At 61.9% G+C, this 57,671-nt stretch carries 53 protein-coding genes, 1 tRNA gene and 1 pseudogene (2 of these 55 running past the window's edge); 38 read left to right on the top strand and 17 right to left on the bottom strand.

Going from position 1 to position 57,671, the window contains the following annotated elements; all coding sequences use genetic code 11:
* The 3 genes from selA to HDG34_RS20955 all read left to right on the top strand — a co-directional run.
* A protein-coding gene (gene selA / locus HDG34_RS20965) for an L-seryl-tRNA(Sec) selenium transferase (RefSeq protein ID WP_184061988.1) crosses the window boundary here: on the top strand, positions 1–1,374 show its 3' portion. 75 nt of this gene lie to the left of the window's left edge; 1,374 of the gene's 1,449 nt are visible here — the last part of the coding sequence; its start codon lies off the left edge, out of view; it ends in the stop codon at positions 1,372–1,374.
* A gap of 13 nt (positions 1,375–1,387) precedes the next feature.
* Positions 1,388–3,301 carry a selenocysteine-specific translation elongation factor gene (selB, locus tag HDG34_RS20960; protein WP_184061987.1) on the top strand — a complete coding sequence of 638 codons (1,914 nt, stop codon included), beginning with the start codon at positions 1,388–1,390 and terminating at the stop codon, positions 3,299–3,301.
* A gap of 49 nt (positions 3,302–3,350) precedes the next feature.
* A tRNA-Sec gene (locus HDG34_RS20955) sits at positions 3,351–3,446 on the top strand.
* Between the two features lie 254 nt (positions 3,447–3,700).
* Here the strand turns inward: HDG34_RS20955 and HDG34_RS20950 are convergent.
* The 3 genes from HDG34_RS20950 to HDG34_RS39340 form a co-directional block, all read right to left on the bottom strand.
* Complete coding sequence (locus tag HDG34_RS20950) at positions 3,701–4,504, bottom strand: SDR family NAD(P)-dependent oxidoreductase (protein WP_184061986.1); 804 nt, start codon at positions 4,502–4,504, stop codon at positions 3,701–3,703.
* A gap of 129 nt (positions 4,505–4,633) precedes the next feature.
* On the bottom strand, positions 4,634–5,218 hold the full coding sequence (locus tag HDG34_RS20945) for an SDR family oxidoreductase (protein ID WP_311734817.1): 585 nt from the start codon (positions 5,216–5,218) through the stop codon (positions 4,634–4,636).
* A complete protein-coding gene (locus HDG34_RS39340; RefSeq protein ID WP_260321271.1) occupies positions 5,166–5,438 on the bottom strand; it encodes an SDR family NAD(P)-dependent oxidoreductase in 273 nt (90 codons plus the stop codon). The genes HDG34_RS20945 and HDG34_RS39340 overlap by 53 nt, the downstream gene beginning before the upstream one ends.
* Before the next feature lie 341 nt (positions 5,439–5,779).
* Between HDG34_RS39340 and HDG34_RS20940 the strand changes: the two genes are divergently transcribed.
* The 3 genes from HDG34_RS20940 to HDG34_RS20930 all read left to right on the top strand — a co-directional run bounded on the left by HDG34_RS20940 (position 5,780) and on the right by HDG34_RS20930 (position 8,304).
* Positions 5,780–6,922: an aminoglycoside phosphotransferase family protein gene (locus tag HDG34_RS20940; protein WP_221309206.1), complete on the top strand. Its 1,143-nt coding sequence runs from the start codon at positions 5,780–5,782 to the stop codon at positions 6,920–6,922.
* A gap of 229 nt (positions 6,923–7,151) precedes the next feature.
* The gene (locus HDG34_RS20935; RefSeq protein ID WP_260321270.1) at positions 7,152–7,385 is read left to right on the top strand and encodes a hypothetical protein; all 234 of its coding nucleotides are present in this window, start codon (positions 7,152–7,154) and stop codon (positions 7,383–7,385) included.
* A gap of 43 nt (positions 7,386–7,428) precedes the next feature.
* On the top strand, positions 7,429–8,304 hold the full coding sequence (locus HDG34_RS20930) for an enoyl-CoA hydratase-related protein (protein ID WP_184061985.1): 876 nt from the start codon (positions 7,429–7,431) through the stop codon (positions 8,302–8,304).
* 18 nt (positions 8,305–8,322) lie between these two features.
* On the opposite strand, the gene HDG34_RS20925 is transcribed toward HDG34_RS20930, so the two are convergent.
* The 5 genes from HDG34_RS20925 to HDG34_RS20905 all read right to left on the bottom strand — a co-directional run bounded on the left by HDG34_RS20925 (position 8,323) and on the right by HDG34_RS20905 (position 13,431).
* Positions 8,323–9,903, bottom strand: coding sequence for an AMP-binding protein (locus tag HDG34_RS20925; protein WP_184061984.1), 1,581 nt, complete (start codon positions 9,901–9,903; stop codon positions 8,323–8,325).
* Positions 9,900–10,748, bottom strand: coding sequence for an alpha/beta fold hydrolase (locus HDG34_RS20920; RefSeq protein WP_184061983.1), 849 nt, complete (start codon positions 10,746–10,748; stop codon positions 9,900–9,902). Before HDG34_RS20920 ends, HDG34_RS20925 begins: the two co-directional genes overlap by 4 nt.
* Before the next feature lie 48 nt (positions 10,749–10,796).
* Complete coding sequence (locus HDG34_RS20915; protein WP_184061982.1) at positions 10,797–11,714, bottom strand: NmrA family NAD(P)-binding protein; 918 nt, start codon at positions 11,712–11,714, stop codon at positions 10,797–10,799.
* Between the two features lie 264 nt (positions 11,715–11,978).
* Positions 11,979–13,052: a phytanoyl-CoA dioxygenase family protein gene (locus HDG34_RS20910; RefSeq protein ID WP_260321269.1), complete on the bottom strand. Its 1,074-nt coding sequence runs from the start codon at positions 13,050–13,052 to the stop codon at positions 11,979–11,981.
* Complete coding sequence (locus tag HDG34_RS20905) at positions 13,003–13,431, bottom strand: carboxymuconolactone decarboxylase family protein (protein ID WP_008917662.1); 429 nt, start codon at positions 13,429–13,431, stop codon at positions 13,003–13,005. Before HDG34_RS20905 ends, HDG34_RS20910 begins: the two co-directional genes overlap by 50 nt.
* A gap of 229 nt (positions 13,432–13,660) precedes the next feature.
* Here HDG34_RS20905 and HDG34_RS20900 point away from each other — a divergent pair, with 229 nt between their 5' ends.
* From HDG34_RS20900 to HDG34_RS20885, 4 genes are all read left to right on the top strand, one after another.
* Positions 13,661–14,560 carry a LysR family transcriptional regulator gene (locus HDG34_RS20900; protein ID WP_090808726.1) on the top strand — a complete coding sequence of 300 codons (900 nt, stop codon included), beginning with the start codon at positions 13,661–13,663 and terminating at the stop codon, positions 14,558–14,560.
* A gap of 150 nt (positions 14,561–14,710) precedes the next feature.
* Positions 14,711–15,496 (top strand): SDR family NAD(P)-dependent oxidoreductase, encoded by a 786-nt coding sequence (locus HDG34_RS20895; protein WP_090808728.1) that lies wholly within the window; start codon positions 14,711–14,713, stop codon positions 15,494–15,496.
* A 477-nt stretch (positions 15,497–15,973) separates the two neighbouring features.
* Positions 15,974–16,288, top strand: a complete 315-nt coding sequence (locus HDG34_RS20890) for a hypothetical protein (protein ID WP_184061981.1) — start codon at positions 15,974–15,976, stop codon at positions 16,286–16,288.
* Positions 16,289–16,299: 11 nt separating this feature from the next.
* Positions 16,300–16,842 carry a nuclear transport factor 2 family protein gene (locus HDG34_RS20885; RefSeq protein WP_184032187.1) on the top strand — a complete coding sequence of 181 codons (543 nt, stop codon included), beginning with the start codon at positions 16,300–16,302 and terminating at the stop codon, positions 16,840–16,842.
* A gap of 102 nt (positions 16,843–16,944) precedes the next feature.
* Here the strand turns inward: HDG34_RS20885 and folE are convergent, their stop codons facing one another.
* Positions 16,945–17,580, bottom strand: a complete 636-nt coding sequence (gene folE / locus HDG34_RS20880; RefSeq protein WP_184061980.1) for a GTP cyclohydrolase I FolE — start codon at positions 17,578–17,580, stop codon at positions 16,945–16,947.
* 193 nt (positions 17,581–17,773) lie between these two features.
* Between folE and HDG34_RS20875 the strand changes: the two genes are divergently transcribed.
* Positions 17,774–18,751, top strand: coding sequence for a nitronate monooxygenase family protein (locus HDG34_RS20875; protein WP_184061979.1), 978 nt, complete (start codon positions 17,774–17,776; stop codon positions 18,749–18,751).
* 87 nt (positions 18,752–18,838) lie between these two features.
* Here HDG34_RS20875 and HDG34_RS20870 read toward each other — a convergent pair.
* A pseudogene (locus HDG34_RS20870) lies at positions 18,839–19,336 on the bottom strand (MBL fold metallo-hydrolase); the annotation flags it as partial.
* Between the two features lie 322 nt (positions 19,337–19,658).
* On the opposite strand from HDG34_RS20870, the gene HDG34_RS20865 reads away from it, so the two are divergent.
* From HDG34_RS20865 to HDG34_RS20835, 7 genes are all read left to right on the top strand, one after another.
* The gene (locus tag HDG34_RS20865) at positions 19,659–21,590 is read left to right on the top strand and encodes an AMP-binding protein (protein WP_260321268.1); all 1,932 of its coding nucleotides are present in this window, start codon (positions 19,659–19,661) and stop codon (positions 21,588–21,590) included.
* Positions 21,591–21,609: 19 nt separating this feature from the next.
* Positions 21,610–22,821 (top strand): acyl-CoA dehydrogenase family protein, encoded by a 1,212-nt coding sequence (locus HDG34_RS20860; protein WP_184061978.1) that lies wholly within the window; start codon positions 21,610–21,612, stop codon positions 22,819–22,821.
* 78 nt (positions 22,822–22,899) lie between these two features.
* Positions 22,900–24,060, top strand: a complete 1,161-nt coding sequence (locus HDG34_RS20855; protein WP_184061977.1) for an acyl-CoA dehydrogenase family protein — start codon at positions 22,900–22,902, stop codon at positions 24,058–24,060.
* Between the two features lie 19 nt (positions 24,061–24,079).
* Complete coding sequence (locus tag HDG34_RS20850) at positions 24,080–24,817, top strand: enoyl-CoA hydratase (protein ID WP_184061976.1); 738 nt, start codon at positions 24,080–24,082, stop codon at positions 24,815–24,817.
* Between the two features lie 114 nt (positions 24,818–24,931).
* The gene (locus HDG34_RS20845) at positions 24,932–25,690 is read left to right on the top strand and encodes an enoyl-CoA hydratase/isomerase family protein (RefSeq protein WP_311734816.1); all 759 of its coding nucleotides are present in this window, start codon (positions 24,932–24,934) and stop codon (positions 25,688–25,690) included.
* Between the two features lie 55 nt (positions 25,691–25,745).
* A complete protein-coding gene (locus tag HDG34_RS20840; protein ID WP_184061974.1) occupies positions 25,746–26,525 on the top strand; it encodes an SDR family NAD(P)-dependent oxidoreductase in 780 nt (259 codons plus the stop codon).
* A 21-nt stretch (positions 26,526–26,546) separates the two neighbouring features.
* Positions 26,547–27,539 (top strand): nitronate monooxygenase family protein, encoded by a 993-nt coding sequence (locus HDG34_RS20835; RefSeq protein WP_184061973.1) that lies wholly within the window; start codon positions 26,547–26,549, stop codon positions 27,537–27,539.
* Between the two features lie 67 nt (positions 27,540–27,606).
* Here HDG34_RS20835 and HDG34_RS20830 read toward each other — a convergent pair whose 3' ends face one another.
* Positions 27,607–28,542, bottom strand: a complete 936-nt coding sequence (locus HDG34_RS20830) for a FadR/GntR family transcriptional regulator (protein ID WP_184061972.1) — start codon at positions 28,540–28,542, stop codon at positions 27,607–27,609.
* A 224-nt stretch (positions 28,543–28,766) separates the two neighbouring features.
* Between HDG34_RS20830 and HDG34_RS20825 the strand changes: the two genes are divergently transcribed.
* Complete coding sequence (locus HDG34_RS20825) at positions 28,767–29,876, top strand: hypothetical protein (RefSeq protein WP_184061971.1); 1,110 nt, start codon at positions 28,767–28,769, stop codon at positions 29,874–29,876.
* Between the two features lie 68 nt (positions 29,877–29,944).
* Here HDG34_RS20825 and HDG34_RS20820 read toward each other — a convergent pair whose 3' ends face one another.
* The 5 genes from HDG34_RS20820 to HDG34_RS20800 are packed head-to-tail and all read right to left on the bottom strand — an operon-like array spanning position 29,945 to position 34,513.
* The gene (locus tag HDG34_RS20820; protein ID WP_184061970.1) at positions 29,945–30,721 is read right to left on the bottom strand and encodes an enoyl-CoA hydratase-related protein; all 777 of its coding nucleotides are present in this window, start codon (positions 30,719–30,721) and stop codon (positions 29,945–29,947) included.
* A 43-nt stretch (positions 30,722–30,764) separates the two neighbouring features.
* Positions 30,765–31,529 (bottom strand): glucose 1-dehydrogenase, encoded by a 765-nt coding sequence (locus HDG34_RS20815; protein WP_184061969.1) that lies wholly within the window; start codon positions 31,527–31,529, stop codon positions 30,765–30,767.
* Positions 31,530–31,567: 38 nt separating this feature from the next.
* Positions 31,568–32,821 carry a CaiB/BaiF CoA-transferase family protein gene (locus HDG34_RS20810; protein ID WP_184061968.1) on the bottom strand — a complete coding sequence of 418 codons (1,254 nt, stop codon included), beginning with the start codon at positions 32,819–32,821 and terminating at the stop codon, positions 31,568–31,570.
* Between the two features lie 2 nt (positions 32,822–32,823).
* Positions 32,824–33,300, bottom strand: a complete 477-nt coding sequence (locus HDG34_RS20805; protein ID WP_090808761.1) for a MaoC/PaaZ C-terminal domain-containing protein — start codon at positions 33,298–33,300, stop codon at positions 32,824–32,826.
* Between the two features lie 49 nt (positions 33,301–33,349).
* The gene (locus HDG34_RS20800; RefSeq protein ID WP_184061967.1) at positions 33,350–34,513 is read right to left on the bottom strand and encodes an acyl-CoA dehydrogenase family protein; all 1,164 of its coding nucleotides are present in this window, start codon (positions 34,511–34,513) and stop codon (positions 33,350–33,352) included.
* A gap of 387 nt (positions 34,514–34,900) precedes the next feature.
* Between HDG34_RS20800 and HDG34_RS20795 the strand changes: the two genes are divergently transcribed.
* The 15 genes from HDG34_RS20795 (at position 34,901) to HDG34_RS20725 (ending at position 50,211) form a co-directional block, all read left to right on the top strand.
* Positions 34,901–35,266 carry a Zn-ribbon domain-containing OB-fold protein gene (locus HDG34_RS20795; protein WP_184061966.1) on the top strand — a complete coding sequence of 122 codons (366 nt, stop codon included), beginning with the start codon at positions 34,901–34,903 and terminating at the stop codon, positions 35,264–35,266.
* Positions 35,267–35,325: 59 nt separating this feature from the next.
* Positions 35,326–36,477 (top strand): thiolase, encoded by a 1,152-nt coding sequence (locus tag HDG34_RS20790; protein WP_184061965.1) that lies wholly within the window; start codon positions 35,326–35,328, stop codon positions 36,475–36,477.
* A gap of 105 nt (positions 36,478–36,582) precedes the next feature.
* A complete protein-coding gene (locus HDG34_RS20785) occupies positions 36,583–37,383 on the top strand; it encodes an enoyl-CoA hydratase/isomerase family protein (RefSeq protein WP_184061964.1) in 801 nt (266 codons plus the stop codon).
* Positions 37,384–37,394: 11 nt separating this feature from the next.
* Positions 37,395–38,201 (top strand): enoyl-CoA hydratase/isomerase family protein, encoded by an 807-nt coding sequence (locus tag HDG34_RS20780; protein WP_184061963.1) that lies wholly within the window; start codon positions 37,395–37,397, stop codon positions 38,199–38,201.
* Between the two features lie 17 nt (positions 38,202–38,218).
* Positions 38,219–39,034 carry an enoyl-CoA hydratase/isomerase family protein gene (locus HDG34_RS20775; RefSeq protein ID WP_184061962.1) on the top strand — a complete coding sequence of 272 codons (816 nt, stop codon included), beginning with the start codon at positions 38,219–38,221 and terminating at the stop codon, positions 39,032–39,034.
* 44 nt (positions 39,035–39,078) lie between these two features.
* Positions 39,079–39,933 (top strand): SDR family oxidoreductase, encoded by an 855-nt coding sequence (locus HDG34_RS20770; protein WP_184061961.1) that lies wholly within the window; start codon positions 39,079–39,081, stop codon positions 39,931–39,933.
* A 3-nt stretch (positions 39,934–39,936) separates the two neighbouring features.
* Positions 39,937–41,079, top strand: coding sequence for a CaiB/BaiF CoA-transferase family protein (locus HDG34_RS20765; protein ID WP_184061960.1), 1,143 nt, complete (start codon positions 39,937–39,939; stop codon positions 41,077–41,079).
* A 43-nt stretch (positions 41,080–41,122) separates the two neighbouring features.
* Positions 41,123–42,322 carry an acyl-CoA dehydrogenase family protein gene (locus tag HDG34_RS20760; protein WP_184061959.1) on the top strand — a complete coding sequence of 400 codons (1,200 nt, stop codon included), beginning with the start codon at positions 41,123–41,125 and terminating at the stop codon, positions 42,320–42,322.
* Positions 42,323–42,353: 31 nt separating this feature from the next.
* Entirely contained in the window at positions 42,354–43,508 is a 1,155-nt protein-coding gene (locus tag HDG34_RS20755) for an acyl-CoA dehydrogenase family protein (protein ID WP_184061958.1), read from the top strand.
* Between the two features lie 34 nt (positions 43,509–43,542).
* A complete protein-coding gene (locus HDG34_RS20750; RefSeq protein ID WP_184061957.1) occupies positions 43,543–44,709 on the top strand; it encodes an acyl-CoA dehydrogenase family protein in 1,167 nt (388 codons plus the stop codon).
* A 16-nt stretch (positions 44,710–44,725) separates the two neighbouring features.
* Complete coding sequence (locus tag HDG34_RS20745; RefSeq protein ID WP_090808781.1) at positions 44,726–45,532, top strand: enoyl-CoA hydratase; 807 nt, start codon at positions 44,726–44,728, stop codon at positions 45,530–45,532.
* Between the two features lie 22 nt (positions 45,533–45,554).
* The gene (locus HDG34_RS20740) at positions 45,555–46,424 is read left to right on the top strand and encodes a MaoC/PaaZ C-terminal domain-containing protein (RefSeq protein WP_184061956.1); all 870 of its coding nucleotides are present in this window, start codon (positions 45,555–45,557) and stop codon (positions 46,422–46,424) included.
* A gap of 139 nt (positions 46,425–46,563) precedes the next feature.
* Positions 46,564–47,772: an acyl-CoA dehydrogenase family protein gene (locus tag HDG34_RS20735; protein WP_184062012.1), complete on the top strand. Its 1,209-nt coding sequence runs from the start codon at positions 46,564–46,566 to the stop codon at positions 47,770–47,772.
* Positions 47,773–47,781: 9 nt separating this feature from the next.
* Positions 47,782–48,915 (top strand): acyl-CoA dehydrogenase family protein, encoded by a 1,134-nt coding sequence (locus tag HDG34_RS20730; protein WP_184061955.1) that lies wholly within the window; start codon positions 47,782–47,784, stop codon positions 48,913–48,915.
* 66 nt (positions 48,916–48,981) lie between these two features.
* Positions 48,982–50,211 (top strand): cytochrome P450, encoded by a 1,230-nt coding sequence (locus tag HDG34_RS20725; RefSeq protein ID WP_184061954.1) that lies wholly within the window; start codon positions 48,982–48,984, stop codon positions 50,209–50,211.
* Positions 50,212–50,353: 142 nt separating this feature from the next.
* Here the strand turns inward: HDG34_RS20725 and HDG34_RS20720 are convergent, their stop codons facing one another.
* Entirely contained in the window at positions 50,354–51,013 is a 660-nt protein-coding gene (locus HDG34_RS20720) for a TetR/AcrR family transcriptional regulator (RefSeq protein WP_184061953.1), read from the bottom strand.
* A gap of 1,202 nt (positions 51,014–52,215) precedes the next feature.
* Here HDG34_RS20720 and HDG34_RS20715 point away from each other — a divergent pair.
* From HDG34_RS20715 to HDG34_RS20700, 4 genes are all read left to right on the top strand, one after another.
* A complete protein-coding gene (locus HDG34_RS20715) occupies positions 52,216–53,913 on the top strand; it encodes a DUF1302 domain-containing protein (protein WP_260321267.1) in 1,698 nt (565 codons plus the stop codon).
* 14 nt (positions 53,914–53,927) lie between these two features.
* On the top strand, positions 53,928–55,277 hold the full coding sequence (locus HDG34_RS20710) for a DUF1329 domain-containing protein (RefSeq protein WP_311734815.1): 1,350 nt from the start codon (positions 53,928–53,930) through the stop codon (positions 55,275–55,277).
* Positions 55,278–55,457: 180 nt separating this feature from the next.
* A complete protein-coding gene (locus HDG34_RS20705; RefSeq protein ID WP_184061951.1) occupies positions 55,458–56,522 on the top strand; it encodes a YCF48-related protein in 1,065 nt (354 codons plus the stop codon).
* Between the two features lie 11 nt (positions 56,523–56,533).
* Positions 56,534–57,671, top strand: partial view of an RND family transporter gene (locus HDG34_RS20700; RefSeq protein ID WP_184061950.1) — the beginning only. The gene runs 1,346 nt beyond the window's last position; 1,138 of the gene's 2,484 nt are visible here — the first part of the coding sequence; the start codon lies at positions 56,534–56,536; the stop codon falls past the right edge of the window.

Raw genomic sequence — 57,671 nt, 5'->3', positions numbered from 1 at the left:
GAAGAGTTCGTGCCGCTCATCGGCGCATACGGCCGCACCCAGGTACTCAACGCGCTGCGCGACGCGCTCGATGCGTGGCGCATCAGCGCGCAATCGGGCGATGCGGCGGCCAACCCGGCGGTGAGCGCGCTCGATACCGCGCAGCTGCATGCGACGGTCGCCGCGGCGCTGCTCGCGCGTAACGCGTCGCGGCTGCGCAGCGTGTTCAATCTGACCGGCACCGTGTTGCACACGAACCTCGGCCGCGCGCTGCTGCCCGATGAGTCGGTACGCGCGGTGATGAGCGCGCTCACGCAACCGGCCAACCTCGAGTTCGATCTTGCCACCGGCACGCGCGGCGACCGCGACGATCTGATCGACGATCTGATCTGCGAGCTGACCGGCGCCGAAGCGGCGACCATCGTCAATAACAACGCCGCCGCGGTGCTGCTCACGCTGTCCGCGCTCGCGGCGAAGAAGGAAGTGGTGGTGTCGCGCGGCGAACTCGTCGAAATCGGCGGCGCGTTTCGCATTCCCGACATCATGAGCCGCGCGGGCGCGAAGCTGCGCGAAGTCGGCACGACGAACCGCACCCATCTGAAGGACTATGAACAGGCGATCAACGCGCGTACCGCGCTGCTGATGAAAGTCCACGCGAGCAACTATGCGATCAGTGGCTTCACGAAGGAAGTCGGCATCGAAGAGATCGCGCCGCTCGCGCACGCGCGCGGGCTTGCGGTCGCCGTCGATCTCGGCAGCGGCACGCTCGTCGATCTCGCCGAATGGGGCTTGCCGCGCGAGCCGACGGTGCGCGAGACCGTCGCGGCCGGCGCCGATCTGGTCACGTTCAGCGGCGACAAGCTGCTCGGCGGCCCACAGGCCGGGTTGATCGTCGGGCGGCGCGATCTGATCGCGAAGATCAAGAAGCATCCGCTGAAGCGCGCACTGCGGGTCGGCAAGCTGACACTCGCGGCGTTGGAGCCTGTGCTCCAGCTGTATCGCGCGCCGGAGAAGTTGACGGAGCGGCTGACCACGCTACGGCTCCTCACGCGGCCCGCCGAAGATATTCACGGCGCCGCGCAGCGCGTGTTACCGGCGCTACAGCAGGCGATCGACGCGCGCTACAGCGTGGCCGCGGAGCCGATGTTCAGCCAGATCGGCAGCGGCGCATTGCCCGTCGACGTGCTGCCGAGCTATGGCCTCGTCATCAGGATGAGCGACGGCAAGCGCGGCGGCCGTCATCTGCTCGCGCTCGAAAAGCAGTTGCGCGAGATGGCGCGGCCGGTGCTCGGCCGGATCGCGGACGACGCGTTGCGGCTCGATCTGCGCTGCCTCGAAGCCGCCGACGAAGCGCAATTGATCGCACAGCTGATCGCGCAATCGAAAAGCAACTGAAGGACGGGCACGCATGATCGTCGGTACTGCTGGGCATATCGACCACGGTAAAACGAGCCTCGTGAAGGCACTCACCGGCGTCGACACGGACCGGCTCAAGGAAGAAAAAGCGCGCGGCATTTCGATCGAGCTCGGCTACGCGTACGTGCCGCTCGACAATGGCGACGTGCTCGGTCTGATCGACGTGCCGGGCCACGAAAAGCTCGTGCATACGATGACCGCGGGCGCGAGCGGCATCGACTTCGCGCTGCTCGTAATCGCCGCCGATGACGGCGTGATGCCGCAAACGCGCGAACATCTGGCGATCGTCGAACTGCTCGGCATCCGGCGCGGCGCAATCGCGTTGACGAAAGTGGATCGCGTCGACGACGAGCGCCTGCGCGAAGTGCGCGATGAAGTGAGTGTGTTCGTCGCTGGCAGCGTGCTGCGCGACGCACCGATATTCGATACCTGCGCGACGCGCGCGAGCGATGCGGGCGTCGCCGCGCTGAACGCGCATCTGCACGAGCAGGCCGCCGCATGGCGCATGAAGCGCGACGACGGCCTGTTCCGCCTCGCCGTCGATCGCGTGTTTACGCTCGCGGGGCAGGGCACGATCGTCACCGGGACCGTGGTGGCGGGCAGCGTGAGCGTCGGCGACACGATGCTGCTCGCGCCGAAAAACGAATCGGTGCGCGTGCGCAGCATCCACGCGCAGAATCGCCCCGCCGAAACCGGTCGCGCCGGCCAGCGTTGCGCGCTGAATCTGGCGGGCATCGAGAAGAGTGCGATCGAGCGCGGCGACTGGATCGTCGATCCGCGACTGTCGCAAGCGAGCGAGCGCATCGACGTCGCATTGACGCTGCTCGCCGACGCGCCGCACGCGCTCGAACATTGGGAGCCGCTGCACGTGCATCTCGGCACGCAGCATCAGGTTGCGCATGTCGCGCTGCTCGAAGGCGACACGCTCGCGCCCGGTCAGCGCGCGCGCGTGCAACTCGTGTTCGAGCTGCCGCTGTGCACGGTGCCGGGCGATCGCTTCGTCGTGCGTAACGCTCAGGCCAATCGCACGGTGGGCGGCGGGCACGTGCTCGATGCGTTTGCTCCGGCGCGCAAGCGGCGCTCGCCGGAGCGCTTCGGCTGGCTCGACGCGATGCAGACGCTGCTCGACACCGGCTCACTCGACGCGCTGTTCGCTCGCGCGCCGCACGGTTTGTCGCGGGCGTTGCTGGAGCGCCTCACGGGGATGCAGGCGGCGGCGCTCGCGTTGCCCGCCGCGACACGCACGATCGAACTGCCGGGCCATGACGCGCTGCTGGTCGCGGACGCGACATGGCACACGCTCGAGGGGCGCCTGACGAGTGCGCTCGCGCAATATCACGAGCGCTCGCCCGACGAACTCGGCCCGGACGTGTCGCGCTTGCGGCGCATCGCGGCGCCACTGGTCGACGACGCCCTGTGGCGCGCGCTGGTCGACGATGCGGCGGCGCGTGGCCAGCTCGTCAGACGCGGACCGTGGCTGCATTTGCCCGGCCACGCCGTGGCGCTCGACGCCGCCGATCAGGCGCTTGCCGCGACGCTGCTGCCCGAGATCGAGGCGGGGCGTTTCGATCCGCCGTGGGTGCGCGAGCTCGCGAACGCGCACGGTGTGCCGGAGGAGCGCGTGCGTCAGTTGCTGCGCAAGCTCGCGCGTCAGGGCGAGCTGTTCCAGGTCGTGCATGACCTGTTCTACCACCAGCAGGTGATTCGCGAACTTGCGTCGATCGCGGCGGCGGAGGCGCACAAGAACGGCGGCACCGTGGCGGCCGCGCCGTTTCGCGACGCGACCGGGCTCGGCCGAAAACGCGCGATCCAGCTTTTGGAGTTCTTCGACCGGGTTGGGTATACTCGCTTCCACCGTGGCCTGCACCTCGTGCGCACGGATAGCCGCTGGCTCGATCTGCCTTGATCTGGCTGGCGGTCTGTTTCTATCGGGCTCGCGTCATTCAATCACCGTAGGAAGGCATTCGTATCCGGTGGTGCGGCTGGGCTTCAAACCCAGTTGAGGGCGTCAGACGCTCTCGGGTCGGTTCGACTCCGGCTGCCTTCCGCCAGTCATGGCTTCCCGGGTGTTCCGGTACCTTTTAGGTGCAGTCGCGCAATCGGGCAGACGAAGCAGATGTGTGTGAGTCTGCGCAAGGTGACAGGCGCAAACGTGCGCTCGTGGGCCGCGTTGCCATCGGGTCGCACGTTCAGGAACAGTTGTCTTCATGTCACGCCCCGGGGCGTGGGTGGCGCGCGAATCGGCGCGGTCCGCGCAAGGATATCGGTGATGATCATCGCGAGCGAACATGGTCGTGGAGTCCGCCTAGCTGACCGTGAAGCCGCCGTCCGCTGCGATGATCTGCCCGGTGACATAGCTTGCGGCAGGGCTTGCGAGAAAGAATACGCTCTGTGCAACCTCGATCGGGGCGGCCATTCGTCCCATCGGAATCCGTCCTGTGCCTACGATCGGCCCTCGAATCTTGAACGTCGCGCTGATGTTCTTGCCGCCCTCGCTGGCCATGCCGCCTGGAAGGATTGAATTGACGCGGATTCCGTCGGCCGCGAACTCGCTGGCCAGTGATCGCGTGATGCTGTCCACGCCGGCCTTCGCGGCGTCGTAATGGGCATTGACGCCCCACAGCGTGGGTCGAAGCGCGCCAACGGAGGAGATGTTGACGATCGAGCCGCCGCCGTTCGCCTTCATGCGCGTGATAGCCTCGCGGCAACACAGGAACGTGCCCCGCAGCGTGACGTCTTGCATCTGGTCCCATTGTTCGACGGACATTTCAAAGAATTCGGCCTTCGAACGGTGCGCCGCGTTGTTGATCAGAATGTCGACACCGCCAAACTTCGTATCGACGGCTGCGAATAGTGCCTTGACGGATGCTTCGTCGGCCACGTCGACTTGGCATGGCATCGCAATGCCGCCGTCCGCATTGATATCCGACGCTGTTGCAGACGCCGCATCGGGGTTCAAGTCGGCAATCACGACCTTGGCGCCGGCCTCGGCGAGCAGTCGCGCAGTCTCGCGACCGAGACCTTGCGCAGAGCCGGTAACAACGGCGGTCTTGCCCGTGAGATTGAACCTCTGCGCGAGGTGCGCGCCGATCTGTGTTTCACTAAACATGGAATGCTCCGTTTTGAGTGTCGATGATGGTCGCGCTGTTCGGTTCGCTTCAGTCTTGCCGCTCTGGCCCAATCGTTTGTAGTTCATCGGAATTCACCAGACAGTGAAGATGATTGGGTGCGGACGTCTTCAGCTAATCAGAAATCCGCCGTCGAGCGTAATCGATTGGCCCGTCATGTAGCGGCCTGACGGCCCTGCGAGGTACAGCACCGCGGCGGCAATATCGGCGGGATCGCCCCATCCAAGCGGCAGACGTCGCTCCACATCCGTACCGGGTCCCGTGAGCTTTCCTGTTTTCAGGCGAGCCTGCATATCCGGATGAAACTGAACCTTGCCGGGCACTGCACCGGGAAGCACGCAGTTGACGAGAATCTGGTCGCGGGCATAGTCCAGCGCTGCGGAGCGCACTAAACCCGCTACGCCCGCTCGCGCGGCACCGTAGGCGCCATTGCCATTCAGTACGGCATGCGTGACTCCCATGGTAGTCACGTTCACGATGCGTCCACCCCGGTCTGCGGCGAGCATGTGCTTGATCGCTTCTCGCATGCAAAAGAACACAGACTTCAGGTCGAGCGCCATCACTTCGTCCCAGGCGGCTTCGGAGAACTCCGTAAGCGGCCCGTTATTGGTCATGGCCGCGCAATTGACCACGATGTCCGGGCTACCCCAGGCTGCGCTGACCTGATTGAACAACGCAATCACGGAGGGCTTCACGTTCCACGTCTGCCTCGATAGCGATTGCTTCGCCGCCCGCCGAAACGATCTTGTCGACGACCGATTGCATGTGCGCTGCGCTGTGATCGGCGACTACGACCCGTGCGCCAGCCTCGGCCAGTACAGGGGCGATATCGATGCTGGAATTGCATCCCTTGTCAGTCACGACAGCGATTTTTCCGCTGATGCCGAATAGCCGCTCAAGCAAGGATGTGGTCATCGAGTTATCTCCAGGGGGCTGTGTGTCGTTTTTTACGAATTCTAGCGACGACGTCCGACGCGCAATGGTTACCGTGGGGAACAATTAGAGTGAGCTGGTTTCACTAATCCCGCGCTCTAACGAACGGCAGGAATGAAGCGACTCAGCGCGGTGCTAGCGGGCCTCGTCGAAACGATGAGCGAAAATACGCACATCGTTCTAAAAACGCAACGATAATACCAGCCGGGATTTCCCTCGTTGCGGGTCTTCCGACGTGCCGCGCAACATGCGCGTAGAGAACGTCGGTCCGGCAATGATGATGTCGGCACGAACGCACATACAACCTCACAGGAGGCGCCAAGATGAATGTTGCGAAAAGAAGCCCCGCCCAGATGGAATCGCACCGACCGCAGCCAGTTACCGGCACGCTTCCTTTGCAGGTTGAGGACATCACCTCTTCGTGGCTGACGTCGGCGCTCACGCGCAGCCATGAAGGGGTAGCCGTCGAATCACTGGCCATCGACGAGGTGATGTACGGCACGGCTACCAAAGTCAGGGTGCGTCTTGCTTACAACGCAACAGGGGGCGAGCTTCGCTTGCCGGAGTCTCTGATCGTCAAGGGCGGTTTCGTTCCTGAGTACCGGAACCTGAACGCCTACATATACGAATACGAGGCGAAGTTCTTCAAGGAAGTCCATCCCTGCTTGCGTGCAAATGTGCCTGCCTGCTTCTATGCAGAGACCGACAGTCGAAGCGGGCAGTCGATCGTGATCCTCGAGGATCTACGTTCACGGGAAGTGGAATTCTGTCGCGTGCAGCGGACGCTGACGTTTGCGCAGGCGGCGGCAAACCTGGACGCGCAAGCGCGGTGGCACGCGCAGTTCTGGCAATCGCCTGCGCTCGAAAGCGATGGCGAACTGGCGTGGCTCGCGTCGCAAGACCCGCTGCCCGATGGCGAGTCCGGCACCTATCACTGGGGCCAGTTGAAACCCGAGGTGTTCGCCAGCTATACACAGTTGCCGCGCGGGGCCGCCGTGCCAAAGCGGTTTCACGATCGTGACTGGATGGAGCGGGCGCTCCTCGATCTGCGCGCTTTCGACCGCATCGGGCCGATGACGTTTCTCCATGGCGATGTTCACCTCGGAAACCTGTATTTCGACCGCGACGGAACGCCCGGCTTTCTCGACTGGCAGTCATATCGACGCGGACCGTGGGCTCATGACGTCACGTACTTCCTGATATCGGCTCTGGATATCGCGGATCGGCCGAGATGGGAGCGCGCGTTGCTCGAATACTATCTTGAGCGGCTCGCCTTTCACGGCGTCAACAACCCGCCGTCATTTGAAAGCGCGCTAGATGCCTACCGGCGCCACATCGTCTATGGGCTGTTCTTCTGGCTCGTGAATCCGGTGGAGTGGCAGGTCGAAGTCAACAATTGTGCAGTCGCGCCTCGGTTCGCGATGGCGGCACTCGATCACGAGATTCATGACCTCATGGGCCGATAACCCACCAGGCGTTGAGCGACACGCACTTGACGTCGCCACTTCCGCGGGAGTACATTTTTACGATCGATATTCAAAAATGTGAATGGCGGGGAATAGTAAAGGAGGCAAAGCATGTCGGAAATGGTCGCTCGACGCAGCACAACCTGGCCCAGCGTGTATGCGTGGGCAGGGCTCGGTGCGCTTTTCGCTTTTGCACAAATCCGCACCTACGCTGTTTCCATCTGCTTTCGTGGCGTCGGCCTTCCTTCTGCTGAACGTCGACGAAGACGGATATACGGCCATCGAGCGAGGTGTCGATCGTGTCGGTTGCCATCCAGCGGTGCGCACGGCGCTTCGGGTGCTGGCTTTCATCGCGTTTTGCAACATACTGAATCTGGCCTACACGAGCGCGATGGGTGTGCACGCGCTGTATGCCGCTCCGTGGCCGGCGGATATGCCGAGCTGGCTTGCTAACAACCGTTAGGCGCACAGTGCCCGCCATCGTCAAACGCCACAGCGGATAACCGATGACGCATTGCAAGCCGCATCGCTTCGCCGACGTCGAGTATCGTGTAGAAGACGAAATCGCTATCGTCACGATGAGCCATCCGCCAGTCAACGGATTAGGTCTGGGAATCCGTCGCGGACTCGTTGCCGCGTTTGAAGCGGCCCGGTGCGACGCGCGGGTTCGCGCGATCGTACTCAATGGCAGTGGACGCGGCTTTTCCGCGGGAGGTGATATTCGCGAGTTCGGCACTTCCGCTGCCACAGCTTGGCCAGCATTGTCGCTGCACGTTCATCCGGTGATCGAGGCGAGCGACAAGCCGGTTGTAGCCGCTATCCACGGGTTTGCCATTGGCGGTGGTCTGGAAACCGCGTTGGTGTGCCACTACCGTGTGGTCGCGGACAATGCGCAGATCGGTCTGCCCGAGTGCAAGCTCGGCGTGATCCCTTTGTCCGGCACGCAGCGCTTGCCGCGTGTGCTGGGCTTCGCGAAGTCGATCGAATTCATTCTTGGTGCTCAAATCGTGCGCGCGGGAACCTTCCGGGGCAGCGCGTTATTTGACCGGATCGTCGATGGCGATGAGCATGAAATGTCGCGCCTTGCGATCGAGCTTGCGCGTGAGAAGATAGGCGGTACATCGTTGCCGTTGATTCGCCGGTTGCCATTGCCTGATGGCGATCCGGTTTCTATTGTCGCTAAAGCGCGCTCACGCCTCAGCTGTAGCGATGCAGTAGAAAGCCAGTGTCTGGATGCCATCGCCGCCGCGGCCGAGTCGCCCGATTTCGATGCCGGCATGGCCGCAGCGCGTGCGATCTACGATCGGCTCGTTTCGTCCGATCAGGTGTCAATGCAACGAGATCGGTTTTTCAAGTCGCGCCGGGACGGCTCCGCTCGATAAGCACCAGCTGATTTGCTACTACGCGGAAAGTTGCTTGCGCAGATCGCCTTTTCGCACCTTTCCCGAAGGCGTGCGCGGCAGCTCTGCAACGATGCAAAGTTGCTCGGGCGTCTTTTGCTTCGCCACGCCCGCGCCGGCAAAGTGGGTCTGGACTGCGATCAGGTCGAGCGACCTGCGTTCGTGCAAGACGACGACCGCACAGACTCTTTCTCCATATCGTGCGTCTGGCTGTGCCACGACGGCGACATCGCGCACGGCCGGGTGAGTGGCAAGTACTCGCTCTACTTCGAGCGACGATATATTTTCTCCTCCGCGAATCACGATGTCCTTCTTTCGGTCCGTGATGGTCAGGCAGCCGTTTGCGTCGAGACGGCCGATATCGCCGGTCCGGAACCATCCGTCGTGAGAGAACGCGGCCGCATTGAGCGCCGGGTCGGTGTAGCCGACAAACAGCTCCGGTCCTTTGATCAGAATCTCGCCGTCGCGTCCGGCAGGCAGGTCGCTGTCCAACTCGTCGACAACGCGCACCTGCGAGCCGGGTTGAATGCGACCGTCCGTGCAGGCTCGGATATCAAAAGGCGAATCGGCCCAGCCGACACTCACTGTCGAATGCTCGGTCAGCCCGTACGCGCGGGTTCCCGCGAAGCCGGCCCGATCGGCCATGGCGACGTGCTCGGGCGTGACACCCGTGCCGCCCAGACCGTAAGAAGCGAGGGACACCAGGCTGCGCCCGTCGCGGCGGGCGGCTTCGAGGAGCCCCTGGAGATGAAACGGTGTGCCGCCCGAGAGGCGCACGCGATACTCATCGACCAGTCGCGCGGCAAGCGAGGCGTCCCATCGGTCCATGAACACCATCTCGGTGCCTGTAATGAATGGACGCAACAGGAAATTGAAGCCTGCAATATGGCCAGCAGGGAAGGGCGTGAGATACGGCCCAGGCCCGTCGATGAACGGAATCTGCCACTCTGCGCCTACTGTGCGATGAGAGTGCTGCACGCCTTTGGGCGAAGCTGTCGTTCCTGACGTGTACAGCAGCAGGCAGATGTCTTCCGACGTTGGCGGGTCGGCAGGGCGTTGTTCATGCGTTGTCGCGGCGAGTCGTTGCAGCGCGCCAAACGTGATGCCGTTCGAGGGCGCCCGATCGCCAACGACGATCACGCGCTCGAGGTCGGGCGTGTCGCCGAGCGCGGCGACACGCTCCAGGTAGTCGGTTCGGGACCAGAAATCGGGCACGCACAGAACGCAGGCGCGGGATTGTCGAAGGATGAAGCCGACTTCGGCGGGACCGTAGATGTGAACGATCGGCACGAGTACCGCACCGATCTCCAGTGCAGCCAGATACAGAAGCGCAGTCTCGCGCTGTGTGGGAAGCTGTATCGCGATCACATCGCCTCGACGCAGACCGAGGGCTGTGAGTGCCTTGCCAATCTCTTTCGCGTCGCGCAGCAGGGACTCGGTGGTGCAAGTGTAGGCACCGGCCTGGGTATGAAAATGGAGTGGCGTCGCGCCGTGCTTTTCGACGGCGCGCGCAATCAGGGCCGCAAGAGGCAAACCGCTCGACCACGGCGCAGTTTTCGATTCGCGCAGATTGGAATTCATGCTAGCAAGGCTCGCAAGAGACTCACCAGCGCGAGTGGCTGGTCAAGCATCATGTGATGGCCTGCGCGTGGCATCGTGATGGGACCCTTCGCGCCGGGAATCGAAGCTACGATGCGGCGCGCGCGATCGGCGCTGACCACGCTGCTGCACTCGGCGTGCACGTAGCTGACGGGAACCGCGATGCGGGTCAGCAGGTCTTCTTCGCCTTCGACCGGCTGGAGATTCCGCAACTTCGGGTCGAAGCGCCATACCCAGCCGTCGGCGGTTTGACGAAGTGATGTCCGCGCGAGATGCTCGAGCAGCCACGGCTCGCAATCTTGTTCCGGGATGAGTCGAAAGCGACTGAGTGCAGTATGCCAGTCCGGATAGGGGCGGGGCGGCGGGCGTCGTTCCACTGCAGGCAAGGTTTCGCCGCGTAGCATGAAATACGAATCGAGCACGACTGCATGCGAGAGACGATCGGGAAAGGTCGCGCACGCCTGGAGCAGACGCGATCCGCCGAAACTGTGGCCCACCGCGACGCACGGTCCAGAGCCGATTGCATCCACGACAGCGACGAGGTCGCGCACGAAAACGTCGGCGCTGTATTCCTGCCTGTAGGCGCTCTCGCCCATGCCGCGGAAATCCAGAGCAAAGACGCGAAAGCGATCGGTGAAGAAGGGCGCAATGAAGTCCCACCAGTGCGTGTGCCCGAGAAAACCGTGTGCGAAGACAAGTGGCGGCTTACCGGTGTCTGCGGCGTTCCACGAGACATAATGGACAGTCACCCCGCCGCCTTCGGTGAAGTGAGATCGACGCGGCTGGGCCAGGGCGTGGTCGAACCATGAAGGGACACGGTCATTCATTGCGGATTTTCCATTACCTGAGGCTTGCACACGCGGTCCACCGACCAGCTATGCGAGTACGATGTGCTGTCGATTCGCATCGATCCAGTCCACCATCGGGGTGAGCTGGACACCACGTTTGGAAAGCGAATCGATATCGACGCGGTACCCGACCGCGTTGATCCATTCTTGTGCATTCACCCATCCGGGTGCGAGACCCTTTGCTCGGGCTTCATCCGGTGACACGTGCAAAGCGGTGATCTGTGCGCCCAGAACGTTGCCGAGGCGATTCGCAACTTCAGACATCGTGAGTCTTTCCGACGCCAGCGGCACGGTCTCACCGTGCCAGCGTTGCGGATCGTTTAGCGCGCTGGCCGCGAGCGCGCCCACGTCGTCGGCGGCAATCCAGTCGAGTCGTGCGTCGGGTAGCAACGCGCTGAGCAACAAGCCTTCGCGCAGGTGCGGAAACATCGCGCCCGCTTTCGGCTCAGCGAGGTTGTCCATCATGAATGCAGGCTGCAAGACCGTCCACGATTCGAAACCCGCGGCGCGAACGGCCTCTTCCACTTCCCATTTGTCCGTCCAGTATTTTCGGTTCCAACGTTTCTCGCTCCAGCCAGGAAACGTCTCATGATTGCCGGCCTGCGCCACGGAGGTGTGAACGAACTGCGGAACCTCCGCGTTGCGCGCTGCGTTGACGAGCGCAAAACCCTGGCGGCGCTCCCTGTCGCTGCGATCAAAATCAGTCAGGAGAACGGAGAAGACGGAACCGACGCCCTCCATCGCTTTTGCGAGCAAGTCGCGGTCGTCCAGATCTCCCCGTAGCGCCTGCGCATCCATGTCGACGAGTGCCCGCGCAGCCGGCGAGTCTGGATTGCGTGTCAGGAAGCGTACCTTGCGTCCAGCCGCAAGAAGATGGCGAGCCGCGGCGCCTCCTTGTGCGCCAGTGGCGCCGATGACGAGTACCGCGGCGGATGAATCGATCATGACTTGTCCCGAGGTCGAACGTTAGACGTTGGCCAGGCGTGTCACGCCTGGGCGGCTTGCGCGCGATGCCGCTAACCCTGTGACAGCCATTGCAGGCTCGCGGCCTGGTTGTTCACAAGCAACCGTTCCGATATTAGCACGACATTCATAAATCCGCGAGCAAAGGATGCCAGTGATCGATGCTTCAGAATTGCCACGCCAGAGAGCAAGGCGAATGGCGCGAGGCGCAAAGACGAAGCTTCGTCTTTGCGCCTGACACGGCGATCAGTGCTGCGGGCGCAGCGTTTGAACGAGGTCGCCTTCATGTGCAACGATCACCTCGGATCCCGGCTGATAAACGCCGGCAATTTCGTCTCCGCGCAGGCGGTTGCCCTGGAGGCCGCGCAGATAACTCGTATCGTCGAGTCGCAACACATGTTCACCATGCGCGTCGCGCACGACGATCTGGTCCGATGCGATCGACGTCAGCGTGCCCACATAGGGCAGCCGGGGCTCAAACGGGAAACTTCCGCCGTGCGGCAGGATGCGCGTGTCGAGTGACAGACGAAAACGGTCCGAATGATTGCTGAGACCAGAGTGCGGCGTGCGTCGGCTCATCAACAGGACGTCGCCCAAGCGGTAGTTCGTGCGGCGCCATGCGTCTTCTGGCACGCTCGCGAGATCGATAGGAACGATCTTGTCGCCGTCCTTCCTGTGCAGGCACGCAAGCTTATGCAATCCTTCCGCGACGGCCAGTCCGCCGACTTGCGCATCGATATCGCTGAGCGGAATCCAGCAGATGATGAAATCGAGGCGGTCACTGTAGATAGCATCTTCATGAATGAAGTCGAACCGTGTGCGGCTTTTGTCGATAGCGGGCGGCGAGGTGCGGTATTCGGTGAAAGGTACCCAATAAAGCGGTACGCCGAAGAGCCGCTGAAAGAATACACGAACCGCGGGGTCTTCCATCACGGTGCGTGCCGCACGCTGCTCGTTCATCGCCTTCACGGGAAAAAAGCTGAAATTTTCGCGGTCTTTGCCAGTCCATCGCACGTCTCGGTCGTTGCGGTCCACGAAGCCGTTGCTGTCGAGGTGATCGACAAGCAGACCGCGCATGCGCTCCAGCGGCTCGTGGTCGAGAACGTCGCGAAAGAACAGGTAGCCGTCTTCGTTCCAGCGTTCTTGCAACTCGGCGTGATTGCCGAGCAGGTCATTGGAAACGTTGAATTCGCGCATCGTCGGCACGATATCCACGCCTGGTGTGCTCATAAATTGTCTCCTTTGGTCGCGGGGGCGCTCTGATGTCGGCTCACAGCAATCCGCGTTCTTCCGAAGTGCGGGTCGTGGTGTCGATGCCAAGTTCCCGCAGTGTCTCCAGAACGGCCGTGGTCGCGGAAGCGACGGCCGGGAAGCCTGCATACGGAAGCGCCTGAATCAGCACCCCTTCGAGTTCCCGTGCGCTCAGACCGTTGCGCACGGCAATGCGGACGTGGTTCTTCAGTTCGAGCGTCTGCCGGCTGGCGATGAGAATGCCCAGCGTGACGAGGCTGCGCTGCTTGCGCTCGAGTTTGTCGTCGCCCCAGACATCCGCGAACGCGTAGTTGATGGCAAGGCGTGAAATGTCGGATCCGAAGCCGGTGGACTCGCTTGCGGCCCGTAAGCCGGCTGCCTTGTCTTCACCCATGATTTCGCCGAATACCTTTAAACCATAGGCAAGTTTTTCTTCGAGGCTCTTCACTTGTGTCTCCTGTTTAACCGCGGCGGCGCGGCTATTGATAGCGGATGCGACTCACCCGAGCCGCCTTGGTCGTTATTCGTATTGTAGAACGACATTCTAAAATGTATGTTGAACGGTGCTGGACGTCAAGATAGTGCACACCCGATATGACCAGGGTTCGTCCGTAGTGCACCGCAACGGGACAAAGGCGATATGCTGAGGACACCCGATATCAAAGCCATATCACGTCATGGAATTGCGGCATCTCAGACACTTCGTTGCGGTTGCGGAGACCCAGCACTTTGGCCGTGCGGCTGCGCGCCTGGGCATGGCGCAGCCGCCGCTCAGCCAGTCGATCATGCGGCTGGAGGAGCAGCTCGGTATCAAGCTGCTCGAACGTACACCGCGAGGCGTTTCGCTCACAGCCGCCGGAGCCGCGTTGCTCGCGGAAGCGAAGCCACTGATCGCGCAAGCGGAGCTGGCCGAGCGGCGCGTGCGGCAAGCCGCCGACGAACTGGCGAGCCTGAGCGTAGCGTTCGTGCCGATGTGTGCGCTGCGAATCATGCCGCTAGCCATTCAGGGGCTTCGCAAGCAATGGCCGGGCGTTGACGTCCGGTTGATCGAGCGCGGCAGTGCTTTGACCGTCGCCAGCGTGAAAAACGGCAGCATCGACCTGGGCGTGGTAGTCACCAGTTCGGCGGACGTCTCCGGTTTGGAAAGCGTGGTCATCGAGCGTCTGCGTGTGGTGGCCGCGGTTCCGGCGAAGTGGCCCGTGGCGGCGCAGCCTTCAATTCGTATCGCGGATCTCGCGCGATACCCGCTCATCATGTTCCCTCAGCAGATGTCGCAGCCGCTGTTCGCTGCGTTCGAGACAGCGCGCCGCGAGGCGGGGCTGTCGCCGCGGGTGACCCAGCAAGCGCGCCATCCATACACGATGCTCAACCTCGTGTCTCATGAACTGGGCATCGGTCTGATGCTGGACTCGGCGCGATACCTGCCCGTGGAGGGTGTCGCCTTCGTCGACATCGAGGATGTTCCGGCTTCAGGCGAAACTGAGGTGTCGCTGGTGTGGGCCGATAGACCTCACAAGCCCTACCACCGTTCGATGCTCGACATCATGCGCGATATCGCGTCGCCGGCGGCGGGGTGATACGCGCAATCCACTGCTCGACAGCTTCGTCCATGCTGCTCCTTTCGTCATCCGCTTCTCGTTCATCTTGACACGCCAAAGTGGTGTGTTTATCTTTGCGAATGACGTTCAGAAAATAACCCGCTCGCGCGGCGAGCCAAAGGAGGAGCAATGAGCACGAATGTGGCGAGTCTTTTCAATCTCGATCAGAAAGTGGCGGTGGTAACAGGGGCAGGCTCAGGCATCGGCCGCGAGACGGCTTTGCTGCTGGCGTCGGCCGGCGCGGCGGTGGTCGCGGCGGACCTGAATGAGGAAGCGGCGCAGCAGACGGCCAGCCAAATCGAAAGTGCGTCTGGCAAGGCTATCGCGATCAAAGTGGACATCAGCGATGAATCGTCGATTCTTGCGATGTACGAAACGGTGCAGGCCAAACTTGGGCGCCTCGACATTCTCGTGAACAACGCGGGCATCTATCCGAAGACGAAATTCGTCGAGACGTCGGTAGAAAAGTGGGACAAGGTGCTCGGCATCAACTTGCGCGGCACCTTCCTCTGCATGCGAGAAGCGATCAAGCGAATGCAAGGTGCCAAAAACGGCGGTTCCATTATCAATATTTCGTCGGTGGCTTCGCTGCAGCCGGTGATTTTCGACAACGGTGACTACGGCGCGTCGAAGGCGGGCGTGAACAACCTCACCAAGGTGGCAGCGCTCGAATTCGCAGCAGACGGAATTCGCGTGAACGCAGTGCTGCCCGGCGGCGTGGCAACCGAGGGCGCGGCCGCATCGACGAAGGTTCATCAGGCTCACGGGCCGATCACCCAACCTGGTCGCATGCCGCTGGGCCGCATCGGCGTCGCCTCCGATATCGCCAGGGCAGTGTTGTTTTTCGCGTCGCCGGCATCGGACTACGTCACCGGTCAGCTTCTCGCTGTCGACGGCGGCTTCCAGGTCTCCTGATCACTCGTCTGCGTGTCATGTTCGAATCGCTAAGCTGCGTCGAGCACGCGGCTTGGCGCTGCCATTCCCTTTCCCCGATTGATTGCCGACCCGTTCGCACACACGTCCATGTGTGTGCAGCGGGCGCTCGCGCATGCGCGTCGGTCTGTGCCTTGTCGGGTAGTGAAAACACCGACGCCATTAATTGAACGACGTGTTGCATAACCATATTCCATGGCATAGGATGTCCATCAAGAGGCGCCATGCAAGCGCCCGAGAGCATAAGCCTGATCGGAGACATGCGATGTACTTTCTCGACAGCGATTTACGTGGTCCTCTTGCAGACTATACGTACGACTATCGTCGCCAGCGCGCTGAAAAGGGCGCTCCGTCGTCGGACGAATCGGCTCGCGCAAAACAATCGAATTGGGCGGCGCGCGTGTTGGGCGCGGTGGCGCCTCGTGCTCTGGGCAAGCTGCGGACGGAGGGCCGGGCGCGATGAAAACGCTGACTCGCGAGAGCGCTCGGGAAGCGCGTAGAGTATGGCTCCCACTCATTCTCCTGTCGATTTCGGCGGCGGCGGTCTGGCTGCTGCAACGCGATGTGCGCATGGAAGAGCTAGGCCGGTCCGCACTCTTCGACGTCGTGATGATGTTTGCGGTGCTCGGGGCGACGGCATTGGCGGGCGTCATCGGATGTGCGATCGCGAGCCGTGCGCGAGCGCAGGAAGCCGATTTGTCGACAGGCGAGGGTTGTTGCTTCATTGGCGCCGTGATCGGTGCGGTCGTCTTTTTTGTCGCCATGACTATCTAACGGTAGAAGCCATGAATGAAGAACTGAGCGCGCGCGTCGAAGCACTGTTGGATAAGCAGGACATACTCGAATGCGTACACCGCTATTGCCGCGGGGTCGATCGCATGGACCGGAAGTTGACGCTGTCGGCGTACCATCCGGACGCAATCGACGACCACGGTGCATTCGTCGGGGATGCAGAGGAATTCGTCGACTGGGCCTTTGCGTACCATACCGAGCATCAGTTGTCGCACCACCATATGGTGTTCAATCACAGCGTCGAATTGCAGGGCGACGAGGCGCACGGGGAGACGTACTGGCTTTTCTTCGGAGAAAATCGCGTCAAGCCAGACACGCTAGCGGTGGGGCGCTATATCGACCGCTTCGAAAAGCGTGATGGCGTGTGGGCGATTGCCGCCCGTGTCTGCATCTCCGAAGCGATCAACGAACTGACCCCTGCGGAAGTGCCCACTGCGTGGCGCGAAATCCTGATGGGCAATGGCGTCAGTGCACGAAATCGTGAAGACGTCTCTTACGAACGGCCTTTAAAGACGCGCCAACCCAGCGAGGTTTAAGGCCAGACGCAAGCCTGCAACGACGCTTGCCACCACGGCACCACGGATACCAGCATCGATTTGCCATGAAAGCCAACGTCGGCAGCAAGCCGACGTTGGCTTTCAGCTATTGGGTAATGGCGCAATCGTGCTGTGACCGACAATCGACAGAAACTCGCGGCGGGTGGAAGGATCGTCACGGAATGCGCCCAGCATTCGGCTCGTCACCAGCGATGCGCCGGGCTTGTGCACGCCTCGCGTACTCATGCACTGATGCGCGGCTTCGAGAATGACAGCGACTCCCTTCGGTTGAAGCACGGTGTTCAGCGCATCGGCGATCTGAACGGTCATCTTCTCCTGAATCTGTAGGCGCTTGGCATAGACATCGACGAGGCGCGCGAGTTTGGAGATGCCGACCACGCGATGCTCGGGCAAGTAGGCAACGTGCGCACGTCCGATGATAGGCACCATATGGTGTTCGCAGTAGCTCTCGAAACGGATGTCCTTTAGCACCACCATCTCGTCGTAGCCATCCACTTCGGAAAACGTGGTGGCGAGAATCTGCATCGGGTCGGAGTCATAGCCCGAGAAGAACTCGCGGTATGCGCGCGCGACCCGTGCAGGTGTTTGAATGAGACCTTCCCTTTCGGGATCGTCACCGGCCCATCGGATCAGCGTGCGCACGGCTTGTTCCGCCTCGTCCGGCGTGGGGCGAATCGACACTTCCTCAGCGCCAAGCTGATTGTCTCGTTTGTTCATCAACTCTCCTGATCATTCATGCCTCGTGCAATCGCATCGGCGTCCGCGAGTGCGGCACACGAGTGTCGGCGATGTGGAGGAAGTGTATATAATTGCACGGTGTTCGTAAATACAAACTACCGGCGCATCTTGCACGCGACGTTCGACCATTGCCGGTCGAAAGATCAGGTTGCACTTACACAGGGATCAGCACATGAAAACGCGCATTACAGAGCTGCTTGGGATTCGATACCCCATTGTTCAAGGGGGCATGATGTGGGTGGGTCGAGCTGAACTTGCCGCCGCCGTCTCGAACGCCGGTGCGCTCGGCACCATCACCGCTCTGACGCAGCCCACGCCCGAGGCGCTGCGCAACGAGATCGCTCGGGTTCGCTCAATGACGGATCAGCCGTTCGCCGTCAACCTGACCATTCTGCCGACGATCAAGCCAGTGCCGTACGACGAGTACGTGCAAGCGGTCGTGGAGAACGGTGTGAAGATCGTCGAGACGGCGGGACGCAATCCCGAGCCATATATGCCCGCATTCAAGGCTGCGGGAATCAAGGTCATCCACAAGTGCACGTCGGTGCGTCACGCGCTGAAAGCGGAGGCGTTGGGCTGCGACGCCGTGAGCGTGGACGGATTCGAGTGCGCCGGACATCCGGGCGAGGACGACGTGCCCAATCTGATCCTGTTGCCGGCCGCGGCCGCGAAACTGCGTATTCCGATGCTTGCTTCAGGCGGCATTGCCGATGCGCGCGGCATGGTCGCCGCGCTCGCGCTCGGCGCGGATGGGATCAATATGGGTACGCGCTTCATGGCAACGCGGGAGGCGCCGATTCACGAGAACGTCAAGCGCAGGCTCGTAGAGCATGACGAGCGCAATACGGCGTTGATCTTCCGCACGCTGAAGAACACGTCGCGTATCTTCAGGAATTCGGTAGCGGAGCAAGTGTTGGAACTCGAGCAAAAAGAGGGTGTGACGTTTGCGGATCTCAAGCCGCTGGTGAGCGGTGAGCGCGGTAAGCGAGTGTACGAGACGGGTGACACCGAAGACGGAACGTTTCCGGCTGGCCTCGCAATCGGGCTTATCGAGGACATTCCCACCTGCGCGGAACTCGTGAGTCGGATGGTCGCCGAGGCGCGCGCACTCATTCATGGCCGGCTGGCCGCGCTTGTAGAAGCGAGCTGAGTCCGCAACAAGACGGCCGTCGAACAAGGCTGCCCGTGCCCCCGGTTTTAGCGGACGTGGCAGCCGATGCATGCATGACGATCGCAATCAGGCCTGCGAAGTCGGACGACGTTGTTCGTCGAGTCGTTCGAGATGCGCCAGCAGCGACCGGGATGCCGCTGGCCAGAGCCTTTCGGGAACATCGGTATAAGCAAGACGCAGCCAGTCGTCGATCGAACCGGTCGGCAGTGCCTTTACCGCGCCGGCGATCTTTGCTTCCCGGGCGAGACGGTGTGCCTTGAGGCGGGCGATCTGGTCATGCGGTCGGTCCAGCACGTACCCATGGGCGGGCAGAATAAAGTCGATGTCACGTTCGGTGCAGATCGCGTTCACCCGGTCGAGTGACGTAAGGTACGCCGTCATGTTGCCGTCGGGAGGATCGATGATGGTCGTGCTGCCATTCAGAATGTGATCGCCGCTGAATAGCAGTCCGTCTTCAAGAAGGACCAGGCACACGTGGTTGCTTGCGTGCCCCGGTGTCGAGACGACCAGCAATCGATGCGTCTCGCCGTCATGCGCAAGTGTCAGCACATCGCCATCGAGCAATCCCGGTGTCGTGTTTAACAATGAGAATGGCGTTCAGAAATTAGCGCAATTTTTGTTTTCTGTCCACGTTGTTGTGCGATGCGCAAAGCTGCGATCGTGCCGGACATTGCGCGCGTCATTCGCGCCAGATTGCGTGTGTGCTATCAGGCTTCCTCGTGGGTGACGACGGATAGACGTGGCTGGGATTTCGCGTTATTCTGGTTCAACTAGATGATCGACGTTCAATTATTGGTTGAACTTGGCCCGCAACATTTCCAGGTATCGGAAGGCGATGCGAGCGCTCGCGGGACATGATTTGCCAGATAACAACAGGACGACTCAGATGGATGCAGGTACGGCTTCGCACGATGCGCTGATGGATGTGCCGTTTCGCCCGATTCGCGTCGGCAGCATGGATGCCATCGTCGAGCGAAGGCCAGACGGAAGCGTGGTGTATGAACTGAAGGAACCGCTCCAGGCGTATCCCGTCCGCTTGACGGAGCGGCTCGAACACTGGGCGAGCGTCACGCCCGAGCGCGCGTTGCTTGCGCGGCGGACGCCGGAGGGCAAGTCATGGGAGTCTCTGACCTACCGCCAGGCGTTCGACGGTGCGCGTGCGCTGGGGCAGGCGCTGCTCGATCGAGGATTGTCGCCGTCTCGTCCGTTGATGATTCTTTCCGATCGAAGCTTTGAACACGCGCTCTTCGCGCTCGCCGCATTGCACGTCGGGATTCCCTATATCCCGGTGACGCCCGCGTATTCGCTGTTGTCGCAGGACTTTTCGAAGCTCAGGCAACTCGCGGCCGTATGCACGCCCGGCCTCGTCTTCGCGGAGGACGGCGCGCAGTATGGCCGCGCATTGCGTGAGGTGTTCGGCGACGTGGAATGTGTCGTCGTCGGTCCGTTGCCGGAGGGTCGTGGCGGTTCGCGCGTCGGGGAGTGGCTGAAGACGCCGGTTACAGCCGACGTCGACAAGGCGTTCAAGGCAGTCGGCCCGGATACCGTGGGCAAGATCATGTTTACTTCGGGAACGACAGGCGTACCGAAAGGCGTGATCTATCCGCAGCGCATGTTGTGCAGCAATCGACAGCAAGTCGCCCAGGTGTTCGCGTTTCTTCAGGACGGGCCATCGGATCTCGTCGACTGGCTGCCTTGGCATCACACTTTTGGCGGCACGCATAACTTTGGCATGGTGCTGTACGGGGGGGGGACTTACTACCTGGACCCAGGCAAGCCAACGCCGGAGGAAATTGGCCCGACGGTGCAGGCATTGCGTGAAATCGCGCCGGCGGTCTACCTCAATACGCCGCAAGGATTGGCCTCGCTCATTCCGCATCTGCAGGCGGACAAGGCACTGCGCGAGAAATTCTTTAGCAAACTCGCGCTCATCTACTACGGCGGCGCAAGTCTGCCGAAATACATCTGGGCTCAACTCGACGAGCTCGCGGTGCGTACCATCGGCCAGCGTGTGCTCATCATGTCGGGCATCGGCAGCACGGAAGCAGGCCCAACGCCGCTATCGGCGGCCTGGGATCCGCGACGCGAAGCGATTGCGGGGTTGCCCGTGCCCGGCGTCAAAGTGAAGGTGGCGCCGGTCGGCGCGAAGCTGGAAATCCGTTTCCTCGGCGACTGTGTGACGCCCGGCTATTGGAAAGATCCCGAGCGCACCGCCGCCGCGTTCGACGAGGAAGGCTATTTCCGCTCCGGTGACGCAGCAACGTTCATCGACCCGCAGCGCCTCGAACTGGGACTGCGCTTCGACGGACGCATTGCGGAAAATTTCAAGCTGTCCTCGGGCACCTGGGTCAACGTCGCCGAGTTGCGACTGTACGCGCTGAACGTGTGGGGCCCGTATGCGCGGGATATCGTGATTGCCGGGCACGACCGCGACTACCTGAGCGCGCTCGTCTTCCCTGACATCGAAGCGTGCCGTGCGCTTTGCGACGACCTTCACGATCCGATGCCGGGCGCCGACCAGATTGTCAACAGCCGCGGCGTGCGCGCGTTCTTCCAGACCGGACTCGACCAGCTCGCCGTGCGTCCTGGCGGCAGCTCTACGCGCATTGCGCGCATCGTGCTCGAAAGCGAGCAGCCGACGCTCGATAACGGCGAATTGAGTGCAAAGAGCGCAATCAGCCAACGCAATGTGCTCGAGCGACGGCGCGGTGTCGTGGACGAGCTTTATTGCGTGCCGCCCACGCCGCGCACATTGGTCGGCAACGCTGGCGCAGCAGCGGGCGCAGATCGAGGCGCGCGCCGCGGTTCAACGTACTGAAAACGCTGGAAGCTAAACCATGGATTTTCGCGTAGATCCCGCGGACATCGCGTTCCGCAAAGAAGTTCGTGCGTTCCTCAACGAGCATTTGCCCGCCGACCTGGCCTTTCGCGGGCAGCAGGGCTTTCTGGCAGGTGACGACGATTCACAGCGCTGGACTCGCATCTTGCACGAAACGCACGGCTGGTCAGTGCCGCATTGGCCGGTTGCTGACGGCGGCACGGGGTGGACCGCGATGCAGCGTTACATCTTCGAGGAAGAATGCTATCTGGCAGGCGCACCGATACAGAATCAGGCGGGCGTGTCGCTCGTCGGACCCGTGATTTGCGAGTTTGGCAACGAAGAGCAGAAGCGGCGCTTTCTTCCTCCTATTCAGCGTGGTGAAGTGTTCTGGGTACAGGGTTTTTCAGAGCCGGGCTCGGGTTCCGATCTTGCATCGCTACGTACGACGGCGGTTCTCGATGGAGACCACTACATCGTCAATGGACAGAAGATCTGGACCAGCTTCGGCGCCTACGGTCAATGGAATTTCGTGCTGGTCCGCACGGATAGCGAAGCGAAGCCACAAAAGGGCATTTCCTTCCTGCTGCTCGACATGTCGTCGCCGGGCGTTACCGTGCGGCCGATCGCGTCGCTCGATGGGTGCCATCACTTGGCGGAAGTCTTCTACGACAACGTGCGTGTGCCTGCTGAAAACCTTATCGGCGAGGTCAACAAGGGGTGGGGATACACCAAGTTTCTGCTCTTTAACGAGCGGGCGTTTCTTGGCGCTGAAGCGCCTGCCCTCAAGCGCTATCTGCGCAAGATCCGGCACTACGCCTCGCGCGAACGGATGGCCGGCAAGCCATTGATCCAGGATCCGACGTTTGCGGCACGTTTCGCGCAGCACGAATTGGAGGTTCGCGCGATCGACATGGCGGTGCAGAAAATCCTGCATCAAGGGATAGACGAGCGCAGCGGCGGTATGGCGATCGGATCCATGCTCAAAGTGCGCGGATCCGAACTTCATCAGAAGCTCACGGAGATGCTGCTGGAGGTGATCGGCGATTACGGCGCCGTGTTCTATCCCGATCCGAATGAAGAGCGAGAGCTGCGCGAAGCCCAGTTCATCGGACCTGAATACGCGCCAGGCCTGGCGGCAGAGGTCTTCTATCGGCGGGCTTGCTCGATCTATGGCGGGACGGCCGAAATTCAGCGAAACATCATCGCCAAAGCACTGTTCGATCTTTGACGCCATATCGAGTCACGAACGGTCTTCGATCCCCGAGACGTGGGATCGCATCAATTGCCGGCATAAAGAGGGTGCAGCATGGACTTCGAGTTGAGCGACGAACAGCGGATGTTGCAGGAAAGCGCGCAACGCTTCTTGCAAAAGAGTTATACGTTCGAACATCGCCGCAATCTTGCTTCGCAAGGAGGCGGATTTTCGCGCGAGACGTGGCGTAGGTTCGGCGAAATGGGTTGGCTCGGTGTCGCGGTGCCGGATGAATTGGGCGGGCTCGGTTTCTCGTCAGTCGAAAGCGCCATCGTGGCCGAGCAGATCGGGCGCGCGCTGGTGCTGGAGCCATACGTGATGTGTGGTGTGTTTCCTGCGTCGCTTGTCACGCGCTGCGGGCGAGACGGGCAGCGCGAGGCGATACTTGGCGAGATCGTTTCGGGCGAGACTGTCTATGCGGTCGCGCAGAGTGAGCGCGAGGCGCGGGGTCAGGTGCATTACGTGACGGCCACCGCGAAGAAGACAGAGGACGGGTCTTGGCGGCTGGACGGCTATAAGACGCTCGTGGTTGGAGCGCCCGTTGCAGACCGTCTGCTCGTCGTCGCTCGAGCGGCGGGTGCAGCCGATGCCACGGACGGCATCGGGGTTTTCGTCGTCGATCCGAAGCAGGCAGGCGTGACGCTGAAGACTTGCGCGTTGCTCGACGGCACGCCATCTGCCGACTTGCTGCTCGATGGTGTGATCGTCGCAGAATCGAATGTTCTGGGTGAGGCTGGGCGAGCGTTCGAAGGACTGCAGGCCGCCGTTGACGAAGCGGTCGTTGCGATCTGTGCCGAACTGGTGGGCGATATGGAAGACGCTATCGAGCTCGCGTCGGAATACCTGAAAACGCGCAAGCAGTTCGGCGTGGCGATTGGCAGCTTCCAGGCGCTGCAACACCGGATGGCCGACATGGCGATCGAAGCGATGCAGGCGCGCGCAACACTGCACCGTGCGTTGCTCTCCATCAGCGAGGACAGGGAGAACCGGAGCGTCGAAATCTCGGGCTGCAAGGCACAGACCACTCGTAGCGCGAAGTTCGTCACGCAACAGGGTATCCAGTTGCACGGTGGCTACGGCATCACGGATGAATACAAGGTGGGCCATCACTATCGCCGTCATCTGGTGCTCGACGCATTGTTCGGCAACGCGGACTATCACCTGAATCGCTACGCACGCCAGATTCAGCACGAGGCAATGGTCGCGGCGGCGTGAACCCTTTCGAGGCATTGCCATGAACGCAAAAGCAACCGATCTGCTCGGCGTGCAGAGTGACGGAACGGTCCTCACGTTGACACTGAACCGGCCCGCGGCCCGCAACGCACTGAACCTCGCATTGACCGAAGCGCTGGTCGACGCATTGCATCGTTTCGAAGCGGACCAAAGTCTGCGCGTCCTTATCGTGACGGGCGCCGATCCGGCCTTTTGCGCTGGGCTCGACCTGAATGATTTTTCCGCGCCCGATGCGCCGCGCACGCGGGTCGCGGACATGATCGATATGTGGCCACGCATCACCAAGCCGGTAATCGCGGCGGTCAACGGCGCTGCCGTTACAGGCGGGCTGGAACTTGCAATGGGGTGCGATTTCATCATCGCGTCCGAGCGTGCGCGCTTTGCCGACACGCACACGAAAATCGGCGCGCTCGCGGGGGGCGGCATGACCGCGAGGTTGCCGTATATCGTGGGTCCGCGGTGGGCGAAGCAGTTCAGCTTGACGAGCGATCCGATTGACGCGGCCACCGCGTTGCGCATCGGCCTCGTGAACGAAGTGGTCAGCCACGAGCAACTGATGGAGCGGGCAGCATCACTAGCGAAGACGATTGCGAGCCGCCGCCCCGAGCTCGTCGCGACAGTCAAGCGCGTGATCGATCAGGGTGCGCTAGCTTCGCTGGAAGAGGCGTTGCGGATCGAGAAGGCGGCATTGGCGCAAAGAAAGCAAAGCGGCGGCATGGCGTGGCAGGTGGGGAAATAATCGCTTGCCTGAGCGAAGCGCGCGACGCGAGGGCCGTGACGCTGGCTCAATCAACAATTTCGCCCTGAGGGGACTCGCATGGCAAATCTCTACGATCTTCCAGACGACATTCAGGTGACGGTCGACGGCGGCCTGCGGATCATTACGCTCAATCGACCAGACGATCTGAACGCGTCGACCACCGAGATGCTCTTCAGTTACCCCAAGCTGTTTGCTGCGCTAGCCTCGGATCCCGAGGCGCGCGTCGGGATTCTCACCGGTGCGGGAAGGGCGTTCAGCGCCGGCGGAGACATGAATCACTTCGTCAAGACGCTCGACGACCCCGATTTTGCGCGCAACGTGCAGGAGAACGCGCGGCAAACGATCCACGGTTTCATCGACGTGCCGATTCCTCTGATTGCCGCCGTCAACGGGCCAGCCGTCGGTTGGGGCGCGACGATGGCTACGCTGTGCGATATCGTTCTGATGTCGGAGAAGTCTTTTCTCGCCGAGCCGCATATCAACATTGGTCTCGTCGTCGGAGATGGGATCTCCGTGTCGTGGCCGCTCTATACCAGTCTGCTGCGGGCGAAAGAACTGATCTTTACTGGAGATCGCATCACAGCGCAGCAAGCCGTTGATTTCGGTCTGGCCAATCGCGTTGTCGAACCCGACAAGCTGATGGAAGAGGCTACGACTCTTGCGCAAAAGCTGCTCAAGCAACCGCGCCACGCACTGCGCGAAACCAAGAAGCTGATGAACCTGCATCTCCATCGCAGTGCGGCCCAGATGCTCGACACGACCCTCGCACGCCAACTGGAGGCGACGCTCAGCGACGAGCATCACGAGATCGCGTCGGCGTTCATCGCCCAGCAGAAACGCAAGCAAGCCTGATCCTGACCGGTGAACCTTGCTTTCATCGACAAGCCTCCTTTTCTGCGGAGTACGTATGCGCTCATCGCTTTTTGACCTCACGGACAAGGTCGCAATCGTCACCGGATCGAGTCGCGGCATTGGCTATGCCAGTGCGCTCGGCATGGCGGAACACGGCGCCAAGGTCGTCGTTTCAGGCCGTAACGCCGACGCCTGCGAAACCGCCGCGCAAGCCATCAACGAAAAGGTCGGAACTCGGGTGGCCTTGCCGTTTGCCTGCAACATCGGCCGAAAAGCGGAGTTGCAAGGTCTCGTGGCTGCGGCGAACGGCGAGTGGGGCAGGGTCGACATCGTGATGGCCAATGCGGCGATTCACCCGTGGATAGGCTCGGCACTCGATCTGCAAGACGAAACGTTCAACAAGTTCATGCAGGTCAACGTCCAGAGCAATATCTGGCTCGCGCAGATGACCGTGCCCGGCATGATCGAGCGTGGCTATGGGCGCTTTATTTCGGTGGCATCCGTGGTTGGCCTGTTCGGCGATGCCGTGACGGGAACCTACGGGCTCACCAAAGCCGCCGACATGCAGCTCGTGAGAAACCTCGCGATGGAATTCGCCGCAAAGGGTGTCACTGCCAATTGCATCGCGCCTGGCACCTTCAAGACCGAGATGGCGCGATCGCAATGGGAGGACGAGGCGATGGTCGAATGGTACCGGGGTCGCAATCCATCACAGCGCTTCGGCGAGGTCGACGAGATCGCCGGGCTAGCCGTGATGCTCGCATCGCGTTCGGGCGGCTATATCAACGGCCAGACGATCGCGGTGGATGGCGGCCACACGATCTCGTTTCGCTGACCTGCAGGAGGGAAGGACATCGTGCGCCCCCAGATGTTCAGGACGCGAATCACCGATCTGCTCGGCATTCGTCACCCGATACTTTGCGGCGGTCTTGGGCCGCGCGTGTCCGACGCACGGTATGTCGCGGCCGTCGTCAACGCAGGCGGCATGGGCTTTATCGTCGGCGCGGGCTTTCCTGATTCCGACGAATTCCGCAACGAGTTGCGCACCTGTCGTGAACTCACCGGTGCAAAGAATTTCGGCGTCAATCTCTACATATCGCGGCAAGCGGGCGGAGTGGAGCGCGTCAAGCAACAGATCCGCATTCTGATCGAAGAGAACGTTGCCTGCGTGGAGACCGCCGGTGCGAGCCCCGAAGCGGTCGTGCCGTTGCTCAAGGAGGCGGGCATCAAGGTTTTGCACAAGGTGCCCGCTGTGCGCTATGCACATACGGCGGTGCGGATGGGCGTCGACGGTGTGATCGTCGTCGGCAATGAGTGCGGCGGCCATCCAGGCATCTACCAGATCGGTAGCATCGTGCAGGCCGCGCAGGCGCCGCGGGAGATTGGCCTGCCGGTTGTGATCGGCGGCGGCATCGGCACCGGGCGGCAGCTTGTGGGCGTGCTGGCGATGGGCGCCGACGCGGTCATCATGGGCACGCGCATGATGGTCGCCGAGGAGCTGTGGATTCATCCTGAAGTCAAGGCGAAGGTGGTGGCGGGCGACGGCAGCGAAAGCGTCGTGGTCAAGTCTGCGATTCGCGATCATCACCGTGTGCTGCGCAACGAGAGCGCCGAGGCGGTCATGGAACTGGATCGCGCGCAGGTGAGCGAGTTCGAGCGGTTCCGCCCTCACGTGATGGGCGCACTCGCGCACCAGGCTTACGTGACCGGCGACACGCGCAAGGGCATGATCGACTATGGGCATGCCGCGGTGTTTGCCGACGCGGTCAGGAAGGTCGAGGCAATTTTCGACGAGATGATCGACGACGCGGTGGCGGCGTCGAACCGGCTGAGCACGCTGACGCCGTAGATGGCTAGCACGGCGACGGATCGGGATCGGTGATCGTTGAGGCGGACAGGCAAGTGCAGCGCGGCCGCTACTCCAGCCACGTCCTGATCCCCGCGATGTAGTCGGCCATTTGCCTGCGAGCCTGCTCTTTATCGCGGGCAATGATCGCGCACGCGATCTCGCGATGGTATTCCTTGATCCTCGCCACGACGCGGTCGCGGTCCGTTCGGCTGCGCCGATGAAACGTGGAATGCGCATCGGCAAGTTGCAGGACGATGCCGTCGAAGAGACGCAGTGCGGGATCGCCGCAAAGTTCAGCGAGCAGGAAATGAAATCGCAGCAACTCATCGGCGCCGGCACGGCCGTCGAGTGGCGCCTCGGCCTGAACCTGGTCGAGCACGCGTCGCTCACCTTCATGGTCGAGCCGTTCGATGACGAGATCCATGGCGGCCAGTTCGAGCGTGCGGCGCGTCGCGAGAATATCGCGCGGCGCGATGCCCGCATACTCCAGATAGACGCTGACTGCCTGCATCGTCGCGCTCAGGTCCGGCTGGGCGACGATCACGGCGCCTGCGGTGCCGCGCTGCACCCTCACGATGCAGTGGTGCTCGAGCAAGCGGATCGCTCCGCGCAACGCAGCGCGACTTACTCCATGGACCTTCATCAATTCCTGCTCGGAGCCGAGCGGTAGTCCTGCCGGCCATCCCAGATCGATGATGTGTTTCAGCAGCGCCATGAAGAGCGTCTGCGCGCGCGTGATCGGTGCGCCGATCGCATTGCGCTTGCGGCGCGACTCGGCAGTTGGGGGCAGCGCAGGCGTCATCGCGGCCAGCATCGAGAGCCACTGCTGGCGCGGGGCTTGGCCAGGATGCATGTTGTCGCGCAGCTTTTCGCGGCGTTGCGCGGCGAACTGGCTGAAGAGGGCGACGTCGGCTGCCGGGACGACCAGTGTCAGGCTCACCATGCCTTCGGCCTTCTTGCGGGTGCGATAAGCGGCGACGCGTTCGGCAGACGACTTTGGCATGTCCGGGATCAGTATTAAATGCGAACGTCGTTCAATATATCGCACATGATCGTTACGTGTAACGAAGCTTTCGTGCGCGCAGGCAGCGCGCGTTTCCGGACCGCAGAGAAAGCCGGTAAATCAATACGTTAGCTCCTGTGCCCCTGTGCTGATCGCGCGCCGGGCGTGCTCCTGGCCAAGCGAGCGGATCGACCGGTTTTCAGCCACGCGCGAGGATACCTATAGTGAGCCGCTCCAACTACTTCACCATCGTGACGGGTGTAACGACCATGAGCGACACCAAACTATCCATGCCGCGCCGCGGCGACTTTGGCTGGCAGCCTCTTGTCAGCGCCTTCGAGCCCACCATCGAGGACATGCTGTCCAACCGCGCCTACTTCGGCATGCCGCCCGAAGCGCTCTACCTGTGGGGAACGCTGCGCGACGAGGATGGCGAGATCTATTGCCCGATGCGGCGGATTCCCGCTGGCCTGCGGACCGACGCGAAGGACACGCGGCGGCGTTTCTACCTGTGCACGACGCTCGGCCACGACGACGGCATGCATATGCATCCGGTAGGCAAGGAATCGGTGCCGAACGATGGATTCGCAAGAACGCTCGAAGAGGAGCGCATCCACTGGCGAAGCCACCCGCAGGCGCCCGGCAATCGCTTTCACGTCAGCTGGACGCCCGAGGATTGCAGCTGGTACGAAGAGAACGGCATGGATATCAAGGGCAAGCTCGTCAAGCCCGGCATGCACTGGTATCTGCCGGGCCGCGACGCGGGCATGTACTACGTCGCGAACATCTTCGAGATGGAAGGGACGATACTCGGAAAGAAGGTCCGCGGCATGATCGGCTTCGATCCGATCCATATGTACGAGGGCGGCGAGATCTACAAGACGAAAGATGCGCTGGTGCAGGAGAAGCTGGAACTCGTCTGGTACACGTGGGCGACGCGTTATAAGGATGGCAGCATCGACTTCGGGCACTTCACGCTAGGTAACGACATGTTCGGCTTCGCGATTCTCGGCAACGAGAAAGGCGAGGTGCGCTTTACCTATGACGTGACGGGCACCATCGATTTCGGCGCGAATGGGTATTGGCAGGAAGGCATCCGTTACTCAGCGTTCGGCGAAGAGTGGGAATTCATGCCCGATCCGCGCGGGCGTCTGGTCGGTCTCGGGACGCTCAAGAATCCGCAGGTGGACGGCCGCTGGCGGCGCGTGGGCGATGCGCGCGAGCCTGACGTGTGGTTCGCATGGGGCGAAGCCGCCCCGGAGCATGGCAGCCGCCCCATCAACCGGCTCCCGGGGCTTGGCACGCGTGTCGGCGTGAACTTCCGCAAATACTGAACTTCGGCGCGCGTATGCGCAAAGGGCGACGCCGAAGCCGAGCGTCGCCCTGCCGGCATTTGCGCCGGTCACTTCACGTACTTGCGAAACTCCGGCTTGCGCTTTTCGCGGAACGCATTGCCGCCTTCCTTCGATTCGTCGGTGTCGTAGTACATCGCAAGCGCCTGCATCGCGAACGCGCCGATGCCGCGGATGTTCTCGGTATCGATATTGAACGAGCGCTTGGCGAGCGCAATAGCGGTAGGGCTCATCTGCAGAATCTCGTCGCACCACTTCTTCGTTTCGGCGTCGAGTTGTTCCGCGGGCACGACGGCGTTGATGAGACCCCAGTCGAGCGCCTGTTTAGCGCTGTATTTGCGGCACAGGTACCAGATTTCGCGCGCGCGCTTCTCGCCGACGATGCGCGCGAGGTAGGCGGTGCCGAAGCCCGGATCGACCGACCCGACCTTCGGGCCGACCTGACCGAAGACCGCGGTCTCGGCAGCGATGGCGAGATCGCAGAGCGTCACCAGCACGTTGCCGCCGCCGATTGCATAGCCGTTCACGCGTGCGATCACGGGCTTCGGAATGTCGCGGATGATGCTTTGCAGTTCCTCGATCGGCAGACCGACTGTGCCGCGCCCGTTGTAGCCGTCGCCGGACTGGTCGCCGCCCGTGCAGAACGCCTTGTCGCCGGCGCCCGTGAGCACCACGACGCCGATATCCTTGTTCCATCCCGCGAGGCCGAAGGCCTTGATGAGCTCCTCGACGGTGTTGGCGCTGAATGCGTTGTACACCTTCGGGCGATCGATGGTGATCGTCGCGACCCCGTCCGCCTCCTGATAGCCGATGTCCTTGAATTCCATGTCGTATTCCAATGTTGTTGATTGATTGCGTTCGCGCTGCCGTTTATCCAGCCATCGTCAGACCGCCCGACACGCTGATGACCTGACCGCTGATGAACGCGGCGTCGTCACTCGCGAGAAAGGCCACCACGCCCGGGATGTCGCCAGGTTCGCCCATGCGGCCGAACGGCACGGCCTTCACCAGGGCGGCCTTGATGCGCTCGCCTTTCTCGCCCTGCGCGAGGTTGTCGAGAAGCGGGGTCGCGGTCGGGCCGGGGCAAACGACGTTGACGGGAATCATCTGGCGGGCCATTTCGCGTGCCATCGTCTTCGTGAAGGCGATGAGGCCGCCTTTGCAGAACGAGTACACCGCTTCCATCGAGGAGCCCACGCGTCCCGCATCCGACGAGATGTTGACGACGCGGCCACGGCCACGTTCGGCCATCCGTCGCAGCACGGCATGGTGCATGTTCAGCGGTCCGTACAGATTGATCGCCACCACTTTGTCCCAGAACGGTTTCTCGGTTTGCAGGAAGAACGCACCCATGTCCCAGCCGGCGTTGTTCACGAGAACCTCGATCGGTCCCAGTTCTTCCTCGACTCTCGCCACCGCAGCATGCACACCTTCGTGATCCGTGATGTCGACGCGGTAGGCTCGCGCCTTGCCGCCCGCCGCCTCGATTTCCGCCGCGACACGCACGGCGCCTTCTTCGTTCAGGTCGAACAGCGCGACGGTCGAACCTTCGTCGCCGAATCGTCTGCTGATGGCGGAACCGATCCCACCTGCCGCGCCAGTGACGACGACGACCTTCTCCTTGAGCCCCTTCATTGATTCCCTCCGTGATGTGCGAGGCGCTGTCGCGCCAGTTAATCCTTGCTCAGCGCTTCCGATACGGCTTCGCCCCTTCCTGTGGCCAGGGCGAGGAGAGCGCTCGCTTCGTCCGCGCTATATCCCGCTTCGACCAGAACCTCGATGCTGTGCTCGCCGAGATTCGGCGGCAGATAGCGAACGTTGCCGGGCGACTCGGAGAAGTGCACCGGTATCGAGGTCATGACCATGTCGCCCTCGGTCGGGTGCTCGAAGCGCTGGAAGAACCCGGTCTCCTTGATGTACGCGTCGTGCATCAGGTCTTTCAGGTCGCGCACGGGACCGTGCGGCACGTCCGCCAAGGCGAAGATCGCATTCCATTCCGCAGTCGTCTTGTTGCGGATGGCGTCGCCGACGATGCGATACAGCTCGCTGATGTTGCGCATACGCTCGGCCATGTGGTGGAAGCGCGGGTCGTCGAGCAGATGCGCTGCATCGATTGCGCACAGCACGCGGCGCCATTGCTCGTTATTCACGGCGAGCAGGCAGATATGCCCGTCTTTTGTCGCGTAGGGCCGGCGGTGCGGCGAGAACATGCGCGGATAGCCCAGGCCGGTTCCGTCATTGGAGCCCAGCGCACCTTCCCAAAGATGCTCGAAAAGATTGAATTGCAGCATCGTTTCGAACATCGGCACGTGGACGAGTTGGCCGACACCGGTCCGCTCGCGGTGATAGAGCGCCATGCCGATTGACGACGCCAGCACGTAGCCGCAGAACTTGTCGACGATCACGGTGGGGAAGTATCGCGGCGAGCCGTCCGCGTCGCGGTTCATCGCGGCAATGCCGGTTTCACCCTGAATCACGTCGTCGAAAGCGGGGCGGTCCTTGTAGGGTCCGTCGATTCGATAGCCGGCACCCGACGCGTACACGATGCGTGGGTTGCGCGCCCGCACGGTTTCATAGTCGATGCCGAGGCGCTCGGCGGCACTCGGGCGCATGCTGTGCACGATGACGTCGGCGGTCTCGACGAGCTTGAGCAGCGCTTCGCGGCATTCGGCCTGCTTCAGGTTCAGGATCACGCTGCGCTTGTTGCGGTTCATGATCGTATAGAACACTGCCATGTCGGGATTGCGGCCAGGGCCATTCTTGCGGTTCTGGTCGCCTTCGGGCGGTTCGATCTTGATGACGTCCGCGCCCATGTCGCCGAGTAGCTGCGTGGCGACCGGACCGAGCACGTTGATGGTCAGGTCGATCACGCGGACACCGGCTAACGGGCCGGTCGCCGGTTCGAGGGGTTGTTGGGGATTTTCCATGCTCAGGCCTTGTATTCCTTGCCTTTAACGAGTCTGAGCGGCGTGTACACCATCACTTCCGTGCCGTCCTGCCTGATCACGCGGTTACGGGTGCGCACCAGCCCAAGTCCGGGGCGCCCCTTGCTAGGCCTGCATTCGATCACCTCGCATTCCACGTGAATCGTGTCGCCCACATAGGTCGGGCCTTTGATGTCGAGTTCCATGTTGAGGAACGCGAAGCCGACGCCCTGCATGGTGGCCTGCGTGAGCAGCCCTTCCATCAGCGTGAAGACCAGCGCGCCCGGCGCGACGCGCCCCTTGATGGCCGACTGCTCGCGAAGAAACTCAGTGTTGGTGAACAGAACTTCCAGCATGCCGGTCACCGAAACAAAGTTCACGACATCCGTTTCGGTCACCGTGCGGCCCACGGTCTTGAACTTGCGTCCAACGGGCAGGTCCTCCCAGTGAATTCCCAGACCAACCGTTTCGATTTCTTCCATTGCCTGTCCTCTGTCGTTGTCGGCTCGGCTGTTAGCTGAGCTGTCGTTGTCAGTTCTTCTTGATGCGGCCTAGCACGCTGTCCGCGACGATGTTGCGTTGGATCTGGTTGGTGCCTTCGATGATCTGCACCACCTTCGCGTCGCGGAAATAACGGTTGATCGGGTACTCGTTGGAGATGCCTGCGGCGCCGAATAGCTGCACGGCATCGGTCGCGACCTTCATGGCGACATCCGACGCGAACATCTTCGCCATCGCCGCCATTGGGGCGAGTTCACGGCCGCTAACGCCCGCATCGACGAGCGACGCCGTGCGATAGACGAGTTGGCGCGCGGCCTCGGTCTGGGTGACCATGTCAGCGATCATCCAGCGCACACCCTGAAAGTTGCTGATGCTCTGGCCGAATGCAACGCGGTCCTGAATGAATTTGACGGTGTGATCGATCGCGCCCTGCGCGATGCCAACCGCGCGCGCGGCCACGATGGGACGGCTCGTGTTGAGCGCCTCCATGGCCACCTTGAACCCCTGGCCGCCTTCCGGCCCGAGACGGTCTTCCGCGCGGATGAAGGCATCGTCGAAGTAAAGGGGGCACGACGCCACGCCGCGCGCGCCCATCTTGTCTTCTTCGTTGCCGATCGTCAGGCCCGGCGTGTTGCGATCGACGATGAAAAGATTGATCCCGAGCGCCTGTCCTTCCTCGTCGAGCGTCCTGGCGGCGACGAGAATGAAGTCGGCGATATGCGAATTCGTGCACCAGATCTTTGAGCCGTTGAGCACATAGCCGCCGTTCTTGCGGCGCGCTGTCGTGCGAATGCCCGAAACGTCGGAGCCGCTTTGAGCCTCGGTAATGGACAGCGCACCGCGCAACTCACCGGAGGCGAGACCCGGCAGCAGGCGAGCCTTCTGCTCTTCCGTGCCGCCTTCAAGAATGGCTCCGAACGGTGTCCATTGCACGACCAGCAGATAGCCCGTGTTGTAGCAAACCCGCCCGAACTCCTCGACGGCGATGCAGGCCGACATCACGCTGCCGGCGCCGCCATACGCTTCAGGAAACGGCAACGTGAAGAGGCCGAGTTCCTTGAGCAGTGCGTACATGTCGTGCGGATACCCGGCCGTACGGTCGATCTCGTCGGCCCGCGGCGCCACGCGCTCCCTTGCGACGCGACGGATGAGGTCGCGGATCTGAAGCTGGTCGTCTGTTAGTTCGTATGTCACTTCGAGCTCTCTTGCTAACGGTTTTTTCGGGCCGGCCCCGCGGATTCGTCTCCGGAGTGGGGATACGTCGCCCCCGCCGACCACTTCCTGATCACATTCGAAGTCTTCACGTTTATGAACGATGTTCGATAAATTAAACGAAGGGCCGGGTGATCGTCAAGCTCTGAAACCGGCTCCCGCGGGTTTGTCCGAGGTGCGTCGGGAATTTGGTCGGGATGTAGTTTCAGCCTTGCGCGGCGGGGCACGGCAGGGCTTTCCCGCCGTTGACAGCGCGCTCCCAGTGCGTTTAATATTTGGAACAGTGTTCGGTTATTTGTTCAATTTTGGCCCGACAGAACGGCTCGATTCGGCGCGAGCCCATGGCAAAACGATTTGGAGGAGCGGGGAATGGACTCTCTTTGTCCTGAAGTCGATTATCAGAAATTCCTGGCCGAGGGCCGCTTGATGATCCAGCGCAGCCGCGGCAGCGGCCGCTATGTCTTCTACCCGCGGGTGGCTGAGCCGGTTACCGGGATGCGCGATCTGGAGTGGGTCGAAGCCTGCGGGAAGGGGACGGTTTATTCCACTACCGTGGTGCGCCAGAAATCGCCCACGCCCAGCTACAACGTCGCAGTGATCGATCTGGAAGAAGGTGTGCGCATGCTGAGTTGTGTGGAGGGCATCGAGCCGGAGGCCGTGCGCATTGGCATGCCGGTGCAGGCGAAGATCGTGTACCGAGGGGAAGCGGCATTGCTTGTGTTCGAACCAGCCTGACGCCCGCTAACCCGCAGCCGGCCGTCAACAGCCGGTCACACCGATGAAAGGTAGATCGAATGGAATTCAACTTGCGCGGGCGTACCGCACTGGTGGCGGGCGCCACCTATGGGATGGGGGAAGCACCTGGCTTGTCGTCGCTGGACCTTGCTGCGCGTGCGTCCGTTGACGCGCTCGCCCAGGTGGGACTTACGCCTGGCGATGTAGACGGCCTTTTCGTGTGCACGCCGGACGACATGCTGTCGGGTCTCACGTTTGCCGAATACCTCGGTATTAACCCGAAGTTCACCGACAACAACCGAAGCGGCGGATCGGCGTTCGAAATCTACGCGCACACGGCGGCCATGGCGTTGTGTACGGGACAGATCGATGTTGCCTTGATTGCATATGGGAGCAATCAGCGCAGCGCGGCGGGCAAGCTCGTGCAGTCGTCGCGTCCTTCGCCGTGGGAGAGCCCGTATAAGCCGATGAATCCGGTGTCGTCGTATGCGCTTGCGGCGGCGCGTCATATGCATCAGTACGGCACGAAGCGTGAGCATCTGGCCGAGGTGGCCGTCGCCGCGCGCAAGTGGGCGCAACTGAATCCGGATGCGTATATGCGCGCGCCCATGTCGATCGACGACGTGATGGGCGCGCGCCTCGTGTCGGATCCGCTTTCCGTGCGCGATTGCTGCCTCGTGACGGATGGCGCGGCAGCGATCGTCATGGTGCGCGCCGGTCGAGCGCGTGATCTCACCGACAAGCCGGTGTATCTGCTCGGCGCGGCTTCGGCCACTTCGCACCGCGAAATCGCGAGCATGCCGGATCTCACGGTGACTGCCGCAGCGGAATCGGGCAGGCGTGCGTATCAAATGGCGGGCGTGAAGGCGAACGATATCGATGTCGCGATGCTGTACGACGCCTTCACGATCAACACCATCCTGTTTCTCGAAGACCTCGGCTTTTGCCCTAAAGGCGAAGGCGGCCACTTCGTTTCAGACGGCGGCATCGCGCCGGGCGGCCGGCTCGCGGTCAATACGAACGGCGGCGGTTTGTCCTGCGTTCACCCCGGCATGTATGGGCTGTTCCTGATGGAAGAATCGATGCGGCAATTGACGGGCCGCGCTGGTGAGCGCCAGATACCCGGTGCGAAACTGGCGATCGCGCACGGTAACGGTGGTGTGCTCTCGAGCCAGGCCACGGTGGTTCTCGGGACGCAGGAAACCCTGTAAAGACACGCTGTAAGACACGCCGCCCGCCAGGGTCACTGTCAACAGCTTTGCATGGGATCGGAGTAAGCGCTAAAGCGCTAACCCCGATCGACAGGAGACGGACAGATGAGCGAAGAGACCAGCAGCGATGCAGCAGAGATCGTACAGGTCCGGCAAGACGGTGCAATCGCGATCGTCACATTGAACTATCCCCAACGGCGAAACGCGTTTTCGCTAAAGATGCGCGAGACGTTGTACGCGCGGCTTTATCGCCTGATGCATCACGAGGAAGCCTGCCGTGCGATCGTACTGACCGGCGCGGGCAATACGTTTTGCGCGGGTGGGGACATCTCGGAGATGCAGACGCGCAAGGTGCTCGAATATCGACAGCGCAATGAACTGCCGCTCGATATCTTCAGACTGATGGTGGAAGGCCCGAAAGCGATCGTCGCCGCCGTCGAAGGGTTTGCGTTTGGCGCCGGTCTGTCGCTCGCCGCCGCTTGCGATTACGTCGTCACATCGTCGGCCGCGCGATACGCGAGCGCGTTCGTCAAGGTCGGACTGCTGCCCGATACGGGGCTCTATTGGTCGTTGTCGCAGCGCGTGGGCGGTGGCCTTGCACGCGAGCTCATGTTGAGTGCTCGTGAGTTCAACGGCGTCGAAGCGGGCGAGACCGGTTTTGCCAATCAGGTCGTCGAGCCCGGCGAGGCGCTGAACGCGGCCTCGAAGGTGGCGCAACAGTACGCGGAACTGCCCTCGGTGGCCACCGCGCACCTGAAGGCCGCGCTCGCGACGGGCATCCGTACGCTCGACGACGCCATCGAAGCGGAAGTCAACCTGCAGCCCATCCTGCGCCGCAGCCGCGAACACCAGGAGGCAGTGAGCGCCTTCATGGAAAAGCGCAAGCCGGTGTTCGTGGCCGACTGAAGGAAGCCAACATGAGCGAAAAAGAAACGGCAGAAAACGATACGACGTCGCTGATCGAGGTGACCCGCGAGGGACCGGTCGCGATCGTGACGTTAAACAATCCCCGACGCCGCAACGCGATGGGACGTCAGATGCGTCAGTTGTTGCGCGACACGATGCATCGGCTGATGGTGGACGATCCGGACTCGCGGGCAATCGTCCTGACGGGCGCGGGCGAGCACTTTTGCGCCGGCGCCGACATCTCCGAGATGACGCAGCGCACGATCCTGCAAAGCCGCGAGATTCTGGCGGAGTCGTGCGTGGTAGTGCGCGAAATGCAGGCGGGACCCAAGCCGGTCGTGGCGGCCGTGGAAGGCGTAGCCTTCGGCGCCGGGCTGTCGCTCGCGGTCGCGACCGACTATGTCGTGGCTGCATCGAATGCACGCTTTTGCGCGGCGTTTCTGCGCGTCGGCCTGATTCCGGACACCGGTATTCTGTGGACGCTTCCGAAGCGCATCGGCATGGCTCGCGCGAGGGAGATGCTCTCGCTCGCCACGGAAATCGACGGCGACAAGGCCGGCACGATTCACCTTGCCAACGAAGTCGTCGGGCCGGGTACTGCGCGCGCAAAGGCAATCGAAGTTGCGCGCGGTCTTGCCGACTTGCCGCCGCTCGGCGTGGCGCTGCTGAAGGACGCGCTGACCAACGCGGCGACGACCATGGAAGGCGCGCTGCGAGCCGAGATCGACTATCAGCCCATCCTGCGTCAGTCGAAAGACCATCAGGCTGCCTGCAAGGCGTTTATGGAAAAGACCAAACCGGTCTTCACGGGTGAGTGAGCGCGGGGAGCAAGGCGATGAGTATCGAGCAGAAGGAAAAAGCCGCGGGCGCCGACGAGATCGTGCAGGTGCGCCGTCAAGGCGACGTGAGCATTGTCACGATGAACTACCCCGAGCGCCGCAACGCGTTCTCCATGAGGATGCGCGTTGCGCTGACCGAGGTCTTGCACCGGCTGATGCACGACGATCCGCAAACGCGCGCCATTGTGCTGACAGGCGCGGGCGGCCATTTTTGCGCGGGCGGCGACCTGTCCGAAATGCACGCGACCACTCTACAGTTGCTGGCGCTTCGTGAGCGTATCGCGGTGGGCGTGCGTCTGTTCAAGCTGATTTATACGGGCACGAAGCCGGTCGTCGCGGCGGTGGAGGGCACGTGCTATGGAGCGGGGCTGTCGCTGGCGGCTGCATGCGATGTCGTGGTCGGTGCCGATACCGCGAAGTACTCATGTGCGTTCGGCAAGGTCGGACTGCTTCCCGACACGGGAATTCTATGGACGCTGCCGCAAAAGGTCGGCGGCAGCAAGGCGCGTGAGTTGATGCTGAAAGGCGATGTCATCGACGCGGCCACGGCGCGCCGCATCGGCCTGGTCAGCGAGGTGGTCGCGAGCGGCGGCGCGCTCGATGCGGCGATCGAGGCCGCGGCGCGCTTCGCGAACTATCCGCCAGTGACGCTGGCGCTCCTGAAGGCGAGCCTCGTCAATGCGGGCAATTCGATCGAAGACGCATGCCGCCTCGAAACTGACCTCAATCCGCTGACCCGTCAAACGAGCGACCACGCGGAGGCGGTGACGGCCTTCATGGAAAAACGCAAGCCGGTTTTCACGGGTGCCTGACGCCGCCATTCTCCGTTGCTGTCCCTACTGGAAGTTCAACGCATATGTTTACGCCTGACCTGCTGAAGAACAAAAGAATCCTCATCACCGGAGGAGGCACCGGCCTTGGTAAGAGTATCGGCCTGCGCTACCTCGAACTGGGCGCCGATCTCGTCATCTGCGGTCGCCGCAAGGAAGTGCTGGACGCGACGGCCGACGAGTTTCGCGGCGTCGTGCCTGGCGCGCGTGTCACGACGGTGCAGGCGGACGTGCGCAGCGCCGAGTCCGTCGAGTCGATGATGGAGACCATCTGGCGGGATGGTCCGCTCGACGTATTGCTGAACAACGCGGCGGCCAACTTCATCGCGCGCACGGAAAGCCTGTCGGCGCGCGCGGTGGATGCGGTGCTCGACATCGTGCTGCACGGCAGCTTCTATTGCACGATCGCGGCGGGCAAGCGCTGGATCGACGCGGGTCACCCGGGCAACGTGATCAGTACCGTATCGACGCCCACGATGACCGGCTCGGCCTTTACCGTGCCGTCCGCGGCCGCGAAGGCGGGTATTCTCGCCATGACCCGCAGCCTTGCGGTCGAGTGGGGCCCGAAGGGCATTCGCCTGAACGCGGTGGCGCCCGGACTGTTCCCGACGCCGGGCGCATGGGAGCAGTTGTACCCGCCGGGCTCGCAGGTCGAGCCGCAGGAGCGCTCGGTGCCGCTGAGGCGCTTCGGCGATCACGCGGAACTTGCCAATCTCTACGCTTATCTGGCGTCCAATGGCTCCGGCTACATCACCGGCGACATGATCGTGATCGACGGCGGCCGCTGGATGCAGGGTGTTGGCGGCCCGACCTTCCGCGCGATGCAGGACTGGACCGACGAGCAATGGGACGCCATGCGCGCCCACGCTCGCAAGGGTTGAACCATGGGTCCGCTTGCAGGAGTTCGCATCATCGAGCTGGCCGGCATCGGCCCGGGGCCCATGGCGGCGATGCTGCTCGCCGATCTGGGTGCGACGGTGTTGCGCATCGAACGTCGCCAGCCGGTCAAGCTCGGTATCGAGCGTCCGCTGCGCTACAACCTGTTGCTGCGCAACCGGAAGACGATTGCGCTCGACCTGAAAGACCCGAAGGCCGTCGAACTCGTGCTGACGCTGGTGGAGCGCGCCGATGCCCTGATAGAAGGTTTCCGACCCGGCGTGACCGAGCGACTCGGGCTGGGCCCGCAGGCCTGCCTCGAACGCAATCCGAAGCTCGCTTACGGACGCATCACGGGTTGGGGCCAGGAAGGTCCGCTCGCGCAGTACGCCGGGCATGACCTGAACTACATCGCGATCACCGGCGTCCTCAACGCAATTGGCCGCCGCGATCAGCCGCCGTCGATACCGCTGAATCTGATCGGCGACTATGCGGGCGGTTCGCTGTACCTTGCAATGGGGCTCCTGGCGGCGATCCTGCATGCGCGCAACGGCGGCGCGGGACAGATCGTGGATGCCGCGATCGTCGACGGCACGGCCAACCTTGCTACCACGTTCTTCGGCATGCAGGCTGCCGGCATCTGGCGCGACGGGCGCGGGACGAATATCACGGATTCGGGATCGCACTTCTACGACGTTTATGAATGCGCGGACGGCAAGTGGATTACGGTCGGTCCCATCGAGGACAAGTTCTATCTCGAACTCCTCCGCCTGCTCGACATCGATCCGCAAACGCTGGGTACGCAGCTCGACGCAAGCAACTGGCCCGCCGCGCGCGCACTGTTCGCGCTGAAATTCAAGCGACGCACACGCGAGCAATGGACCACCTTGCTCGAACACACGGACGCGTGCTTCGCACCGGTTCTGTCGTGGACCGAGGCACCCGAGCATGCGCATCTGAAGGCGCGCGGCACGTTCATCGAAGTGGACGGCATCGTGCAGCCCGCGCCGGCGCCGCGCTTCTCCGCCACGGTGCCCGAGAAGCCGACGGCGCCCGAGGCGCCCGACGCGACCACGATCGACACCGCGCTGGCGGCATGGCTCGAACCGGGCCGCATTGGCGAGTTGAAAGAAGCGGGAACGCTGGCCTGAGCCGCACCCGACAGGCGACCCATAAAGACGAAACGAGACACTCATGGATCTGCGATATACCGACGAAGAGCTGGCGTTCCGCAATGAGGTCAGAGCCTTCTTCAAGGAAGCGCTGCCGGCCGACATCCGACGCAAAGCTACCTTGGGGCAGCGCTATTCGGCGGCCGACCTGCGTCGCTGGCAACGCATGCTCTACGAGCGCGGCTGGGCGACGCCAGCGTGGGACGAGGCGTGGGGCGGGACGGGCTGGAGCGCGGTGCAGCAATACATCTTCAAGGAAGAGCTGCACATGGCCCCGGCGCCCGAGACGCTGTCATTCAACGTGAACATGATCGGTCCGGTTTTGATCGCGTTCGGCAGCGAGGAGCAGAAGCGCCATTTCCTGCCTCGCATCGCGAGCCTCGAATACTGGTTCTGCCAGGGATTCTCCGAGCCCGGAGCCGGTTCGGACCTGGCCGCGCTGCGGACCCAGGCGGTGCGCGACGGGGACCACTACGTGATCAACGGCCAGAAGCTCTGGACTTCGACGGCGCATCACGCGGACTGGATGTTCTGTCTCGTACGCACGGATTCGAGCGGCAAGAAGCAGCAGGGCATCACGTACCTGCTGATCGACATAAAGACGCCGGGCCTGACCGTGCGCCCGATCGTCACGATCGACGGCCACCATGAAACCAACGAGGTGTTCTTCGACAACGTGCGCGTGCCGGTTGCGAATCGCATTGGCGAGGAAAACAAGGGTTGGGACTACGCGAAGTATCTCCTTGGCAACGAACGCAGCGGCATTGCGCGCGTGGGCGTTTCGAAGATGCGCGTGCGTCACGCGAAGGATCTTGCGAAGCGCGTGCCCTGCGGCGACGGTGTGCTGTGGGACGACTCGCGTTTTCGTGAACGTGTCGCGGCTGTCGAGGTGGAACTGAAGGCCTTGGAGATGACGCAGATGCGCGTGATCGCCGAGAGCAGCGCGCAGCAGAGCCACGTGCCCGACCCGAAGACCTCGATCCTGAAGATCAAGGGTTCGGAGCTGCAGCAACTCGCAGCTGAATTGCTCCTCGAGGTGGCAGGGCCGGATGCTCTACCGCTCGACCTCGACTTCCTGCGGGGGCTTGCCGATCCGGTTCGCGAACCCGAATGGGCGCTCACGATCGCGCCGAATCACTACTTCGCGCGCCACGTCTCGATCGTGGGCGGCTCCAACGAGATTCAGAAGAACATTCTCGCCAAGTCCGTACTGGGACTTTGAGCGACGGGCGAACTGCGGAGAAGCATGAGATATGGACTTTGATTTCACCGATGAGCAACGCATGCTCAAGGACAGCGTCGACCGGCTCGTCAAAGACGAGTATGGATTCGAGCAGCGCGCGAAGTATCTCGCTGAGCCGGACGGTTTCAGCCGCGAGCTTTGGGTGCGTTACGCCGACATGGGTCTGTTGGGCCTTTCGTTTGACGAGGAATACGGCGGCAGCCACTGCGGCCCTGTCGAAACGATGATCGTGATGGAGGCGTTGGGCCGCGCTCTCGCGGTCGAACCGTATCTCGCGACGGTCGTGCTGGGCGGCGGCTTGGTGCGGCTTGGCGGCAACGCGGCGCAACGCGCGGCGATTCTGCCGCAGATTGCGCAGGGTGAGTTGCAGATGGCGTTCGCACACAGCGAGGCGCAGGCGCGGTACGACCTCGCGGACGTTGCGACCACCGCACGACGCGAAGCCGCCGGCTGGGTGCTCGACGGCGCCAAGCGCGTCGTGCTCCACGGCGGTAGCGCCGACCTTCTCGTGGTGTCGGCCCGCGTGTCCGGTGGGAGGCGCGAGCGTGACGGCATCGGGCTGTTCGTGGTCAGGGCCGACGCAGAGGGCGTGACGCGCCACCCGTATCCGACGCAAGACCGGCTGCGTGCGGCAGACATTCAGTTGTCCGGCGTGCGCGTTCCAGATAGCGACGTTCTGGGCACCGCGGGCGCCGCGTTGCCGCTGATAGAAAGGGTCGTTGCGCACGCGATCGCGGCAGTGAGCGCGGAAGCCGTAGGTGCAATGGCAGCTGCGCACGAAGAAACCGTGGAGTACCTGAAGGTCCGCAAGCAGTTCGGGGTGCCTATCGGATCATTCCAGGCGCTCCAGCATCGTGCAGTCGACATGCTCGTCATGGTGGAGCAGGCGCGCAGCATGGCGCTCTTCGCGACCATGATGAGCGAGGAGCCGGACGCGGCGGAACGCGATCGCAGTATGTCGGCGGCGAAAGTGCAGATCGGGCGCTCGGGCCGCTTCGTCGGTCAACAAGGCGTGCAATTGCACGGCGGCATCGGGATGACCGAGGAGTGCAAGATCGGTCACTACCTGAGACGCCTGAGCGTGATCGATATCCAGTTCGGTTCGACCGAACATCATCTGACCCAACTCGCCAATGCAGGCGGACTGATCGATGCAGCAGCGTGAGCCGCGCGTCCAGCCAAGCAAACGGAAACCATTCATGAGCCGAATTTCCCCACCCGATCAATATCAGGAACTGCGCGACGCCTTGCGCGACCTCTCGAAGGCGTACCCGGACGAGTACTGGCGCCGTATCGATCATGAGCGCGTCTATCCCGAGGCGTTTGTGGACGCGCTGACGAAGGCCGGCTGGATGGCCGCGCTGATCCCTCAGGAGTATGGCGGTTCAGGTCTCGGGTTGGCCGAGGCGTCCGTGATCATGGAGGAGATCAACCGCAACGGCGGCAACTCTGGCTTTTGTCATGGCCAGATGTACAACATGAATACGCTGCTCAGAAACGGCTCGGAGGCGCAAAAGCGCAAATACCTGCCGAAGATCGCGAGCGGAGAATTGCGTCTGCAATCGATGGCTGTGACCGAACCGACCACCGGAACGGATACGACGAAGCTGAAGACCACTGCTGTAAAAAGAGACGACCGGTACGTGGTGAACGGCCAGAAGGTGTGGATATCACGCGTGCAGCATTCGGACATGATGATCCTGCTCGCACGCACCACGCCGTTGTCGGACGTGAAGAAGAAGTCGGATGGGCTGTCGTGCTTTCTCGTGGACCTGCACCAGGCTATCGGCAATGGCCTGACCGTGCGGCCGATTCCGAACATGGTCAATCACGAGACGAACGAACTGTTCTTCGACAATCTGGAGATTCCTGAAGAGAACCTGATTGGCGAGGAAGGCAAGGGCTTCAAGTACATCCTCGACGGACTCAACGCCGAGCGCGCACTGATCGCGGCCGAGTGCATCGGCGACGGCTACTGGTTCGTCGAGCGCGCGTCGAAATACGCCAGCGAGCGTATCGTGTTCGACCGGCCCATCGGTATGAACCAGGGCATCCAGTTCCCGATCGCCGAGGCCTACATCGACGTGCGCGCGGCGGATCTGATGCGCTACAAGGCCTGCGAACTGTTCGACAACCATCAACCGTGCGGCGCGGAAGCGAACATGGCGAAGCATCTCGCTGCCACGGCTTCGTGGAAAGCCGCGAATGCCTGTCTGCAGACCCATGGCGGCTTCGGTTTCGCTTGCGAATACGATGTCGAGCGCAAGTTCCGCGAAACCCGGCTCTATCAGGTGGCGCCGATTTCGACGAACCTGATCCTGTCCTACGTCGCCGAGCACGTGCTCGACCTGCCGCGTTCATTCTGAGTTTTGGAGGGATCTGATGCGCTTCGAGACCATTCTGTACGACGTCAAGGACCGGGTAGCGACGATCACGCTGAACCGCCCGGAACACATGAACACCTGGAACGACCAGGTGGCGACCGAAGTGTACGAGGCGATGCAGGCGGCGGGCGCGGACCATGGCGTTCGCGTGATCGTTTTCACCGGCGCGGGCAAGGCGTTTTGCGCGGGCGGCGATATTCACAGCTTCGGCGGTGATCCCGCCGCGCTCATGACGAAGCTCCCGCGTCCGTTCGATATGCGCAAGCGCGCCGACTGGCAAACGCGCTGCTCTTACTACCCGGCCATTCCGAAGCCGGTGATCGCGATGCTCAACGGCGCCACTGTCGGCATTGGCCTGATCCACGCCCTTTTCTGCGACATCCGCTTTGCGTCCGAAGACGCGACCATCACGACGGCATTCGCGCGCCGCGGCCTGAGCGCGGAATACGGCATGGCCTGGATACTCGCGCGTCACGTCGGCCAGGCACATGCGCTCGACCTGCTGCTGTCGGGACGCAAGATCAAGGGGCGCGAAGCCGAACGTATGGGACTCGTGAATCGGGCAATTCCGGCGGACAAGCTGGTCGAGGAGACCTATGCGTACGCGCGTGAAATGGCGGAGTACTGCTCGCCGCGCTCGATGCGCATCATGAAGGAGCAGGTCTGGGAGGTGCCGTTCCAGACGCCCCACGAGGCGGTGATACACGCCGGGTTGGACATGCCGATCGCCAACCAGTGCGATGACTACAAGGAAGGCATGGCGAGCTTTCTCGAGAAGCGCAAGCCCAACTTCACGGACTACTGAGCACCCATAGGACTACCACCTCATGCTGAACTACGAAGTCGTCAAGAACTGGCCGATCGAAGATGTCACGCAGACATATAGCGAGCGCGACGTGATGCTGTATTCGCTGGGTCTCGGGTTGGGCGCAGACCCGCTGGACGCAGAACAGCTGCGCTACGTCTATGAAAAGGACCTGCAAGCGATGCCGACTTGCGCGGCCGCGTTCGCATGGCCGAAATCGTGGATGCGCGATTCGCGTACGGGCATCGACTACCTGAAGCTCGTGCACGGTGAGCAGGACGTTCGCTTCATGCGCCCGATGCCGGTTGCAGCGACCATCGTCAGCAAGACGCGGGTGAGCCGCATCTCGGACAAGGGCGCGGGCAAGGGCGCGATCGTCGAGCTCAAGCGTGACATCATCGACGCCTCGACGGGCGAACAACTTGCCGAAGTCCGGCAGGTCTCCTTTCTGCGCGGCGACGGCGGGTTCAGCGCCGGGTCGGGCGCGAGCGACGCGCCGCCCGAAGCGCTTCCGGCTGTGCCGGAGCGCGCGCCGGACGCGGAATACGTGTTTTCGACCGGCGCGCATGCAGCGTTGATCTACCGCCTTTCGGGCGACGCCAACCCCCTGCACGCGGACCCGGAGGTGGCATCGAAAGCCGGATTCAAGCGGCCCATTCTTCACGGCCTCGCGACCTATGGCATGGCGGGTTACGCCGCGATTCGCACCTTCGCGGGCAACGATGCAACGCGTCTGAAGCGACTCGCCTTGCGCCTGACCGCGCCGGTGTACCCCGGCGAAGAAGTGCGCTTCCAGTTCTGGCGGGACAGGGACACGCGTCTGCATCTGCGGGCGCGCGTCGACGCACGCGATGTGGTGGTGCTGAACAACGGAATCGTGGAAATTGCCTGAAACCGCGCCCGGCAGCGCCGACGTGCTTTGCCGGGCCGCGACTGGAGCCTGAAATGAAACGACCCCCATGCTCACTGTTGTTCGCGGCCCCCCGGGGGGGCTTCAGCCTCCCTTGGGGGCGGCCCGGCGGGAGGCTGAAATGGACCTGAAAGAGAGTCCCGCCGACAAGGAATTTCGCGCCACGGTGCGCGAATTCGTAGCGACTCATTTGCCCGACGACATTCGTGAACGGGTGCTGAACTTCCGCCATGTGCCGCGCGAAGACTACGTGCGCTGGCAACGCATTCTGGCCGGGAAGGGATGGGGCGCACCTGCATGGCCCGCGCAATTCGGCGGCGCCGCCTGGAATGCCGCGCAGCGCAACATTTTCGACGAGGAATGCTTTACCGCCGGCGCGCCGCGCCAGATGCCGTTTGGCCTTTCGATGGTTGGACCTGTAATCCAGAAGTTCGGCACCGACGCGCAGCGCGAACGGTTCCTGCCGCGCATCATCTCGATGGAGGACTGGTGGTGTCAGGGTTACTCCGAGCCGGGTGCGGGTTCCGATCTGGCGTCGCTCAAGACGCGTGCGGACCGTGTCGAGCGCGACGGTCAACCGTTCTACGTCGTCAACGGCCAGAAGATCTGGACCTCGTTTGCCCAATGGGCGAACTGGATTTTCTGCCTGGTCCGCACGGATGGCAGCGGCCGCCCACAGGAAGGCATCTCGTTCCTGCTGATCGATATGTCGACGCCCGGCATTACGGTCAGACCCATCCGCACGCTTGACGGCGGCCACGACGTCAACGAAGTGTTCTTCGACAATGTGGCAGTGCCAGTGAGCAATCTCGTCGGTGAGGAGCATCGCGGCTGGTCGATCGCCAAGTACCTGCTCGGCCACGAGCGGACCAACATCGCCGGCCTCGGCAACTGCAAGCGTTTCATGCGACGTCTGAAGGAGATTGCCAGCACCGAGCGTAAGCACGGCAAGCCTCTCATCGAGGACGTCCGCTTTCGCGATCGCATCGCCAGGGTGGAAATCGATTTGATCGCGCACGAATGGTCGCTGCTGCGCGTCGTCTCAGCCGAAACTGCAGGACGTCCCATCGGACCGGAGGCTTCGGTGCTGAAAATCCGCGGTTCGGAGATTCAGCAGGAGCTTACGGAGCTGATCATGGAATGCGCAGGCCCCTATGCGGTGCCTTTTGTAAGCGAAGCGCTGGAGGCGCACTGGCGCGGCGAAACCGCGAACGGCGAGCTGCTCAACGCGCTGGCCGCGCACTACCTGGACTGGCGCAAGATTTCGATCTACGGCGGTTCGACTGAAGTGCAGAAAAACATCATCGCCAAGCAGGCACTCGGCATCTGAGGACACGCCATGGACTTCACGCTGGTTGAAGAGGAACAGATGCTGGCCGACGTGGTCGGCCGTTTCGTCGAAAAGGAATACGACTTCGAGGCGAGGCGCCGTCTCGCCGCTACTCCCGAGGGCTGGTCGGCTGCGCACTGGACGACGCTGGCCGAAATGGGCGTGCTGGCGCTGAACGTGCCGCAGGATCATGGCGGCCTTGGCACGGGGCCGGTCGAGACCATGCTCGTGATGGAGGCCTTCGGCCGTGGACTCGTACTGGAGCCGTTTGTTTCGACGGCCGTGATCGGCGCGAAGCTGATCGGGCGCGCGGGACACGAGGCGCGCAAGGCCGAGCTGCTGGCCGGTATCGCCGACGGCAGCCTGAAGACCGCGCTCGCGACACTCGAACCTGGTGCGCGTTTCGATTTGTGGAACGTTGCGACGAGGGCCGAGCCAACGCGTGACGGGTTCATCCTGAATGGACGCAAAGGCGTTGTACTGCACGGCGACAGCGCGGACATTCTGCTGGTTTCGGCGCGTAGCGCAGGCGAGCAGACCGACAGGCACGGCATCACACTCTTCGCCGTCGATGCGCGAACGCAAGGCGTGAGCGTCAAAGGATTTCCGGCACTCGATGGCCAGCGTGTCGCCGAGGTAGTGCTGGACGACGTACACGTCGGTGTAACGGCTGTCATCGGCGCCGTCGATCAGGGCTACCCGTTGCTCGAGTGGGTCGTCGATCAAGGCATTTTTGCGCTGTGCGCGGAAGCGGTCGGCGCGATGTCGCGGCTGAGCGATCTGACCTTTGAATACCTGCGCACGCGAAAGCAGTTTGGTTCGCCGATCGGCAAATTCCAGGCGCTGCAGCATCGCGCCGCCGATATTTTGACCGCGGTAGAGCAGGCGGAATCGATGGTCTTCTTTGCTGCCGCGAAACTTGGCGAGGACGATGACCTGGAAGCCCATCGTGCTGTTACAGCCGCAAAGGCGCTCATTGGCCGTAGTGCACGCTTCGTGGCACAGCAAGCGGTACAACTGCACGGAGGGATGGGCATGACGGACGAACTGGCGGTGGGGTGGTACGTGAAGCGGCTCACCTGCATCGACATGACTTGGGGAAACACCGAACACCATATCGAGCTGTACGGCGCGTTCCTGTAATTGCGGTTAATCAGATGAAGAATGGTCCCGACCGCTCATACCGGTCGATTCGAAAGGAGACAACTAATGTCAGTAGCTGCTCATGGCGGGACTCCGGATCTGGCGCCAATTCCCGCGCACGTATTGCCTGAACGAGTGTTCGACATCGATATCTACAATCCGCCGGGTGCCGAAGACGACTACCATCTCTCGCTCAAGCAGTTGCACGCCGAAGGCATTCCCGACATTCTCTGGACACCCCGCAACGGCGGACACTGGATCGCGACGCGCGGCGATGACATCTATCAGATCCTCAAGGACTACGAGAATTTCTCGTCGAAGCAGCTGACAGTGCCGCTCGTCGAGCATCAACCGTTGCCGCCGATCTTCTTCGATCCTCCGCAGCACACCGCCTATCGCGCGCTGATCGCGCCCGCGTTCATGCCGCAGGCAATCGGCAAGCTCGAGGAGAAGGCGCGCGAAATGGCGATCGAACTGATCGACGGCTTTTATCCTAAGGGCGAGGTGGAATTCGTATCGGGGTTTGCGCAGCATCTTCCGATCGGCATTTTCATGAACATGGTGGCGCTGCCCGCCGAGGATCGCGAGTACTTGCTCGGCCTCGCTGACAAGATGGTCCGCCCGGTCGATGCCAACGAGAAGCTCAAGGCGCTCGGTGCGATTTTTCAGTACCTGGGGGTGAAGATTGCGGAACGCCGCGAGAACCCGGGTGACGATCTCATCAGCAAGATCGTCCATTCGAAGATCGACGGGCGCGCGCTCACCGACGAAGAAGCGCAGGGGCTCTGTGGTCTGGTGCTGATTGGCGGCCTCGACACGGTTGCCTCGGCAATGGGCTTTATCGCGCGATTCCTCGCCGGGAGCCCGGCCCACCGCAAGCAGCTCATCGATAACCCCGAACTGACGCAGAAGGCCGTGGACGAGCTTCTGCGGCGCTTCCCGGTGGTCAATCAAGGGCGGCGGATCACACACGATTTCGAGTACAAGGGCGTGCAGATGAAGGCGGGTGACATGATCATCATGCCGACCACACTGCACGGTCTGGACGAGAGAAAGTTCGACGATCCGCTGAGCGTCGATTTCACTCGGCCCACGCCGATTCATTCGACGTTCGGCAATGGCGCGCATCGTTGTCCCGGCTCGTTCCTTGCGCGCGTGGAGTTGAAGGTTTTCCTTCAGGAATGGCTTAAGCGGATTCCCGATTTCCAGATCAAGCCCGGCGAGAAAGCGGGTGTCCACGGAGGTGTGAACGGCACGCTATACCACTTGCCTCTTGTCTGGGACGTGGTCCGCTGAGGATCGGTCACAATGGCCTGAGCAAGCCATTGCGACCATGTGCGTCTGTAGAAGGGGACCCGCGGCTCGGGTGCGCCCGTCACATGGCGCGCCGACCGCTCCATCCGGGCGCGATTCTGGCACAAGCAGCTGCCTTGCAGTTTTATGGAGATGCCTTGCTCAACGCTCGCCAGACGACCTTCATGGCGTGACGGAACGAGTCTGCATTAAATGTGTCCGCGCCTGACCGGCGAAGAAAGACGACCAGACCGTGCAGATGTGAAAGGAGTAGGGCGCCGCGCAACGTGCATTCTCCCGAGGGCAAGGTTGGGTTGATCTGCGCGATCAGTTCCGCCAGGAGACCCTGAAAATCCGCAGTAGATTTCGCCATCAGGGCATGCAGAAAGGGCTCATGCTCTGCGAGGCTCCAGCATTCCAGCACAAAGGCGCTAACGCGGTTTCCGCCGCTCGCCGTCAGTACGGAGAACGCCTCGTCGACGATAACATCCAGTCGCGCTTCCGGTGGCCGGGATTTGTCCTGGGCGATCGTCCGATAGTGCTCGAAATAGCGATCCGTGTATGCCTCGATCGTGGCCCGCAATAGTTCTTCGCGGGTGCTGAAGTAGTGCTGCAAGGTCCTCAGTCGAATCCCTGCCTCGCTGGCAATTCGGCGTTGAGTGAAACCTGCGTTACCTTCGGATGCGAAGACCTCGATCGCCACTTCGATGATGGCGGGCACGCGGGTCGTTCTGTTCCCGCGCCGTTTGGGCCCGTCTGCTGCCGTGTTGCCGAGGTCTGCCGATGAGATGGTCAGGTCTTTCATCTGTTGTGCTCTCCTTGGCGTCTGCTGTCCTCTCGCTTGTTGCCAGTCCGGGACGTGTATCTGCGGGCTATACCCCGCCTGATACGAGCGCCGTTCGATCCGGATCGGGCAGCGCCGGCATTAATCTGATGATAGTCAGATGACGAATAAATATGCGTCTTCTGACTAATTATCTTTTAGATAAAGTCTGATTCAGTCACTCGCGACATCACATATCCTACCCGAATAAAGGGTAGGTTTGTCCATACCAGCATTTCCCCTGGTGTCATCTGGGCTTGATAATGGGTCGGCTGACTACTACTATTTAGTCAACCGACACATTACGCCGGGACCCGACCATTCCCGCTGTGTCGCAAGCCGAAGCAGCGGATTCGCAGGGTTTGGGGTTGGCCGGTTAGAGTCGCCAATTTGCGTTCGTGGTTGTGATGTCAGCAGCGCGCACAGGCCGTAGAAGGAGCTGGACATGAAGGTTGGGGAAGGTTCTTTGCGTTGGCTGATCGACAAGTGGATTGCGCCCACTGCAACCACCTCGGTGCACATCACCCGATGTACTTTCGCAAATTCAGGCCAGACGAGGTGTGTACTTGCGCGGTCGTCCGCCGCTGAGAACTCCCTCGCGATATTCTTCTTTCGGCACGACGACGGGGCATGGCGCGTGTTCCCGCCTCCTCCCCGCAAACCAGAAAGGCACTTCTACGCAGGAACGGGATAAGCGATTCGTCTGATCGCGGTCCATGACCAGCCTATACAAAAGGACTGCAGAGGAAACTGATCCGATCGCACAAGCTATTGATTCATCATCGGCTCGGACGGTTTTCCGAAAGCCATCCATGGTTTGCATCGTCAATCTGCGCAGTCGAATCGGACACCTCGCAAATGCAAGCGTCGCCACTGTCTCATCCGCGTCACGCGGCCATGCGCGGACCGCTTCGAGTTCATCACCAAACTCAAATCCACGTTTACCCCGCATTTTGAACGTCGTTCGGAAAATTGCATCACTTAGGGGTGAGCGAGCGTTGACAGTCGAGTTTCGAGCGTTTATCTTTCCGAACAGCATTCGCATTCTGGTGACGCTGTGGGAGGTATCCGAGGCGCGATGCTGACGAGGTAGGGAGGCCGGTTTCGCTTCATTGCAAAAGTCTGCGGCAGTCCAAAGGCCTGGGCCTTTTCTGCGGCAGCGCGACAAAGACAAGAGGAGACGCATGAAACAGAAGAGTCTAAAGCCAAGTGCGATCAGCCTTGGCGTGCACGCGACCTGCATCGCTGCAGCGTGCGGGTTGTGGAGCGCAAACGCCAACGCCTTCCACTTCGATGTGCCGAACCCGGACATCGACATGGAATGGGACAACACGGTGCGTGCGGACTACGGCATCCGGCTTCAGAACCCGAGCCACTTCTACACGAACAGCCCGACCTACGACGAAGGCGATCTATCGACGCCGAAGTTCAGCACGATCCAGTCGATGCTGAACCTCTACAGCGAATTCGATTTCAAGTACAAGGACACGTCCGGCTTCCGCATCAGTATGGACGCGTGGTACGACCCGACGTTCAAGAATCACAATACGAGCAATCCTGCATTTCCTCCGAACTATCCGAACAACGAGTACACCAGCTACATCAAGAAGTACTACCAGGGGCCGAGCGCCGAGCTGCGTGATGCGTTCGTGTTCCACACTTTTGACCTCGGTGGTCACTCTGTCAACGTCAAGCTCGGCCGGACGGCAGTCACCTGGGGGCAGTCGGCGTTTGCTACGCTGGGTGGCGCGAACTCGGTGGCCATCGGTCAGCAGCCGCTCGACCTGATGAAACTGACGCAGAGCCCGAGCGCTTCGCTCAAGGAAATCGTGTTGCCGACGGCTCAGGCCAACGTGACGACGAGCATTACCGACACGTTCTCCCTCGGCGCGCAGTACACGTTCGAATGGAATCACGATCGGCTGCCTGAAGGCGGCACATATTTCGGCGGTGCCGATCCTATTCTTTACGGCCCTCCGATCGCCAGCTACCAAAACATTCCGGGGCTGGGCACATTCGCGATTCCGCGCATCGCGCCGACGAAAGGCCAGATCGGCGATATCGGCATCGACGGCAAGTGGCGTGTCGATTCGATCGCAACGACCTATGAATTTACGTACCGCCACTTCGCCATGAAGATGCCGTGGGCGGCGGTGCTACTCCCGGGTGCCGGACCCGAACTCTTCCCGGGCACCAACCTTCCCGGTGTTACGGCGAAGTACGGCAACGACGTGAACCTGATCGGCGCTGGCTTCAACAGTGCGATCGGCAGCGCGGCAGTGGCAGGCGAGCTGTCGTATCGCTGGAACATGCCACTCAATGCCGTCAACACGACGACGGTCAACGATGCGCCGACGGGTCGCACGCTGCACGGTCTGCTGAACGTCACGCAGTCGTTCGGCAAGACGCCCATGTGGGACAACATGTTCCTGCAGGCGGAATTCGCGTTCAACCAGCTGCTAAGCGTGCAATCGAATGCGCGGAACTTTGCCAATTCCAGCTATGACACCACGGGCCAATGTTCGGCATCGGGCAACTCCGCGTTTAACAACTGCTCGACGCGCTTCTGGGCCGGGATCGGCATTGGTGCGAGCCCGCAGTGGTATCAGGTATTCCCTGGGGTTGATTTGACGATGCCGCTGTTCGTTAATCTGAATCTGAAGGGCTACTCATCTGTCATCGCGCCAGCGGCCGAAGCACAGGGGCAGAACACCTTCGTGGTCGGGCTTGATTTCACGATCTACAACAAGCATGAGGTGGACATTACCTACACCTACTACATGAACAAGAAGGGGTACTCAACGGCGGGAGCCGCGACGGCGCTCGGTGCACCGTACAGCGACAAGTCGTGGATCGGCATCACCTATCAGACAACGTTTTGATGATGGAGGCACGTGTGAAAAGTTTCCCAAAGCTTCTTAAGGCGCTGGCGATACTCGCCGCGGTTTGGGCCTCACCGTATACGCTGGCGATCGAGAGTGGGATCACGCCGTTCGGCGCGGAAATTGCCGGCAACAAGGACGGCACGATTCCAGCATACACGGGGGGCATCAAGGACTTTCCGACCGGGTTCAAGGCCGACTCCGGAAAATGGGCCGACCCGTTTCCCGGTGAAAAGCCGGTTCTGCAAATCACGGCTCAGAACTATCAGCAATACGCCGACAAACTGAGCGCCGCCTCGATCGAGCTGTTCAAGCGCTATCCGACTTACCGGATGGACGTTTACCCGACGCACCGCTCGGTTTCGTATCCGGACTGGTATCTCCAGAACTCGGAAAAGGACGCGGAAAGTGCCAAGCTCGAAAAAAACGGCCTTTATATCGATGGGGCGTTCGGCGGCAAGCCGTTCCCGGTGCCGAAAAACGGTCAGGAGGCGCTGTGGGACTGGGAATTACGCTACGTCGGAACGGCCCAGAAAAACAACGTGAAGACGTGGCTCGTCGATTCGAGCGGCACGCCGATTCTTGCTGCGCAGTTCAAGAGTTCGCTGCTCTATCCATATTTCGAGCCGAAGGACGAAGCGGAGTTTCGCAAGAAGGGCCCCCTCGCGATCTGGTATCAGGTATATAACGACTACGCGTCACCGGCCCGCCTGATTGGCGACACGACGCTCTTCTGGTACTTCACGGATTCGGCCGATCACGATCAGCAATCGTGGGAATACAACCCGGGCCAACGCCGCGTGCGCGTGGCGCCCGATCTCGCCTACGACACGCCGAACCCCGGCTATTCGGGCGCGATCACGATGGACGACATCCAGTTGTTCTACGGCAAGATCGATCGCTGGAACGCGAAGCTGGTCGGCAAGAAGGAAATGTACATTCCGTACAACGACTACAAGCAGCAGTACGACACGCCGGCCAGCAAGATCACCACGCCGCATTTCGTGAATCCCGATTATGTCCGGTGGGAGCTGCACCGCGTATGGGTCGTGGAGCTGACGCTCAAGCCGGGCGCGCGTCACATCTACAGCAAGAAGACGCTGTACTTCGACGAGGATGGCGGCGGGGGAATGATGGATGCCTACGACCAGTCCGGCAAGCTCTATCGGGCCGGCTTTGAGACCACGGTTCCAGCGTACGACTACAAGGTGCCGTATTCGCTCGGTAACTGGTTCTACGACTTCAACAGCGGCATTTATATCTTCGGTAGCCATCCGGCGGACTCGCCCGGGATTTTCTTCAACGTGAATTTCCCAAATGACTACTTCACGCCGGAGCGTATGCAATCCGCGGGTGTGCGCTAATTGCGCGCCGAGTTGAGGATGAGGTATTGAGTGATGCGTCCTGCCCGGCTTGCCTGGCGGGCACAAGGAAGGGCGCAGCACGTGCGCCGTGCCGGCTATGGCATGGCGCACAAAGAAGTTTTCATAAAAAGCTCAGAACTGTTCGCGTGATCGATCGCCAGTTACTGTGAAGGAGACACAATGCGCAAGACCCTGTTTCGTTGGCTGGCAATCGTCGCCGCGGCATGCGCCGCGAGCGGGTCGGTCTACGCCGAATTCGCCGACCCGATGCGCTCGCCCGCCGTCATCAACCCGCAGGCCGCGCATGAACCGCTGATGGCGCTGGCGCAGGCCGGACAGCGCCTGGTCGCGGTAGGTCCGCGCGGAGCAATTCTCGTATCGGACGACGCAGCCGTGCACTGGCGCCAGGTACAGGTGCCGGTGAGTTCCGATCTGGTGGCCGTTACGTTCAAGTCGGCCGCGCTGGGCTGGGCGGTCGGACACGACGGCGAGGTGCTCCATACCACCGACGGTGGCAATAGCTGGACGCGACAGCTCGACGGCCAGCAGGCGGCCAGGCTGATGAGCGAGTACTACGCGAAGCAACCGGGCGATTCACCTGATCTCAAGGCATCGCGCGAAGAGGCCGAGCGCTTTGAAGCAGACCAGGGAGGCCGTCCGTTTCTCGACGTCTGGTTCGATGACGAGCGTTCCGGCTGGGTCATCGGTTCGTTCAACATCATTTTTCATACCGACGACGGCGGCAAGAGCTGGGTGCCCTGGTTCGACCGCGTCGACAATCCCAACGCATTGAACCTGCATGCGATGCGCCGTATCAACGGCACGCTTTATATCGCGGGCGAACAGGGGCTGCTGCTCAAGCTCGATCCCGACAAGCAGCGTTTCGTCGCGGTGCCTACGCCGTCGAAGGGTAGCTTCTTCGGTCTCGCTTCCACGCACAACGCGATGATCGTCTACGGTCTGCTCGGCAACGCGTATCGCTCCACCGACGGCGGCGCGACGTGGGACAAGATCACGCTGCCGACCGGCGCGAGCATTCTCGCTTCGGCTGAACTGCCGAACGGTCACCTTATTCTCGCGACCCAGGCGGGCGAGCTGCTCGAGAGCGTCGACCAGGGGGCAACGTTTCATACACTCGGCGCGAGCCAGCCGGGCGGCATCTTCGCCATGGCGCTGCGCGGCGACACCGCGGTGCTGGCCGGTGCGGCCGGCCTGTCGCGGATCGCATTGTCGAAGTTGCACTAGGGGGAGCAGACATGGCTGGCGGCAACAATGCCCAATTCGACAAGATGCCCGTGGTGGCGGATCTTGCCAGCTTCGATACGCGCTCGGGTAACGCGCTCGAGCGGTTGATCTTCAACCGGCGTCCGTGGCTCATCATCATCTGCGCGATCATCACGGCGGTGCTTGGATTTCAGGCGCTGCGGCTCGATGTGAATGCGAGCTTCGAGAAGATGATTCCGCTGTCGCATCCGTACATCAAAAACTACCTCGCCAACAAGGCGGATCTGAAAGGACTCGGCAATTCGCTGCGGATCGTCGTCGAGAATCCGTCGGGTGACATCTACGATCCGAAATATCTCGCGGCGCTGCGGCGTATCAACGACGCGTTGTTCCTGATTCCGGGCGTCGACCGGCCTGGCGTGAAGTCGCTCTGGATGCCGATCGTGCGCTGGAACGTGGTCACGGAGCGCGGCTTCGCAGGGGGACCGGTGATGCCGGACGGCTTCGACGGGTCCGCGCAGGCAGTCGAACAGCTGCGCACCAACGTTGCCCGCGCCAACATCGCGGGCAACCTCGTGTCGAACGATCTGCATTCGAGCATGATCCAGCTGCCGCTGCTCGATCATTACGCCGATACCGGCAAGCCGCTCGACTACGCGAAGCTCTCGCACCGGATCGACGAGGTCATCAAAGCGGAGGGCCGCGGCGAGGTCCGGGTTCACGTGGTGGGCTTCGCGAAACTGATCGGCGACCTGATCGACGGACTCAAGCTGGTAGCGATGTACTTCGGCGTGGCCGCGGGGATCGCCCTCGTCGTGATCTTTCTCTATACGCGCTGCTATCGCAGCACGCTGCTGGTGGTGGGGTGTTCGCTGATTGCGGTGGTCTGGCAGCTCGGCATCATTCGCACGCTCGGCTATGTGCTGGACCCGTACTCGGTGCTCGTACCGTTTCTCGTTTTCGCGATCGGCGTCTCGCACGGCGCGCAGAAGATGAACGGGATCACGCAGGACATCGGGCGTGGCACGCATCGCTACGTGGCGGCGCGCTACACGTTCCGGCGGCTTTTCCTCGCCGGTCTCACGGCGTTGCTCGCGGACGTGGTTGGCTTCGCCGTGCTGATGGTGATCGACATTCCGGTAATCAAGGATCTGGCATTTACCGCGAGCG

Source organism: Paraburkholderia sp. HC6.4b (assembly GCF_014200875.1).
Taxonomy (GTDB): Bacteria; Pseudomonadota; Gammaproteobacteria; order Burkholderiales; family Burkholderiaceae; genus Paraburkholderia; species Paraburkholderia tuberum.
This window is presented reverse-complemented; position numbering and strand designations above follow the sequence as displayed.

Bases quoted from the DNA above. Each gene is read 5' to 3' on its own strand.
- selB (WP_184061987.1), top strand. From the start codon at position 1,388: ATGATCGTCGGTACTGCTGGGCATATCGACCACGGTAAAACGAGCCTC.
- HDG34_RS20950 (WP_184061986.1), bottom strand. From the start codon at position 4,504: ATGTTTAGTGAAACACAGATCGGCGCGCACCTCGCGCAGAGGTTCAAT.
- HDG34_RS39340 (WP_260321271.1), bottom strand. From the start codon at position 5,438: ATGACCACATCCTTGCTTGAGCGGCTATTCGGCATCAGCGGAAAAATC.
- HDG34_RS20940 (WP_221309206.1), top strand. From the start codon at position 5,780: ATGAATGTTGCGAAAAGAAGCCCCGCCCAGATGGAATCGCACCGACCG.
- HDG34_RS20930 (WP_184061985.1), top strand. From the start codon at position 7,429: ATGACGCATTGCAAGCCGCATCGCTTCGCCGACGTCGAGTATCGTGTA.
- HDG34_RS20925 (WP_184061984.1), bottom strand. From the start codon at position 9,903: ATGAATTCCAATCTGCGCGAATCGAAAACTGCGCCGTGGTCGAGCGGT.
- HDG34_RS20920 (WP_184061983.1), bottom strand. From the start codon at position 10,748: ATGAATGACCGTGTCCCTTCATGGTTCGACCACGCCCTGGCCCAGCCG.
- HDG34_RS20915 (WP_184061982.1), bottom strand. From the start codon at position 11,714: ATGATCGATTCATCCGCCGCGGTACTCGTCATCGGCGCCACTGGCGCA.
- HDG34_RS20900 (WP_090808726.1), top strand. From the start codon at position 13,661: ATGGAATTGCGGCATCTCAGACACTTCGTTGCGGTTGCGGAGACCCAG.
- HDG34_RS20895 (WP_090808728.1), top strand. From the start codon at position 14,711: ATGAGCACGAATGTGGCGAGTCTTTTCAATCTCGATCAGAAAGTGGCG.
- HDG34_RS20890 (WP_184061981.1), top strand. From the start codon at position 15,974: ATGAAAACGCTGACTCGCGAGAGCGCTCGGGAAGCGCGTAGAGTATGG.
- HDG34_RS20885 (WP_184032187.1), top strand. From the start codon at position 16,300: ATGAATGAAGAACTGAGCGCGCGCGTCGAAGCACTGTTGGATAAGCAG.
- folE (WP_184061980.1), bottom strand. From the start codon at position 17,580: ATGAACAAACGAGACAATCAGCTTGGCGCTGAGGAAGTGTCGATTCGC.
- HDG34_RS20875 (WP_184061979.1), top strand. From the start codon at position 17,774: ATGAAAACGCGCATTACAGAGCTGCTTGGGATTCGATACCCCATTGTT.
- HDG34_RS20865 (WP_260321268.1), top strand. From the start codon at position 19,659: ATGGATGCAGGTACGGCTTCGCACGATGCGCTGATGGATGTGCCGTTT.
- HDG34_RS20860 (WP_184061978.1), top strand. From the start codon at position 21,610: ATGGATTTTCGCGTAGATCCCGCGGACATCGCGTTCCGCAAAGAAGTT.
- HDG34_RS20855 (WP_184061977.1), top strand. From the start codon at position 22,900: ATGGACTTCGAGTTGAGCGACGAACAGCGGATGTTGCAGGAAAGCGCG.
- HDG34_RS20850 (WP_184061976.1), top strand. From the start codon at position 24,080: ATGAACGCAAAAGCAACCGATCTGCTCGGCGTGCAGAGTGACGGAACG.
- HDG34_RS20840 (WP_184061974.1), top strand. From the start codon at position 25,746: ATGCGCTCATCGCTTTTTGACCTCACGGACAAGGTCGCAATCGTCACC.
- HDG34_RS20830 (WP_184061972.1), bottom strand. From the start codon at position 28,542: ATGCCAAAGTCGTCTGCCGAACGCGTCGCCGCTTATCGCACCCGCAAG.
- HDG34_RS20820 (WP_184061970.1), bottom strand. From the start codon at position 30,721: ATGGAATTCAAGGACATCGGCTATCAGGAGGCGGACGGGGTCGCGACG.
- HDG34_RS20815 (WP_184061969.1), bottom strand. From the start codon at position 31,529: ATGAAGGGGCTCAAGGAGAAGGTCGTCGTCGTCACTGGCGCGGCAGGT.
- HDG34_RS20810 (WP_184061968.1), bottom strand. From the start codon at position 32,821: ATGGAAAATCCCCAACAACCCCTCGAACCGGCGACCGGCCCGTTAGCC.
- HDG34_RS20805 (WP_090808761.1), bottom strand. From the start codon at position 33,300: ATGGAAGAAATCGAAACGGTTGGTCTGGGAATTCACTGGGAGGACCTG.
- HDG34_RS20795 (WP_184061966.1), top strand. From the start codon at position 34,901: ATGGACTCTCTTTGTCCTGAAGTCGATTATCAGAAATTCCTGGCCGAG.
- HDG34_RS20790 (WP_184061965.1), top strand. From the start codon at position 35,326: ATGGAATTCAACTTGCGCGGGCGTACCGCACTGGTGGCGGGCGCCACC.
- HDG34_RS20785 (WP_184061964.1), top strand. From the start codon at position 36,583: ATGAGCGAAGAGACCAGCAGCGATGCAGCAGAGATCGTACAGGTCCGG.
- HDG34_RS20780 (WP_184061963.1), top strand. From the start codon at position 37,395: ATGAGCGAAAAAGAAACGGCAGAAAACGATACGACGTCGCTGATCGAG.
- HDG34_RS20775 (WP_184061962.1), top strand. From the start codon at position 38,219: ATGAGTATCGAGCAGAAGGAAAAAGCCGCGGGCGCCGACGAGATCGTG.
- HDG34_RS20770 (WP_184061961.1), top strand. From the start codon at position 39,079: ATGTTTACGCCTGACCTGCTGAAGAACAAAAGAATCCTCATCACCGGA.
- HDG34_RS20765 (WP_184061960.1), top strand. From the start codon at position 39,937: ATGGGTCCGCTTGCAGGAGTTCGCATCATCGAGCTGGCCGGCATCGGC.
- HDG34_RS20760 (WP_184061959.1), top strand. From the start codon at position 41,123: ATGGATCTGCGATATACCGACGAAGAGCTGGCGTTCCGCAATGAGGTC.
- HDG34_RS20755 (WP_184061958.1), top strand. From the start codon at position 42,354: ATGGACTTTGATTTCACCGATGAGCAACGCATGCTCAAGGACAGCGTC.
- HDG34_RS20750 (WP_184061957.1), top strand. From the start codon at position 43,543: ATGAGCCGAATTTCCCCACCCGATCAATATCAGGAACTGCGCGACGCC.
- HDG34_RS20745 (WP_090808781.1), top strand. From the start codon at position 44,726: ATGCGCTTCGAGACCATTCTGTACGACGTCAAGGACCGGGTAGCGACG.
- HDG34_RS20740 (WP_184061956.1), top strand. From the start codon at position 45,555: ATGCTGAACTACGAAGTCGTCAAGAACTGGCCGATCGAAGATGTCACG.
- HDG34_RS20735 (WP_184062012.1), top strand. From the start codon at position 46,564: ATGGACCTGAAAGAGAGTCCCGCCGACAAGGAATTTCGCGCCACGGTG.
- HDG34_RS20730 (WP_184061955.1), top strand. From the start codon at position 47,782: ATGGACTTCACGCTGGTTGAAGAGGAACAGATGCTGGCCGACGTGGTC.
- HDG34_RS20725 (WP_184061954.1), top strand. From the start codon at position 48,982: ATGTCAGTAGCTGCTCATGGCGGGACTCCGGATCTGGCGCCAATTCCC.
- HDG34_RS20720 (WP_184061953.1), bottom strand. From the start codon at position 51,013: ATGAAAGACCTGACCATCTCATCGGCAGACCTCGGCAACACGGCAGCA.
- HDG34_RS20715 (WP_260321267.1), top strand. From the start codon at position 52,216: ATGAAACAGAAGAGTCTAAAGCCAAGTGCGATCAGCCTTGGCGTGCAC.
- HDG34_RS20705 (WP_184061951.1), top strand. From the start codon at position 55,458: ATGCGCAAGACCCTGTTTCGTTGGCTGGCAATCGTCGCCGCGGCATGC.